This window comes from Streptosporangium sp. H13245 (assembly GCF_055690525.1).
Window position 1 is genome coordinate 57,108 of record NZ_JBSZKT010000006.1, and the last position, 57,671, is coordinate 114,778.

Annotated in this window: 45 protein-coding genes (2 of these 45 cut by a window edge); 23 read left to right on the forward strand and 22 right to left on the reverse strand. The window is 72.0% G+C overall.

Annotated elements, in window-relative coordinates:
- The 4 genes from meaB to ACW9TB_RS13260 form a co-directional block, all read right to left on the reverse strand.
- Nucleotides 1-868: the 5' portion of a methylmalonyl Co-A mutase-associated GTPase MeaB gene (gene meaB / locus ACW9TB_RS13245; RefSeq protein WP_472748288.1), read on the reverse strand. It extends 119 nt beyond the left edge of the window; 868 of the gene's 987 nt are visible here — the first part of the coding sequence; its start codon is at nt 866-868; its stop codon lies off the left edge, out of view.
- Nucleotides 852-3,059 carry a methylmalonyl-CoA mutase gene (gene scpA / locus ACW9TB_RS13250; RefSeq protein ID WP_472748289.1) on the reverse strand — a complete coding sequence of 736 codons (2,208 nt, stop codon included), beginning with the start codon at nt 3,057-3,059 and terminating at the stop codon, nt 852-854. Before scpA ends, meaB begins: the two co-directional genes overlap by 17 nt.
- Nucleotides 3,056-4,942, reverse strand: a complete 1,887-nt coding sequence (locus tag ACW9TB_RS13255; RefSeq protein ID WP_472748290.1) for a methylmalonyl-CoA mutase family protein — start codon at nt 4,940-4,942, stop codon at nt 3,056-3,058. The genes scpA and ACW9TB_RS13255 overlap by 4 nt, the downstream gene beginning before the upstream one ends.
- A gap of 150 nt (nt 4,943-5,092) precedes the next feature.
- Nucleotides 5,093-5,863 (reverse strand): peptidoglycan recognition protein family protein, encoded by a 771-nt coding sequence (locus tag ACW9TB_RS13260; RefSeq protein ID WP_472748291.1) that lies wholly within the window; start codon nt 5,861-5,863, stop codon nt 5,093-5,095.
- 250 nt (nt 5,864-6,113) lie between these two features.
- Between ACW9TB_RS13260 and ACW9TB_RS13265 the strand changes: the two genes are divergently transcribed.
- The gene (locus ACW9TB_RS13265) at nt 6,114-7,568 is read left to right on the forward strand and encodes a serine/threonine-protein kinase (RefSeq protein ID WP_472748292.1); all 1,455 of its coding nucleotides are present in this window, start codon (nt 6,114-6,116) and stop codon (nt 7,566-7,568) included.
- Here the strand turns inward: ACW9TB_RS13265 and ACW9TB_RS13270 are convergent.
- Nucleotides 7,537-8,424: a DMT family transporter gene (locus tag ACW9TB_RS13270; RefSeq protein ID WP_472748293.1), complete on the reverse strand. Its 888-nt coding sequence runs from the start codon at nt 8,422-8,424 to the stop codon at nt 7,537-7,539. The two genes, ACW9TB_RS13265 and ACW9TB_RS13270, sit on opposite strands and share 32 nt — an antisense overlap.
- A 148-nt stretch (nt 8,425-8,572) precedes the next feature.
- Between ACW9TB_RS13270 and ACW9TB_RS13275 the strand changes: the two genes are divergently transcribed.
- The 4 genes from ACW9TB_RS13275 to ACW9TB_RS13290 all read left to right on the forward strand — a co-directional run bounded on the left by ACW9TB_RS13275 (nt 8,573) and on the right by ACW9TB_RS13290 (nt 11,713).
- The gene (locus ACW9TB_RS13275; protein ID WP_472748294.1) at nt 8,573-9,457 is read left to right on the forward strand and encodes a LysR family transcriptional regulator; all 885 of its coding nucleotides are present in this window, start codon (nt 8,573-8,575) and stop codon (nt 9,455-9,457) included.
- Nucleotides 9,458-9,780: 323 nt separating this feature from the next.
- The gene (locus tag ACW9TB_RS13280) at nt 9,781-10,902 is read left to right on the forward strand and encodes a DUF5925 domain-containing protein (protein ID WP_472748295.1); all 1,122 of its coding nucleotides are present in this window, start codon (nt 9,781-9,783) and stop codon (nt 10,900-10,902) included.
- Nucleotides 10,903-10,965: 63 nt separating this feature from the next.
- On the forward strand, nt 10,966-11,409 hold the full coding sequence (locus ACW9TB_RS13285; protein WP_472748296.1) for a DUF1622 domain-containing protein: 444 nt from the start codon (nt 10,966-10,968) through the stop codon (nt 11,407-11,409).
- Nucleotides 11,402-11,713 carry a hypothetical protein gene (locus tag ACW9TB_RS13290; RefSeq protein WP_472748297.1) on the forward strand — a complete coding sequence of 104 codons (312 nt, stop codon included), beginning with the start codon at nt 11,402-11,404 and terminating at the stop codon, nt 11,711-11,713. Before ACW9TB_RS13285 ends, ACW9TB_RS13290 begins: the two co-directional genes overlap by 8 nt.
- A 91-nt stretch (nt 11,714-11,804) precedes the next feature.
- On the opposite strand, the gene ACW9TB_RS13295 is transcribed toward ACW9TB_RS13290, so the two are convergent.
- On the reverse strand, nt 11,805-13,172 hold the full coding sequence (locus tag ACW9TB_RS13295) for an SWIM zinc finger family protein (protein ID WP_472748298.1): 1,368 nt from the start codon (nt 13,170-13,172) through the stop codon (nt 11,805-11,807).
- 1,120 nt (nt 13,173-14,292) lie between these two features.
- On the opposite strand from ACW9TB_RS13295, the gene ACW9TB_RS13300 reads away from it, so the two are divergent.
- The 7 genes from ACW9TB_RS13300 (at nt 14,293) to ACW9TB_RS13330 (ending at nt 25,790) form a co-directional block, all read left to right on the forward strand.
- Nucleotides 14,293-14,676, forward strand: coding sequence for a histone-like nucleoid-structuring protein Lsr2 (locus ACW9TB_RS13300; RefSeq protein ID WP_472748299.1), 384 nt, complete (start codon nt 14,293-14,295; stop codon nt 14,674-14,676).
- 241 nt (nt 14,677-14,917) lie between these two features.
- Entirely contained in the window at nt 14,918-16,186 is a 1,269-nt protein-coding gene (locus ACW9TB_RS13305) for a M20/M25/M40 family metallo-hydrolase (RefSeq protein WP_472748300.1), read from the forward strand.
- 633 nt (nt 16,187-16,819) lie between these two features.
- Nucleotides 16,820-18,190, forward strand: coding sequence for a lipopolysaccharide biosynthesis protein (locus tag ACW9TB_RS13310; protein WP_472748301.1), 1,371 nt, complete (start codon nt 16,820-16,822; stop codon nt 18,188-18,190).
- A gap of 57 nt (nt 18,191-18,247) precedes the next feature.
- Nucleotides 18,248-19,423: a DegT/DnrJ/EryC1/StrS family aminotransferase gene (locus ACW9TB_RS13315; protein ID WP_472748302.1), complete on the forward strand. Its 1,176-nt coding sequence runs from the start codon at nt 18,248-18,250 to the stop codon at nt 19,421-19,423.
- A 288-nt stretch (nt 19,424-19,711) separates the two neighbouring features.
- Nucleotides 19,712-20,803, forward strand: a complete 1,092-nt coding sequence (locus ACW9TB_RS13320) for a GNAT family N-acetyltransferase (RefSeq protein ID WP_472748303.1) — start codon at nt 19,712-19,714, stop codon at nt 20,801-20,803.
- Nucleotides 20,800-22,086, forward strand: a complete 1,287-nt coding sequence (locus ACW9TB_RS13325; RefSeq protein WP_472748304.1) for a DegT/DnrJ/EryC1/StrS family aminotransferase — start codon at nt 20,800-20,802, stop codon at nt 22,084-22,086. Before ACW9TB_RS13320 ends, ACW9TB_RS13325 begins: the two co-directional genes overlap by 4 nt.
- 257 nt (nt 22,087-22,343) lie before the next feature.
- Nucleotides 22,344-25,790 carry a BTAD domain-containing putative transcriptional regulator gene (locus ACW9TB_RS13330; RefSeq protein ID WP_472748305.1) on the forward strand — a complete coding sequence of 1,149 codons (3,447 nt, stop codon included), beginning with the start codon at nt 22,344-22,346 and terminating at the stop codon, nt 25,788-25,790.
- A 41-nt stretch (nt 25,791-25,831) separates the two neighbouring features.
- On the opposite strand, the gene ACW9TB_RS13335 is transcribed toward ACW9TB_RS13330, so the two are convergent.
- Nucleotides 25,832-26,641: an ABC transporter permease gene (locus tag ACW9TB_RS13335; RefSeq protein WP_472748306.1), complete on the reverse strand. Its 810-nt coding sequence runs from the start codon at nt 26,639-26,641 to the stop codon at nt 25,832-25,834.
- The gene (locus ACW9TB_RS13340) at nt 26,638-27,588 is read right to left on the reverse strand and encodes an ATP-binding cassette domain-containing protein (RefSeq protein WP_472748307.1); all 951 of its coding nucleotides are present in this window, start codon (nt 27,586-27,588) and stop codon (nt 26,638-26,640) included. Before ACW9TB_RS13340 ends, ACW9TB_RS13335 begins: the two co-directional genes overlap by 4 nt.
- A 269-nt stretch (nt 27,589-27,857) precedes the next feature.
- Here ACW9TB_RS13340 and ACW9TB_RS13345 point away from each other — a divergent pair, with 269 nt between their 5' ends.
- Nucleotides 27,858-29,177, forward strand: a complete 1,320-nt coding sequence (locus tag ACW9TB_RS13345) for a phytase (protein ID WP_472748308.1) — start codon at nt 27,858-27,860, stop codon at nt 29,175-29,177.
- Nucleotides 29,178-29,490: 313 nt separating this feature from the next.
- On the opposite strand, the gene ACW9TB_RS13350 is transcribed toward ACW9TB_RS13345, so the two are convergent.
- The 4 genes from ACW9TB_RS13350 to ACW9TB_RS13365 all read right to left on the reverse strand — a co-directional run bounded on the left by ACW9TB_RS13350 (nt 29,491) and on the right by ACW9TB_RS13365 (nt 32,608).
- Entirely contained in the window at nt 29,491-29,931 is a 441-nt protein-coding gene (locus tag ACW9TB_RS13350; RefSeq protein ID WP_472748309.1) for an ATP-binding protein, read from the reverse strand.
- A gap of 165 nt (nt 29,932-30,096) precedes the next feature.
- The gene (locus ACW9TB_RS13355; RefSeq protein WP_472748310.1) at nt 30,097-30,915 is read right to left on the reverse strand and encodes a DUF1206 domain-containing protein; all 819 of its coding nucleotides are present in this window, start codon (nt 30,913-30,915) and stop codon (nt 30,097-30,099) included.
- 37 nt (nt 30,916-30,952) lie between these two features.
- Nucleotides 30,953-31,885 carry a Ppx/GppA phosphatase family protein gene (locus ACW9TB_RS13360; protein WP_472748311.1) on the reverse strand — a complete coding sequence of 311 codons (933 nt, stop codon included), beginning with the start codon at nt 31,883-31,885 and terminating at the stop codon, nt 30,953-30,955.
- A gap of 30 nt (nt 31,886-31,915) precedes the next feature.
- Nucleotides 31,916-32,608: a class I SAM-dependent methyltransferase gene (locus ACW9TB_RS13365; protein WP_472748312.1), complete on the reverse strand. Its 693-nt coding sequence runs from the start codon at nt 32,606-32,608 to the stop codon at nt 31,916-31,918.
- 460 nt (nt 32,609-33,068) lie between these two features.
- Here ACW9TB_RS13365 and ACW9TB_RS13370 point away from each other — a divergent pair, with 460 nt between their 5' ends.
- Nucleotides 33,069-34,853: a tetratricopeptide repeat protein gene (locus ACW9TB_RS13370; RefSeq protein WP_472748313.1), complete on the forward strand. Its 1,785-nt coding sequence runs from the start codon at nt 33,069-33,071 to the stop codon at nt 34,851-34,853.
- Between the two features lie 313 nt (nt 34,854-35,166).
- On the opposite strand, the gene ACW9TB_RS13375 is transcribed toward ACW9TB_RS13370, so the two are convergent.
- Together ACW9TB_RS13375 and ACW9TB_RS13380 are read right to left on the reverse strand one after the other, a co-directional pair.
- Complete coding sequence (locus ACW9TB_RS13375; RefSeq protein ID WP_472748314.1) at nt 35,167-36,168, reverse strand: phosphotransferase enzyme family protein; 1,002 nt, start codon at nt 36,166-36,168, stop codon at nt 35,167-35,169.
- Between the two features lie 83 nt (nt 36,169-36,251).
- Complete coding sequence (locus ACW9TB_RS13380; protein ID WP_472748315.1) at nt 36,252-37,172, reverse strand: class I SAM-dependent DNA methyltransferase; 921 nt, start codon at nt 37,170-37,172, stop codon at nt 36,252-36,254.
- Between the two features lie 245 nt (nt 37,173-37,417).
- Here ACW9TB_RS13380 and ACW9TB_RS13385 point away from each other — a divergent pair, with 245 nt between their 5' ends.
- Nucleotides 37,418-37,918: a GlcG/HbpS family heme-binding protein gene (locus ACW9TB_RS13385; RefSeq protein ID WP_472748316.1), complete on the forward strand. Its 501-nt coding sequence runs from the start codon at nt 37,418-37,420 to the stop codon at nt 37,916-37,918.
- 145 nt (nt 37,919-38,063) lie between these two features.
- Entirely contained in the window at nt 38,064-38,207 is a 144-nt protein-coding gene (locus ACW9TB_RS13390; RefSeq protein ID WP_472748317.1) for a hypothetical protein, read from the forward strand.
- A 143-nt stretch (nt 38,208-38,350) separates the two neighbouring features.
- On the opposite strand, the gene rbsK is transcribed toward ACW9TB_RS13390, so the two are convergent.
- Genes rbsK through ACW9TB_RS13405 form a run of 3 tightly spaced genes read right to left on the reverse strand, consistent with a single transcriptional unit; the run spans nt 38,351 to nt 41,185 of the window.
- Nucleotides 38,351-39,241 (reverse strand): ribokinase, encoded by an 891-nt coding sequence (gene rbsK, locus ACW9TB_RS13395; RefSeq protein ID WP_472748318.1) that lies wholly within the window; start codon nt 39,239-39,241, stop codon nt 38,351-38,353.
- Nucleotides 39,242-39,296: 55 nt separating this feature from the next.
- Nucleotides 39,297-39,944, reverse strand: a complete 648-nt coding sequence (locus tag ACW9TB_RS13400) for a response regulator transcription factor (protein WP_344918654.1) — start codon at nt 39,942-39,944, stop codon at nt 39,297-39,299.
- Nucleotides 39,935-41,185, reverse strand: coding sequence for a sensor histidine kinase (locus ACW9TB_RS13405; RefSeq protein ID WP_472748319.1), 1,251 nt, complete (start codon nt 41,183-41,185; stop codon nt 39,935-39,937). The genes ACW9TB_RS13400 and ACW9TB_RS13405 overlap by 10 nt, the downstream gene beginning before the upstream one ends.
- Before the next feature lie 273 nt (nt 41,186-41,458).
- On the opposite strand from ACW9TB_RS13405, the gene ACW9TB_RS13410 reads away from it, so the two are divergent.
- The 4 genes from ACW9TB_RS13410 to ACW9TB_RS13425 all read left to right on the forward strand — a co-directional run bounded on the left by ACW9TB_RS13410 (nt 41,459) and on the right by ACW9TB_RS13425 (nt 46,767).
- Nucleotides 41,459-42,757: an acyltransferase family protein gene (locus ACW9TB_RS13410; RefSeq protein ID WP_472748320.1), complete on the forward strand. Its 1,299-nt coding sequence runs from the start codon at nt 41,459-41,461 to the stop codon at nt 42,755-42,757.
- Between the two features lie 72 nt (nt 42,758-42,829).
- Nucleotides 42,830-43,570, forward strand: coding sequence for an SDR family oxidoreductase (locus ACW9TB_RS13415; protein WP_472748321.1), 741 nt, complete (start codon nt 42,830-42,832; stop codon nt 43,568-43,570).
- 127 nt (nt 43,571-43,697) lie between these two features.
- The gene (locus ACW9TB_RS13420; RefSeq protein ID WP_472748322.1) at nt 43,698-46,190 is read left to right on the forward strand and encodes a DEAD/DEAH box helicase; all 2,493 of its coding nucleotides are present in this window, start codon (nt 43,698-43,700) and stop codon (nt 46,188-46,190) included.
- A gap of 61 nt (nt 46,191-46,251) precedes the next feature.
- Nucleotides 46,252-46,767, forward strand: a complete 516-nt coding sequence (locus ACW9TB_RS13425; RefSeq protein ID WP_472748323.1) for a DUF2087 domain-containing protein — start codon at nt 46,252-46,254, stop codon at nt 46,765-46,767.
- Here ACW9TB_RS13425 and ACW9TB_RS13430 read toward each other — a convergent pair.
- Nucleotides 46,734-47,696, reverse strand: a complete 963-nt coding sequence (locus ACW9TB_RS13430) for a helix-turn-helix transcriptional regulator (protein ID WP_472748324.1) — start codon at nt 47,694-47,696, stop codon at nt 46,734-46,736. The two genes, ACW9TB_RS13425 and ACW9TB_RS13430, sit on opposite strands and share 34 nt — an antisense overlap.
- Before the next feature lie 63 nt (nt 47,697-47,759).
- Between ACW9TB_RS13430 and ACW9TB_RS13435 the strand changes: the two genes are divergently transcribed.
- A complete protein-coding gene (locus ACW9TB_RS13435) occupies nt 47,760-50,012 on the forward strand; it encodes an ATP-binding cassette domain-containing protein (RefSeq protein WP_472748325.1) in 2,253 nt (750 codons plus the stop codon).
- A 66-nt stretch (nt 50,013-50,078) separates the two neighbouring features.
- Here ACW9TB_RS13435 and ACW9TB_RS13440 read toward each other — a convergent pair whose 3' ends face one another.
- Nucleotides 50,079-51,143, reverse strand: a complete 1,065-nt coding sequence (locus ACW9TB_RS13440; RefSeq protein WP_472748326.1) for a sulfite oxidase — start codon at nt 51,141-51,143, stop codon at nt 50,079-50,081.
- A gap of 99 nt (nt 51,144-51,242) precedes the next feature.
- Here ACW9TB_RS13440 and ACW9TB_RS13445 point away from each other — a divergent pair, with 99 nt between their 5' ends.
- Nucleotides 51,243-52,676 (forward strand): serine hydrolase, encoded by a 1,434-nt coding sequence (locus ACW9TB_RS13445; protein WP_472748327.1) that lies wholly within the window; start codon nt 51,243-51,245, stop codon nt 52,674-52,676.
- Between the two features lie 138 nt (nt 52,677-52,814).
- Here the strand turns inward: ACW9TB_RS13445 and ACW9TB_RS13450 are convergent, their stop codons facing one another.
- From ACW9TB_RS13450 to dusB, 3 genes are all read right to left on the reverse strand, one after another.
- Complete coding sequence (locus ACW9TB_RS13450; RefSeq protein ID WP_472748328.1) at nt 52,815-53,804, reverse strand: TAXI family TRAP transporter solute-binding subunit; 990 nt, start codon at nt 53,802-53,804, stop codon at nt 52,815-52,817.
- Nucleotides 53,801-55,762, reverse strand: coding sequence for a TRAP transporter permease (locus ACW9TB_RS13455; RefSeq protein WP_472748329.1), 1,962 nt, complete (start codon nt 55,760-55,762; stop codon nt 53,801-53,803). The genes ACW9TB_RS13450 and ACW9TB_RS13455 overlap by 4 nt, the downstream gene beginning before the upstream one ends.
- Nucleotides 55,763-56,063: 301 nt before the next feature.
- Entirely contained in the window at nt 56,064-57,185 is a 1,122-nt protein-coding gene (gene dusB, locus ACW9TB_RS13460; protein ID WP_472748330.1) for a tRNA dihydrouridine synthase DusB, read from the reverse strand.
- 91 nt (nt 57,186-57,276) lie between these two features.
- Between dusB and ACW9TB_RS13465 the strand changes: the two genes are divergently transcribed.
- Nucleotides 57,277-57,671: the 5' portion of an ACT domain-containing protein gene (locus ACW9TB_RS13465; RefSeq protein ID WP_472748331.1), read on the forward strand. The gene runs 268 nt beyond the window's last position; the window shows 395 of its 663 coding nt (coding positions 1-395); its start codon is at nt 57,277-57,279; its stop codon lies off the right edge, out of view.

A 57,671-nucleotide genomic window follows, 5' to 3' on the forward strand; every position in this document is an offset into this window, starting at 1 on the left:
GGAGCCGGGTGAGCAGCCTGTCGGTGATCAGGGCCCAGGTCCAGCGGACCTGCTGGCGGCGGCGGCGTTCGGCGAGCTCCCCCGAGGACTCCAGGGTGTCGCGGTGCCGGGCGACCTGCCGCCAGAGCTCGTCCAGCCCGTTGCCGGTCAGCCCGCTGCAGGTGAGCACCGGGGGCGTCCGCTCCGCGCCCAGCAGGCGGAGCGCTCCCGCGAGCTCCCTGGCGGCCCGGCGCGCGTCCAGCTCGTGGGGGCTGCCCTCGGCGCCGTCGGCCTTGTTGATCGCGATCACGTCGGCCAGCTCCAGCACGCCCTTCTTGATGCCCTGGAGCTGGTCGCCCGTCCTGGCCAGGGTGAGTAGCAAAAAGGTGTCGACCATGTCGGCCACGGCGGTCTCGGACTGGCCGACACCGACGGTCTCCACCAGGACGATGTCGTATCCGGCCGCCTCCACCACGACCATCGCCTCGCGGGTCGCCCTGGTGACCCCGCCCAGGGTGCCCGAGGTGGGCGAGGGGCGGATGAAGGCGTCCGGGTCGACCGCCAGGCGGGACATCCTCGTCTTGTCGCCCAGGATGCTCCCGCCCGTACGCGTCGAGGACGGGTCGACGGCGAGCACCGCCACCCGGTGGCCCTCCCCGGTCAGCCGGGTGCCGAGCGCGTCGATGAACGTGGACTTGCCGACGCCGGGCACGCCGGTGATGCCGACCCTGCGCGCCGCGCCGCCGAGCGGGGTCAGCTCGGCGAGCAGCCGCTGGGCCAGCTCCCGGTGGTCGGCCCTGGAGGACTCCACCAGCGTGATCGCCCGCGCGATCCACGCCCTGGACCCCTCCTTCACCCCCCGGACGTAGTCGTCAAGCGTTCGCGTCATGGCCCAGCCGGATGAGCAGGTCCGCCAGCAGTGCCCGCGCGGCGTCGGCGATCACGGTGCCGGGAGGGAAGATCGCGCTCGCGCCCGCCGCGCGCAGCGCGTCGAAGTCGCCCGGCGGGATGACCCCGCCGACCACGATCATGATGTCGTCGGCGCCCAGCGCGGCCAGCGCCTCGCGGAGGGCGGGCACGAGCGTGAGGTGCCCGGCGGCCAGCGAGTTCACGCCGACCACGTGCACGTCGGCCTCGACCGCCTGACGGGCGACCTCGTCGGGCGTCTGGAACAGCGGGCCGACGTCCACGTCGAAGCCGAGGTCGGCGAAGGCCGTGGCGATCACCTTCTGGCCCCGGTCGTGGCCGTCCTGGCCCATCTTCGCCACCAGGATGCGGGGCCGGCGGCCCTCCAGGCGCTCGAACTCGGCGCAGGCCGCGCGGACTCCGTCCACCCCGGACCCCACCTCCTCGCGGTAGACCCCGGTGATCGTACGGATCTGCGCCGCGTGCCGCCCGAAGACCCGCTCCAGCGCGTCGGAGATCTCCCCGACCGTGGCCATCGCGCGGGCCGCCTCGATCGACAGCGCGAGGAGGTTCCCGTCGCTCGCGGCGCCCTTCGTCAGCGCTGTGAGCGCCTCCTCCACCCGGTCGGGATCGCGTTCCTCGCGCAGGCGGCGCAGCTTGTCGAGCTGCTGGGCGCGTACGGAGGTGTTGTCGACCTTGAGCACGTCGATGGGCTCGTCGGCGTCCGGCCGGTACTTGTTGACGCCGATGACCGGCTGGCGCCCGGAGTCGATGCGCGCCTGGGTGCGAGCGGCGGCCTCCTCGATGCGCAGCTTCGGCAGCCCCTGGTCGATCGCCCTGGCCATGCCCCCGGCGGCCTCGACCTCCTCGATGTGGCCCCACGCCCTGGTGGCCAGCTCGTGGGTGAGGCGCTCGACGTAGTAGGAGCCGCCCCAGGGGTCGATCACCCGGCAGGTGCCCGACTCCTGCTGGAGCAGCAGCTGGGTGTTGCGGGCGATCCGCGCGGAGAAGTCGCTGGGCAGGGCGAGGGCCTCGTCCAGGGCGTTGGTGTGCAGCGACTGGGTGTGGCCCTGGGTGGCGGCCATCGCCTCGACACAGGTGCGGACGACGTTGTTGTAGACGTCCTGGGCGGTGAGCGACCAGCCGGAGGTCTGCGAGTGGGTCCGCAGCGAGAGCGACTTGGGGTTCTTCGCCCCGAATCCGGCCACCGCCCGCGCCCAGAGCAGCCGCGCCGCCCGCAGCTTGGCGACCTCCATGAAGAAGTTCATGCCGATGCACCAGAAGAACGACAGGCGCGGCGCGAACCTGTCGATGTCCAGGCCCGTCTCGACACCCGCCCGCAGGTACTCCATCCCGTCGGCGAGGGTGTAGGCGAGCTCAAGGTCACACGTGGCCCCGGCCTCCTGGATGTGGTACCCGGAGATCGAGATCGAGTTGAACTTCGGCATCCTCTCGCTGGTGTACGCGAAGATGTCGGAGATGATCCGCATCGAGGGGCCCGGCGGGTAGATGTAGGTGTTGCGGACCATGAACTCCTTGAGGATGTCGTTCTGGATGGTCCCGGCGAGCTGCTCGGGGGCCACCCCCTGCTCCTCGGCGGCCACGACGTAGAGCGCGAGCACCGGGAGCACCGCGCCGTTCATGGTCATCGACACGCTCATCCTGTCGAGGGGGATCCCGTCGAACAGCTGCCGCATGTCGTAGATGGAGTCGATGGCCACGCCCGCCATGCCGACGTCCCCGGCCACGCGCGGGTGGTCGGAGTCGTAGCCCCGGTGGGTGGCCAGGTCAAAGGCGACCGACAGGCCCTTCTGCCCGGCGGCCAGGTTGCGCCGGTAGAAGGCGTTGGACTCGGTCGCGGTGGAGAACCCGGCGTACTGGCGGATGGTCCAGGGCTGGTTGACGTACATGGTCGGGTACGGGCCGCGCAGGTAGGGGGCCGCGCCGGGGTAGGTCTCCAGGAAGTCGAGCCCGTCCAGGTCGGCGGCGGTGTAGAGGGGCTTGACCCCGATGCCCTCGGGCGTCTCCCACACCAGGTCGCCGGGATCGCTCCCGGTCGCCTCCCGTACGGATCGCGCCCAGCCCTCCAGGCCGGGGCCCCGCGGACCGGTGCCTTCCGCGCCGTGAGCCGCCGGTCGCGCGCCGAGCTCGACGTCGGAGAAGTCGGGAATCATCGAGCCACCCCCAGGTCGTCGAAGGTCGTCCGGAGCACGGCGAGCGCGTCGCATCCCGCGTAGAGTTTGGCGTCCACGCCCTCGAAGTCTCCCTTACCCGCCAGCCAGACCTTTACCGCCCCCGCACCCTTCAGCGCGGCGGCCACCGCCTCGGCGTGCTCGGCGTACAGCCGGTCGCTGGAGCACAGGCAGGCGATCGTCGACCCGCCGGAGGCGAACGCGGCGGCGATCTCGGCGGGATCGGTGGTGGTGCCGCCGGTCACGGTGGCGATGCCGCCCGCCTGGAACAGGTTGGCCGCGAACGACGCCCTGGCGGTGTGCGAGGCGACCGGGCCGATGGTCGCCAGGAAGACCCTGGGACGGGTCTCCTGGGCGTCGGCCAGGTCGCGCAGCGCCTCGAAATCCTGCGCGTAGTGCACCCCGGCGCTCCTCGCGGCGCTCCCCGGCGGCCTGTGGAGAGGCTTCTCCTCCAGGTTGGGGAACTCGCTGACACCGGTGATCGGGTCGCGGCGCCTGGCGATCGCGGCCGAGTGCCGCTCCCAGGTGGCGGCGAGCCGCCCCGCGACGAGCCCGGAGGCGAGGGCGTCGGCCATCCCCCCGGCCCGCTCGATCTCCTGGAACCACTCCCACGCCTTGATCGCGAGGTCCTCGGTGAGCCGCTCGACGTACCAGGAGCCCCCGGCCGGGTCGATCACCCGGGCCGCGCCGGCCTCCTCCACGAGCAGGGACTGGGTGTTGCGCGCGATGCGGCGGGCGAAGGCGTCCGGCAGGCCGAGGCGGGCGTCGAAGGGCTGCACGGTCACCGCGTCGGCCCCGCCGGTCCCGGCCGCGAAGCAGGCGAGCGTGGTACGGAGCATGTTCACCCACGGGTCGCGGGCGGTCATCATGGCCGAGCTGGTCACCGCGTGCTGCCGCTGCGCCGCGCCGGGCGCCCCGGAGACGCCGCACACCTCGGCGACGCGCGCCCAGAGCCTGCGGGCCGCCCTGAGCTTGGCGATGGTGAGGAACTGGTCGGCGGTGGCGGCGTACCGGAACTCCAGCTGCCCGAACGCCTGCTCCATCGTCAGGCCCGCGCCGGTCAGGGTCCGCAGCGCGGCGACCCCGGCGGCGACGGAGCAGCCGAGCTCCTCCGCGTCCCCGCCCCCCGCGTCGTGGTACGGCGTGGCGTCCACGACGGCCGCCCTGAGGCCCGGGTGGTCCCGGACGCAGCGGCGGGCCAGCTCGATCGCGGTCCCCGGGTCGTCGAGGGCGTCGGCGCCCAGGTTCCCGGTGAGCGTCCCCGAGTCACCGGCAGGCCCGGAAACACCAGAAGCACCAGGCCCACCGGACGCCCCGGAACCACCAGACCCACCGGACGCACCAGATGGCCCGGACCCATCGGACGGCGCCGCGGCCGTGTCTCCCGGGGGCGGGGTCCCCCGCCTCGCGGCCAGCGTGAGGAGCGCCTCGGCCGCCTCGCGGGTCCGCTTGCCCGCGTCGAGCGTGACCGAGATCAGATCCAGGTGGACCCGCTCCAGGACGCGGGGCAGGTCCTCGGGGTCGAGGGCGAGCCACAGCGAGGTGGCGCCGTTCTCCAGGTCCGCGAGGACCGCCTCGGGATCGGGCACCTCGTGGCGCTGCCGCACCTCCCAGCCGCCCTCGGGACGGGAGCCGCGGATGTACGGGGCGGCCCCGGGAAGCCCGGGGTCACCGGGCAGGTCGGACGCGTCGTAGATCGGCGCGATCGTCACCCCGTCGTAGGTGGTGAAGGCCAGCGCCTCCTCCGGGGAGCCGGTCTCGACCCCGGACTTGCGCAGCACCCCGAGCGCCAGCTCCCGCCACCGGTCACGGGTGACCGGTGGGAACTCGGCGGCCGATCGAGATTCCTCAGGCGGCACGGTCATGAACCGGATCCTAAGCGCCTCCCCGCCGAGAACCGCCCCCGGGTTCCGGACGGATACCAACAGTGGGGTCAATAGGGGGCGTCGGCAGGGGGGTTCGTGGACCGTTCCCGGAGGGCCGTACGGGGACGGCGGCCCCGTCGGGGGCGACGGTCAGCTGACGGGCTCCTGCCAGGAGGCGTCCCAGGTGGCGCGGTCGACGGCGCCGGTGACGGGCAGGCCCTTCTCCTTCTGGAACTTCCGGCAGACCTCGCTGGAGCCGGGGCCGTACAGGCCGTCGACGTCGATCGCCCAGCCTCGGGCGCTCATCTGCCGCTGCCAGGTACGGACGTCCTCGCCCTTCATGATCGGCGGCTGCTTGAGCGTGCGGCCGGGGAAGGAGGGGTGCGGCTCCGGCGGCTCGGCGGGACCTCCGCCGGGGCGGGGGGCACCCCGCTTGACCCACGCGTACAGGGGCTCGCCGGGGCAGCTGGTCGAGTAGCCGTCGCGGTGGCCCTTGATCTCCTTGCCCGCGCCGCCCTTGTCCCTGAGGTACTCGATGGCGTCGAGGATGCCGTGCAGGACGTTGTCGGTCGGCTTGGTGAACCCCGACGAGCCGACCAGGCCGAGCACCGCGTAGTGGTCGCTGTTGAGCCCGGCCCCGTTGGCGGCCGGGACGTTGTGCGCGCCGCGCCCCTCGAAGACCTTCCGATGCGGGCACACCAGCATGGAGTAGCCGACGTCGATCCAGCCGTTGCCGTCCATGTGGTGGTTCTGGATGGACTTCACCAGCGCGACACACTTGGTGTGGTCGTTCACGATGTCCGGGCTGACCTGGCCACCCGTGTAATGGACCTTCACTCCCCTGGTGGAGTTGAGTTTGCTGTAGGACCCGCGCGGCTGGCGGGCACCCCACTCACGGCGGGTAACGAGATCGATGGCCACGGAACGTCTCCACTGTCTGAGTGATATTGCCCTACCGGAGCGTAATGGTTGACCCAGCACCATATGGGCGGTTAACCAACTGTTCCCTTGTCACGGTGTGGTACTGAGGCACTCCGGATAGTCGTCGGGCGGCGAAGTCGTCCTCCTAACCATGGCCGGACGCCCTAAACCCACGAAAACGCGCACCCACGCCATCACTCCACGTGTCCTGCCACTTCCCATCATGGGCGGGACGGATAACCTTGCCCCCATGGTCGCGACACCCCTCACCCCTGACGACCCGGCCCGGCTCGGCGCGTTCCAGCTGGCCGGAAGGATCGGCGAGGGCGGCCAGGGCGTCGTCTACCTCGCGCACGCGCCCAGTGGCGAGCGGGTGGCGGTGAAGGTGCTGTTCCGCGGCGACACCGCGTCGCGGGCGCGGCTCGCCCGCGAGCTGTCCGCCCTGGAGAGCGTCGCGCCCTTCTGCACGGCGCGCGTGCTGACCGCCTCCGTGGACGGCCCCCTCCCGTACGTGGTCAGCGAGTTCGTCGACGGCCCCTCGCTGGAGGAGAGGATCCGCGAGCGGGGCCCGCTGCGGGGCGGCGAGCTAGACCGCCTGGTGGTCGGTACGGCGACCGCGCTGGCGGCCATCCACGCCGCCGGGGTGGTGCACCGCGACTTCAAGCCCGCCAACGTGCTGCTCGGCCCCGACGGCCCCCGGGTGGTCGACTTCGGCATCGCCAGGGCGGAGAGCGCGGCCACGACCGCCTCCGGCCTGATCGGCACCCCCGCCTACCTGTCCCCCGAGCAGATCAACGGGGCTCCCGCCTCGCCCGCCTCCGACGTGTTCGGCTGGGCGGCCACCATGCTCTGCGCGGCGAGCGGCAGGTCTCCCTTCGGGGCCGACACCGTGCCGGCCGTGCTGAACCGGATCCTCAACCATCACCCGGACCTGTCGGCCCTGCCCCCCGCGTTCGCGGGGCTGATCGCCTCCTGCCTGGACAAGGATCCCGCCCGCCGCCCGACGGCCCGCGCGCTGATGGTCGGCCTCGTCGACCCGGGCGCGGCCAACCCCTCCACCGAGTCCACCGAGGACCTCGCCAGGATCGGCAGCCGGATCGCCGCCCCTCCGGGACGGTCGGCGCTCACGACCCAGGAGTCCGGCCGTAGACCCCGGGGGGTCGTCACCGGCGCGGTCCTCGTCACGGTGTCCCTGCTGGTCGCCGCAGGGATCGCCGCCTGGCTCGTCGTGGGCGCCCCCGAGACCGTCGTCGGGGACACCGACCGGGCGACACTGTCCCCCTCGATACCGTCGCCCTCGCCCTCGCCCTCGCCGTCCTTGTCCGGGGGCGACGTCCCGGCCACTCCCGAGCCCTCCCCCTCGGGAGGGAACGGGGTCGAGGTCCCCGCCTCCTTCGCCGGAGCGTGGGCCGGGGACGACGTCACCTCCACCAACCCGTTCTCCTCGGGCGGGAAACGAATCGAGGTCACGCTCAAGGAGGGCGCCGACGGGGCCGAATGGGCGGAGCCGGGCAGCAACTGCAAGGGACGGATCGCCCTGACCAAGGCCACCGCCGACGAGCTGACCTTCACCCTCGGCTCCGGCACCGGTTGCATCGCCGGCACCGTGTGGCTCAAGCGCAAGGGCGACGCCCTCACCTACACCTGGAAGGACGTCCCCGGCCCCGAGCTGGTCACCGAGACCGGCGACCTGGCCAGACGCTGACCACGCCCTGGCCGATCATGATGCCGACGACGACGATCACCGCCCCCACCGGCTGGTTCCACGTCGGTGCCTCGCCCAGGACGAGCACCCCGAGGACGACGCCCACCAGCGGGGTCAGGTAGGTCACCGTCGAGGCGGTCGTCGCCCCCCAGTGCGCGATGACCGAGGTGTTCCACACGTAGGCGAGACCCGTGCCCAGGACGCCCAGGGCGACCACACTCGCCACGACGGGAAGATCCAGGCGTACGGGACCGGTGGCCAGCAGCGGGCTCAGCGCGAGCATCATCAGGGTGGCCACACTGACCTGGGCGGCGGCGATGGTGGGGGCGTCGTGGCCGTACGCAAAGACAAAGCGCCGCGTGTAGGCGAAGGAGAGGCCGTAGCAGAACGTCGCCCCCAGGCAGGCGGCCTGCGCCCACCAGGGACCGGTCTCCGCGTCCAGGTCCCAGGGGGCCAGCACCACGACGACACCGGCGGCGCCCAGCAGCAGGCCGAGCACCCCGCTCGCGCCGAGGCGCTCCTGCCGGAGCGCGGCCAGGGTCACGAGCATCGTCATCAGGGGCGTCGTGGCGTTGTAGATGCTGGAGAGCCCCGAGGGGATGTACTGCCCGGCCCAGGCGAACAGCAGGAACGGCACCACGCACAGCATCAGGGCGACCACCCCCATGTGCGCCCAGAACACCGGCCGCCTGGGCCACCTCCGGCGGGTGACCAGCATGATCACGTTGAGGGCGAGCGCGCCCAGCGCGAGGCGTCCCAGCACCGTCTGGGCGGGCGAGAGGCCGGTGAGGGCCACCTTGATGAACAGGAAGCTGGCCCCCCACGTCAGGGCGAGGGCGAGATACCGGACGAGCACGGACCGGCTCGCGGCGCGCGGCGCGGTGTCCGTCGTCGGCGCAGGTGGGGGCGTTGAGACGGTTCCTTCACGGGTCACCGGAGCAGTCTCGCCACCGCCCGGATCATGTGTCCAATGAGTTGCTCCGCAGATGTGATGAGATGTCCTCATGAGTGCGACGGTCGCGCAACTCCGGGTCTTCACCGCCGTGATCGCGAACGGCGGTTTCGGCACGGCCGCCGAGGAGCTGGGCATGTCCCAGTCGGCGGTCTCCCACGCGCTCGCCGCCCTGGAGCGCGCCCTCGGCGCCCCGCTGGTGCTGCGGCACGGGCGCGCGTGCCCCACCGCGCTGGGCGCGGCGATCCTGCCGCACGCCCAGGCCGCGCTCGCCTCGGTCGGCGCCATCGACGAGGTCGTCTCCTCACACCTGGGGCAGTACGCGGGGACCGTCCGGGTCGCCGCCCCGCCCACGGTCTGCTGCGGGCTGCTGCCCCAGCTCATGCGGACGTGGCGCGCGGAGCTCCCCGGCGTCGAGGTGCAGGTCTTCGAGGGCGACGACGACGAGCTGTCCCCCTGGCTGGAGACCGGCGTCGTCGACGCCGCGATCCTCGTCGACCCGGCGCCCCCGCCGCCCGCGCACGTGGTGGTGGGCCGCGACGCCTTCCACGCGGTGGTCCGCGCCGACCATCCCCTGGCCGGGCAGGAGCACATCACGATGGCCGAGCTGGTGGAGGATCCGCTGCTGGTCTCCAAGGGGGGCTGCGAGCCCCAGACCCGTGCCCTGTGCTCCATGGCGGGCGTCCCCTACACACCGGCCCAGCACGTCCGTGAGCTGGGCACGCTCATCGGCATGATCGCCGCGGGCATCGGCGTCTCGACGGTTCCCGACCTCGGCCGCGGCCTCCTGCCCCCGGGGCTCGTCATGGTCCCGCTGAAACCGACCCTGGAGCGCGCCCTCGTCCTCACCGGCCCGCTGAGCCGCCCGCCGAGCCCGCTGGTCGACGCCCTGCTCCGCACCGCCCCCGAGGCCCCCGCGCCGCTCCCTCTCCCGTGAGCCCCGCGTCCACTCCCGCTCTTCTTGAGCCCTGCACCCCTTGAGTCCCGCGCCGCTCCCGCCCTCCTGAGCCACGTGTCGCTCCCGCTTCCCCGAACTCTCGTCGCTCTCGGTCCCCCAGGCGCCATCGCTCCCGCTCTCCCGAACGGGCCCTCCCGCTTCCGGGTCTCTGGGTCCCGTCCCTCCGAGGCTCCCGGGCGCCGTCGCCTCCGGCTCCTCCCGGCCGGTCTTCCCCGGGCCTTCCCGACCTCCCAGGCCCGGCAGGCCCGGCCGGGCGCTAAAACCCTTCGACCGGCGGATGATCCACGAGGATCATTGGCGCCATGTCCGTACTCAAGGAGGTCGACTTCCAGCCGGAGCCGCGCCCGGTGGAGCTGCCGATGAAGATCTGGCTCGACGACGGCGACGCGGCGGTGGACGTGATCGACGCGCTCGCGCTGTCGCCGTTCGCCACCGGCGCCCAGCCCTGGTCGTGCACCACGAGCCTGGAGCGGGTCCGTCCCGACGCCCCCCTCGCCCCCGCCTCGGGAACGCTCGTACGGGCGGCCTCGGAGAAGGACGGCCGCGACTCGCGGCTGCTGTGCGGGGAGGGCTGGACGCTGCGCGTGGTCCGCTACCGCAACCGCGCCGCCACGGTCAGCGTGACCGCGGTCGACGAGGGGCTGGCCCGCTCGGTGATCGAGGAGGTCACCAGGGACGCCGAGGAGCCCGCCCCCGAGAGCGACCACGTCAAGATGGGCTTCTGGTGGCAGAGCCCCCGGGGCAGCCGCCGCTCGGAGAAGCCGATCACCGCCTCCCCGTGGGCGGAGATCTCCGGAAACTACGCCAGGCCGGTGAGCGAGCCGCTGTCGCGGCTGATGTCCGTCACCCCCTCCGAGGCACACGGCCGGCTGATCCTGCTGCACGGCCCGCCGGGCACCGGCAAGACGACGCTGCTGCGTACGCTCGCCCACGAGTGGCGGTCGTGGTGCCAGGTCGACTGCGTGCTGGACCCGGAGCAGTTGTTCCAGTCCCCCGGTTACCTCATGGAGGTCGCGGTCGGCTTCGACGACAACGACGACGACGAGGGCGGCGACCGGTGGCGGCTCCTGGTTCTGGAGGACTGCGACGAGCTGATCAGATCCGGTGCCAAGGAGGCCACCGGGCAGGGCCTGTCGCGCCTTCTCAACCTGACCGACGGGCTCCTCGGCCAGGGCCGTGACGTCCTGGTGGCCATCACCACCAACGAGGACCTGGCCCACCTCCACCCCGCCGTCACCCGTCCCGGCCGCTGCCTCGCCCAGATCGAGGTCGGCGCCTTCCCCTACGACGAGGCCGCCCGCTGGCTCGGCACCACCCAGGGGCTCTCCCCCTCCGGCGCGACCCTCGCCGAGCTCTTCGCCCTCCGCGAGGGCGTCCTCAACCGCACGTCGGCCGCCCCCGAGAACACCGGCCTCTACCTCTGACCCCCGCCGGTGGGGCGGCGACCTCGGGCGCATGGGCGGGAAACCACCGGGTAACAGCAGCGCATGCTTGATCTCCTACCGGAGGAGACCCTCCGGCAGCTCGTCAACCTCCTGGTCCGCCTCGTCGAGGCGGCCGGGGCGGCCGTCATCTTCGTCGGCGCCGCGATCGCGTTCGTGCGGTTCGTGCTGGTGGCCGCACGACGGCACGACGACGGGTTCATCGCGGTGCGGCTGTTCCTGGGACGGTTCCTCGCGCTCGGTCTGGAGTTCCAGCTGGCCAGCGACGTGCTGCGCACGGCCATCGCGCCGAGTTTCACGCAGATCGGGCAGCTCGCGGCGATCGCGGCCATCCGTACCGCCCTGAACTTCTTCCTGAACAGGGAGATCGAGCGGGAGGGACGCACGGTGAACGACGCGCGCGGACGCGGCTCGCTGGACGCCCCGGGCGGGCACGACGCGCCGGACGACCCCGGCGGGCGCGTCCCGCCCGGTGGCGGGAATGGCTGACCTCGTCCGGACGCTCGTCCCCCTGATCGTCGTCATGGGGCTGGCCGCCGCGCTCGCCGTCCTGCTCTCCGGCGGCGGTGCGGGCGGCGCCCTGGCGGTGCTGCTCGACTTCCTCCTCGCGGCCGGGCTCCTCCGCCTCTCCCAGGCCCAGACCTGGGCGGCGATCGCCACGGCGGCGCTCACGGTGCTGGTCCGCAAGCTCGCCGTCGCCGGGTTCTCCGCGCACGCGGCGGGACGGCGCCCGCCCGGCCACCGCCCCGCCACCCCCGCCCCGGACGGGTGGGATCAGGGCCGTACGGGATAGCCGCGCGAACGGTGACACCGGCGGCCGAGCCCCGCCGTCTGGGCCGCGAGCCCGTCGAGCCCGTCGAGGCCGCCGACCTCGTCCTGGACCGTCATCGGGAGTCCTCGGTGGTGAGGGAGACCGGCGCCGCCGGGGAGGCGGCGGGGGCGTCGGTCGCCATCCGGGCGGCGAGCACGTGCTTGCAGGGGCCGCGCGAGCCCCGGTGGTCGTACCACCACGGGCAGGTGCACGACCCCTCCGCCATCCGCACCAGGCGGACGCCGCCGCCGGTGGTCACCTCGGCCGCGTCGGGGCCGGTCAGCCGTACGGCACCCGAGGCGACCAGGGCGCGGGCGGAGCCGAGCCTGGGGTTGAGCGCCGCGACGTGGTCGCGGTCGTAGGGCAGCTCACGGTGGAAGTGCGCGGCCTCGAAGAGGTCGTAGCCGACCCGGCCCGCGGTGCCCAGCTGGGTGAGCGCGGGCCGGACCCGCTCCGGCGTGAGCCCCGAGCGCGCGGCGAGCACACCCAGCTCCAGGGTGGGCTCGAAGTCGAGCAGGATGCCGACCAGGTCGGCGTCACCGGCCACCACGTCCGAGGAGAGGTCCGCCAGGACGGCGCCCTCCCCGGAGAAACCGCGCCAGGCCTGCGGGGACAGGACCAGCGTGTAGCGCATGCCCGGCAGTTCCAGCTCCCAGGCGCTCGATCCCGAACCGTCCGGCGGCCCGTACACCCGCAGGGCCCTGGCGAAGCGCAGCAACGGCATCATCGTCGCCAGCCTGCCGACCCCGGCCAGGTGGACCCCGCCAGGTACGGCCTGTTCCGAGAGCCGCAGCTCCCTGCCCGCGGGGACCGCCCACACCTCGGCCGCCGCCCGCTTCGGCAGGCCGCGCAGGAACCTGACGGCCTGCGGCCCGGCGAGCTCGGCGCGCAGGTCGAACCCGGAGGCGATCACCTGGACCTCCGCGAAACCGCGCAGCCACCGATCGGGCAGCGGCACCTTCTTCTCCACGACCGCGCCGTCCAGGGTGGTCACGGTCAGCTCGTCGGGGCCGACCCCGACGTGCAGCGGGTCACGGCCGCCGACCCTGGCCAGGGCCTCGCGCAGCGGGTTGTTGACGTCCACGTTGGTGGTGCCCCGGTCGAAGACCTCGCCGTCGAGGGCGGGACCCAGCACGTCCAGCCGGGCGTAGACGCCGCCGCAGGCGGAGAAAGACTCGAACCTGAGACGGTCGCCACCGCAGGTCACGACCGGATCGCGGGTGAATCCGGGCTGCGGCCGGTGGTAGCGGGCCAGCGCCACGTCGGCGACCGCGAGCAGGCCGGTCGCGGCCGGGGCGGCCTGGGTGAGCAGCCCGCTGAAGAACCGGGGATGGTCGAGGAAGCCCGTCGACGTCCGGCCGCCGGACGTCGACAGTCCCAGGTGCCCGTCGGAGAGGGTGGAGGGGCCGGCGTAGGCGTACGCCTGCACTGCGCTTGTCATGAGCCGGACGGTAGAGATCGCTACCGACAAATCCGGCCACGCCCGTACGGACGCCGGTCGTCGGCTCCGGAAGCTCCGAGGGGCCCGAGGATCCCGACGGCGGGGAGCCCGGCCAGGCGGATGTCCGGATCCCGGGCGCCGGGATCCGGTCAATGTCCCTATCCGATCCCCACCGGCTCGCGAACAATTCGGGGAACGCGGGTTGATTGATCCGGACGGACGATGGAACGGGCCAATGGCCGCCAAGGAGCAAACGACAGCCACCCTCCTCCCCGCCTCACAATGCGAGACGCCCGGAATCATACGGTCCGCAAGGCGAGTCTTGCCTTACCTGAGAGTGTCAAGACCACACCCCAATGTGATCGGCCACGTACCGGCGGGAACCTTCGAAGGCACCCGATGCCGGACACCGGCAAACCCGTGGGCGGGCGGCACGCATTCCGGGCGCGGGGAAGTCATTTGTCCTCCGGAATCCCGGAACGCGTTCGGTCGCGAGCATCCGGCGTGCGTGAATTGTCCATCGGGCGTCCGGGACGACGCGCGCGAAACCGCTCCTCCCGCCTCTCCGAACCGGGGCCGCCCGCCCGTTCCCTTCACACGATCCCGGCCCGGCAGGTACCGTGAGCAGCAAAAAAGGGACGAAGAGCCTCAAGGGGGGCGACAGTGGGAGGTCAATGCCTCCGGCACGCCGCCGCCAGGGAAACGAACGGCAGTGGAACGACGGACCGGAGTGGCCCCAAGTGGCGGAAGTCGATTTTTTTCGGGGCGGGCGGCACGGAAACCACCCGGAGGTCATGAAACTCCAAAGCGCTCCGGCGCCCTTCAGGAAAACCCGCCGGGGGTAGCCGACAGACCTCGGCATACAAGACGCCAAGGGGATCCGGCGCCGCCGTCGTTTTTAATCCCCCTCGAACGGGAAGCATTTCCCAATGACGTGGAGACGCCGGAGTTCGGACCCGAGTAATTGACCAGAGAGGGTCGATCTCCGGCGGACAGGGGTTTCCCGAGCGCGAAGGCGAAAGGAGGGACTAGAGTTTTGCGCGCGGGGAAGAGACGCGGGAACCATCGTCGGCCGGGTTCACAGCCGCACGCTCCGGCGCCAAGATTAAGGAGTCACACAATGGCACGTCAGCAAGTCGTCACGTTCACCGATGACATCACCGGTAAGAAGGCGGACGAGACCGTCTCGTTCGGCCTCGACGGCACCGCCTACGAGATCGACCTGAGCTCGAAGAACGCCACGAAACTTCGCGAGGCCCTCAAACCGTTCCAGTCCGCCGCCCGCAAGGCGAGCACCTCTCTGGGCCGCAAGGGCAGAGCGAAGGGCTCCGGCGGCAACCGTGAGCGGAGCGCCGAGATCCGGGCGTGGGCGAAGTCCCACGGGATCGAGGTGAGCGAGCGCGGGCGCATCGGGGGGAAGGTCGCCGAGGCGTTCGCCGCGGGCGACCCCAGCGTGGCCAAGGGCTCGACCAAAAAGACCCCGCAGTCCGCACTCAGCGAGTGAGACAAGCTCCCGGACCCTTGAAGGGGTAGCGGCGTCGTAGCCGACCGGGAGTGCTCCGAACGACCAGACGTAACCAGTCGGAAACGCTCCGAACGAGCAGACACAGCCGACCGGGAGCGCTCGGAACGACCGCGGGAGTGCTCAGCAGGACCAGACGAACACCCGAGGTGCTTTTTTCAACCCGGAGGGGTATGCACCTTTGATCCAGAATTTGGGTCCTGTCTTCGGGGGGCGTTCGTCGATGAGCGAGGTCGCGCAGATCTGCTCGGATCTGATCAGGTTCGACACCACCAACCCCGGCCCCGGTGAGCGCCCGGCGGCCGAGTACGTCGCCACCCTGCTGTCCGACGCCGGGATCGAGCCGGTGGTGTTCGAGTCGGCCAGCCGCAGGACCAGCGTGGTCGCCAGGATCCCCGGCGACTCGCCCGAGGCCCTGCTGATCCACGGCCACCTCGACGTGGTCCCCGCCCAGCCCTCCGACTGGCGGATCCCCCCGTTCTCCGGCGAGGTCACCGGCGGATGCGTCTGGGGCCGGGGCGCGGTCGATATGAAGGGCACCCTCTCCATGACGCTCGCCCTGGTCCGCGACTGGGCCAGGCGCGGGGTGCGGCCGAGCCGGGACGTCGTACTGGCCTTCCTCGCCGACGAGGAGGCCACCGGCGAGTACGGTGCGCGATACGCGGTACGGCAGCACCGCGAGCTGTTCGACGGCTGCACCGACGCGATCAGCGAGTCCGGCGGCTACAGCGTCGAGGCCGGGAACGCGCGGATCTACCCGGTCGCGGTGGGCGAGCGCGGCACCGCCTGGATGCGGCTCACCGCGACCGGCGTCGCGGGCCACGGCTCCCGCCCGCCGGTGGACAACGCGGTGGCCGAGCTCTGCCACGCCATGTCCAGGATCGCCTCCCACCGCTGGCCGGTGCGGCTGACACCCGGGGTGGCGGCGCTGGTCGAGGACCTGTCGGCCATCCTCGGCGAGCGCATCGACCTCGACCGGCTGGAGGAGGAGGCGAGGCGGCTCGGCCGGATCGGCGACCTGTTCGGGGCGCAGATCCGCAACTCGGCGAACCCGACGATGCTCCAGGCGGGCTACAAGGTCAACGTGGTCCCCGGCACGGCCGAGGGTCACGTGGACGGGCGGTTCCTGCCGGGGTACCGGGAGGAGTTCCTGGAGACGATCGACCGCCTGCTCGGGCCCCGGGTGACCCGGGAGTTCGTCAACGTCCAGGACGCCGCCTCCGCCCCGATGGACACGCCGTTCTTCGACCGGCTCCGCGCCGCCCTGGTGGCCGAGGACCCGGCGGCACGGCCGGTGCCGTACGTGATGTCGGGCGGCACGGACGCGAAGTCCTTCGCGGAGCTCGGCATCAGGGGCTACGGCTTCGCCCCGCTGATGCTCACCCCGGACCTCGACTACTACGGCATGTTCCACGGCGTGGACGAGCGCGTCCCGGTCGAGGGCCTGGAGTTCGGCGTCCGCGTCCTGGACCGTCTCCTCGCTCCTTCCTGACCCCCGAAAACAACCCTGAACCGTCTCCTCGCTCCTTCCTGATCCCTGACCCCCGAAAGCAGGATCCTGGGCCCCTCCTGACCCCCAAAAGCGGAGCCATGGGTCGCTTTGCCCCCTCCTGCCGCCGAAAGCGCGGCCCTGGACCGTCTCCTCCCTCCCTGGCTCCCCAAAAACGGGGCCCTGGGCCGTCTCCTCGCCTCGAAAGCAGGGCCCTGGATCAACCCCCCTGATCCCCCGATAGCGGGGCAGACTCCATCACAATCAGGCCCTGCCGGGGACTTCCGGATACATGCCGGACACGGCCCGCATGAAACTGGGGCATCATGACTCACGTGCCGATTCTCATGTACCCCTCGGTGACCGGCAGGTCTCGCGACGAGACGCGAACGCCGGTGACGTGCCCTTCACGGCGCACCGGCGAGGCCGCCGATCCATCCCGCCCGAGCGATCCGCGGCACTCCCGCGCCGCCTCCGGGTACGACGCGGATCGGAAGTACCGGGGTGAGTGAGCACGGCGCCGGACGGCACGCCAAACCCGAGGGACAGGGCACCTGGCCCCCGCTGGACACGGCCACCGGTCTCCGTACAGCCGGTGGCAAGGCTGACGCAAGCGGCCCGGCCGATGATGGCGGCGTGACGCGCGACGGGAGCGACCAGGCGACGGGCCGGACCGCGACCGAGGAGCGCGGCGGGACCGGTCTGATGGACCGTCTGCGCAAGGACCTGAGAAACCCGTTGTTCCTGCAGGGCTACGCGCTGATGATCAATACGGGGATCACCGCCGTGCTGGGGCTCGGCTACTGGTTCCTCGCCACGCACCTGTACACCGCCGCCGCGTTCGGTGAGGGCCAGGCCCAGATCAGCGCGATGCGGCTGTTCTCCTCCCTGACCGGGCTCGCCTTCGCGGGCGCCCTGGCCAGGTTCATCCCGGTGGCCGGGCGGCGCACCGCCGAGTTCGTCCTGCGCGGTTACGCGGTCGCCGGGGCCACCGGCCTGGTGGCGGCGCTGGGGTTCCTGCTGACGTTGCCGCTGTGGGGATCGGTCTACGCCGACCTCGGCGGGCTCGGTCCCGGGCTGTTCTTCCTCGCCTCGGTGCTCGTGTGGACGATCTTCACCCTCCAGGACGTGACGCTGGCCGGGCTGCGCAACGCCGTCTGGGTGCCGGTCAACAGCCTGGCGTTCGGCCTGGTCAAGATGGGCCTGCTCGTCGCGCTGGCGTACGCGCTGCCGCAGGGCGGCGTCTTCGGCGGGATCTTCGTCTCGTGGATCCTGCCTACGGCCATCGCGCTGGTCCCGATCAGCTGGCTCATCTTCGGCGTCATCATCCCCAGGCACGTCAAGAACACCGAGGTGAGCGCCGCGAACCCGCCGCGCCTGCGCGAGGTGGGACGCTTCCTCGCCGGAGACTTCCCCGGCGCGTTCTCCATCCTGCTGATCCTCTATCTCGTCCCGGTCATCGTCGCGGGCTGGCTCGACGACGCGCCGACGTTCGGCTACTTCTCGATCGCCCACACGCTGGGCTCCATGGTCGGGCTGCTCGCGGCCAACATGGCGGTCTCGCTGACCGTCGAGGGATCCTTCAACGCCGCCCAGCTGGCGCAGAGCGTGCGCAACGCGCTGCGGCGCACCTTCCTGATCGTCGGGCCGGTCGTCGCGGTGGTCGTGATCGGCGCGCCGCTGATCCTGAGCGTGTTCGGGCCGGGGTTCGCCGAGGCGGGCTCGCCGCTGCTGCGCCTGATGGCGATCGCCGTGCTCCCCCAGACGGTGATCGAGATCTGCCTCAGCATGCTGCGCGCCCAGAGCGAGGCGCGCAAGCTCGCTCTCGTCCAGATCGGGATGGCCGTCCTGGTCCTCACCTCGATAGCGGTGCTCTTCCCCCACTTCGGAATCGCCGCGGTGGGTTACGCGATGCTCGGCAGCCAGCTCCTGGTAGCGTTGCTGATCTTCCCAAATATGCGCAGAGTGATCAATCGGGGCAAATCATCCCAGGTGACAGCCGGTTAGGGCGACACGCGCTTCCAGGTTTGCAGTCATCATGTCGTACGTGATAGACGGTCTCCAGTGACTCCTGAGCACATCGTGGCGAAGCGGACACATCGCCTCTGCCTCCCACTGCCCTCCAACCGCCTGGGCCTGTATCTGGCCCTGCGGCACTGGTGCACCCCCGGCCAGCGGCTGCTGATGTCGCCGCTGTCGGCGGACGAGATCCTCTTTCTCGTGCTCGCGGCCGGGCTGCGCCCGGTCATCGCCCCGCTCTCCCTCGACGACGGCAACATCGACGCCGACGCCGTCGATCTCGACACGGTCGACGCGGTGCTGACCACCAACCTGTACGGCCTGCCTGACCGGGTGGCCGCGTTCGGCGGCAAGATCCTGATCGAGGACGTCGCGCACGCGATCGAGACGAGCGTGAACGGCAGGCCGATCGGCACCTTCGGGGTGGCCGGCGTGTTCAGCCTGTCCAAGCACGCGGGAGCGGGCTCCGGCGGGGTGATCGCGGTCGAGCACCTCTCGGACCTGCGCGCCCTGGAGCGCGACCGCGACCGGTTGCTGCAGCCGGGCGCCTTCAGGAAAGAGATCCACAGCGTGCTGACCTCCGCGGGCCGGCACGCCGCGCTGCGCCTGAACATGGTCCGCCCCGCGCTGAGGGCCATGCGCGCGCTCGGCCTGGAGGAGGAGCGCGAGGGATACCGCATCGCCCCGCGCCCCGCGGAGCTGCTCAGGGCGATGGAGTACGCACCGCAGCAGCTGCCCGCGTTCGACTCCTGGGTCCAGGCCGACCTGCACGACTACCGGGCCAGGCGGGGTCACCTCTCCCGCTGGTACCAGTCGAGGCGCCTGCACGCGCTGCCCCGGCAGCGGTCGCGGCGGATCGCCGGGGTCTCGGCGCTGGCCGCGCTGCCCACCGTGGCGCCGTCCGTCCGCCGCCACCTGGACCAGCCGCTGTTCCGGGTCCCGCTGCTGGTCTACGGCCGTGACGGGGCCATCACCGAGCTGGAGCGGCACGGGGTCGCCACCGGATACCTCTACGACCCGCCGTACGACGGCTACCTGCCCGGGTTCACCGACCCCTCTCCGGAGCCCGAGGTGGCGCGCTGGTGGGCCCGGCACGTGCTGCCGGTCGACCCGCTGTACGCCCACCGCGCCCTGCCGGTCATCGAGCGGCTCATCCCCGCGGTGCCGCCGACGCTGCCCGGGATGCGCCGCCCGGGGCCCGCCTCCTTCGACGTCGCGTAGCGAACCTGTCGCGTAGCAAACCTGTCGGCTATTAAGCGAATAGGGCTATACCCCGATAGGTTCGACGTATCGGATGGCGGTTTGGGGGATCGGGGGATCGATCGCCGCCCGGTTCTGGGATGGTTTCCACGTGCCGTGACGCACATCACCTCGCGCCCGCCGACTGGATCTCTCCCCTGCTCGTCGATGTCCAGTGCCTGGGGGCCAGGCTTCGAGAAAGGACCACCGTCTCGTGAACGGCAGGTTTGCGTACGCCGCCGGTCGTCCCGGCGCGGCGGGGGGTGGCGCGTGAGGATCAGCGTCATCCGGCCCGCGGAGCTGGGCCAGGACGAGATCGCGGCGTGGCGGGGAATGCAGCGTTCCAGCCCACACCTGGACAACCCCTTCCTCAGCCCGGACTTCACGATCGCGATGGGCGAGGTCCGCACGGAGGCGCGGGTGGCGGTGATCACCGAGTCCGACGGGCCCGTGGGGTTCTTCCCCTTCGAGCTGCACGGTGGCGGGGTGAGCGCCGCCCTGGGCGGGTGGGTCTCGCTCTCCCAGGGGGTCGTCCACCGGCCGGGCGCCGAGTTCGACTCCGACGCCCTGCTCAGGGCGTGCGGGCTGAGCGTGTGGGAGTTCGGCTGCATGGTCGACCGTCAGCCGTGGTTCCAGCCGTTCGAGACGCTCAGGCAGGAGGCCGTGGTCCTCGACTTCGGCGGCGGCTACGCGGCCTTCCTCGACGGGCTGCGCGAACGCTCCCCGAAGTTCCTCAAGTCCACCCTGTACAAGGAGCGGAAGCTGGGCCGCGACGTGGGCGAGATCACCTCCGAGTACGCGGTGGGCGACCCCGAGCGGTTCCGGCTGCTGCGCGAGTGGAAGTCCGCCCAGTACCAGCGGATGGGCCGCCCCGACCGTTTCGGCAGGGCGTGGGTCGTGGAGCTGGCCGAGCGCCTGCACGCCGTCGACACCGACGACTTCGCCGGGCCGCTGTCGATGCTGTACGCCGACGGCAGGCCCGTCGCGGGCCACTTCGGGCTGCGTACCGGCACGACGATGGTCGGCTGGTTCCCCGCCTACGATCCCGAGTACGCCAAGTACTCCCCCGGCCTGATCCAGCACCTGCACATGGTCGAGGCCGCCGCGAAGCTCGGGATCACCTCGCTGGACCTGGGCATCAGCAACGGTTCCGAGTACAAGGACGCGCTGTGCAGCAGGACCGTTCCAGTCACCGAGGGCATCGTGCGCCGCCGGTCGGCGGGCGCGGCGGCGCACTGGCTGCGCACCGAGCCGGTCCGCCGGGTGCGGCGGTTCATCCTCGACAGCCCGGTCCTGTACGGCGCCGCCGACAGGGCCATGAAGCGGTACGGTCGGCTGCGCACCCGAAGGAGGAGCCGATGAGCCGACCGAAGGAGGGCCCGATGAGCGGTCGCCCCACCACCCCCGGCCGCCCGGACGGGTCCTCGGACGGCCTTGTGAACGGTCGCGCGAGCGGCCTGGACGGTCTGGACGGTCGCACGGACGGGCGCCGCGCGCTTGAGACGATCATGCGCGACCGGATCGGCCAGGAGTGCCTCCACGTGCCGTCCGCCCGGTTCGGCCTGCTCCTGGCTCTGCGCCACTGGTTCAGGCGCGGCGACAGGGTGCTGATCTCGCCGACCAACTGCGAGACGGTGCTGTTCGTCGTACTGGCCGCCGGGCTGGAGCCGGTGATGGCGCCGGTCTCCTGGCGCGACGGCAACATCGACGTCCCCGCCGTCGACTGGACCGGCCTCGCCGGGGTCGTCACCACGCACCTGTACGGCCAGCCCGACCGGGTGGCCGAGCTGCGGGCCGAGTGCGACCGGCGCGGCGTGATCCTCCTCGACGACGCGGCGCACGCCATGCAGACGACCGTGGACGGCCGCCCCGCGGGCACGTTCGGCACGGCCGGGGTGTTCAGCCTCGCCAAGCACGGGCGGGCGATGTCCGGCGGGTTCCTCACCGCGCAGGACCCGGCCGCGCTGCCCGAGCTGCAACGCGCCAGGGACGAGCTGCTGCTCCCCGGAGGGGCGCGCGCCCAGCTGCTCGGCACGCTGCGGCCGGTGCTACGCGAGACGATCTACCGCACCGGCCTGGTCAGGCCGATGTGGCACGCCCTCAAGGCGCTGGGTCTCGTGCGCTGGACCGGTCACCGCTGCCCGCCCCGCGAGGAGGAGCTGCGCGCGATCATCGCCGCCGACCCGGTCGACCCGCGCGCCATGGACCACTGGCTGCGGATCGACCTCGACGACTGGCGGATGCGCCAGGGGCCGCTGCTTCGCGGCTACCACCGCTCCCGGTTCCGGGTGATCGACCGCGAGCGGGAGCGCCGGGTGGCCGGGGTCGAGCTGCTGCGTACCCTGCCCTGGACGGCCCAGGGCGTCCGCGACGCGGCTCCGCAGCCGCTGCTGCGGGTGCCCCTGCTGGTCGAGGACCGCGACGAGGTCGTCGCCCGGCTGGAGAGCCGGGGCGTGGTGCCCGGTTTCATCTACGATCCGCCGCTGGACGACTACCTGGACCTGGTTCCCGCGGGGCCGACCCCGGAGATCGCCCGCTGGTGGACCGGCCACGTCCTGCCCGTCGACCCGCTCCGCGCCGCCCGGATGGCCGGGCTGCTGACCGAGCTGGACGTCCGCCCGGCGACATACCCGTTCACGGCGTAACGGCGGCCCGGCCGAGCCGGTAACGGCACCCACCGCACCCTCCAGCACCCCGCCGCGTCCCCTCGCGGCATCCCGTCCGCGTCCTCCAGCCCTCCACCGCATCTCGTCGGCGTCCCGTCCAGGCTCTGTCCGGGGCCTGGATCTCCATGGCGGAAGGCGCTCGTACGGCCGCCCGGATCTTTCCGTGAGGTCCGGACGGAGCCCGGCCCGCGCGGCCCCGTGCCCGGACATGCCGGAACAGATGGCAGAGTGGCTGCGTGCGCGTGAGCATTCTGGGGCCGCTACGGGTCGTGGCCGCCGGCGAGATCGTCGAGATCGGGGGGACGCGGCTTCGCGTGCTGCTGGTCAGGCTGGCCCTCGGTGCCGGGCGCGTCGTCACGGTCGAGGAGCTTTCGGACGCGCTCTGGCCCGACGACAGGCCGGGAGATCCGGCGAACGCGGTCCAGTCGCTGGTGTCCCGGCTGCGCCGGATCCTGCCCGACGCGTCGGCGCTGCGCTCCGACCACGGGGGGTACCTGCTGGACGTGCCGCCGGACGCCGTCGACGCCCATCGGTTCGAGCGGCTGGCGCGCGAGGGGCGGCGGGTCCTGGGGAACGGGGATCCGGTGACCGCCGCGAACCTGCTGCGCGAGGCACTCGGGCTCTGGCGGGGCCCCGCGCTGGGCGAGGTCGCCACGGCCCCGTTCGCCGTGGCGTACGCGGCGGGGCTCGACGAGGCCCGGCTCGCCGCGACCGAGGACCGGGTGGAGGCGGAGCTGGGCTGCGGTCGGCACTCCCCGTTGGTGACCGAGCTCCAGGAGCTCACGGCCCGCCACCCGCTGCGGGAGCGGCTGCACGGCCTGCGGGTCAGGGCCCTCTACGCCGCCGGGCGCCAGGCGGAGGCGCTGGCCGCGTACGAGGAGTTCCGCCGGGGGCTCGCCGACGAGCTGGGCGCCGACCCGGGGCCCGAGCTGCGGGAGATCCACCTCGCCGTGCTCCGCGGCGACCCGGTCCTGCGCGCCGCCCGCGACGAGGCGCCGCAGGCCCGTACCGGCACGCGCGGCAACCTGAGGGCCTCGTTGACCACCTTCGTCGGCCGGACCGCGGAGATCGGGATGATCGGCGCGCGGCTGAGCGAGGGGCGGCTGGTCACGCTGGTCGGTCCCGGGGGCGTGGGCAAGACGCGGATCGCGACGACCGTCGCCGCCGGGATCTCCGGCCGGATGCCCGGCGGGGCGTGGCTGGTGGAGCTCGCGCCCGTGACCGATCCCGCCGACGTGGCGCAGGCCGTGCTCGGGGCGCTCGGCTTCCCGGCCCCGGCCGACGCGCGGGCCGGGACGTCCGACACGATGGCCCGCCTTGCGGAGCTGCTGTCGCCCACCGAGACGCTGGTGGTGCTCGACAACTGCGAGCACCTGGTCGACGCCGCCGCGCGCCTGGCCGACGATCTTCTGGGGCGCTGCCCGGGGCTGCGGATCCTCGCCACGAGCAGGGAACCGCTCGGGATCGCCGGGGAGGCCCTGTGCCCGGTGCCCCCGCTCGGCCTGCCCGAGCCCGGCGCCACGGCCGAGGAGGCTCTGACCGGCTCCGCGGTACGGCTCTTCGCCGACCGGGTGGCCGCCGTACGCCCGGGGTTCGCCGTCACCGACGGCAACGTGGACCTGGTGACGGAGATCTGCCGGAGGCTGGACGGGCTGCCGCTCGCGATCGAGCTGGCCGCCGCCCGGCTGCGTTCCCTCACCGTCGAGCAGCTCGCCGCGCGGCTGGACGACCGCTTCCGTCTGCTCACCGGGGGGAGCAGGGCCGCGCTGCCCCGGCACAGGACGCTGCGCGCGGTCGTCGCCTGGAGCTGGGACCTGCTCGACGAGGAGGAGCGCCGGTTCGCCGAACGGCTCGCGGTGTTCCCCGCGGGCGTCACGCCCGAGGCCGCCGAACGGGTGTGCGCTCCCCTTGAGCCGTCCGCCGTGCCAGGACCCGCGACCTCGCAACCGGCCTCCACCTCGCAACCGGCCTCCGCCTCGCAACCCGGCACGGCTCCGCAACCCGGCACCACTCCCGAACCCAATACCGCTCCAGAGCCCGGCACCACTCCCGAACCCGGCACCGTTCCGGAGCCCGGCGCCGCCTTCGAAGGCGGCATCGCTCCGAAGTCCGGCACCACCTCCGAACCCGGCGCCGCTCCCGAACCCGGCACCGCCTCCAAGCCCGGCGCCGAGCGGGTGGGGGCGTGGCAGGAGCCGGTCCTGGACCGGCTCGCGGCCCTGCTGGACAAGTCCCTGCTGCAGTTCGCCGAGGGCCCCCGCTACCGCATGCTGGAGACGATCAGGGAGTACGCGCTGGAGCGCCTGACCGAGACCGGGGAGGTCACCCGGCTCAGGAGGGCCCACGCCGCCTACTTCCTGGAGCTCGCCGAGACGGCGGAACCCCACCTCAGGGGCCCCGACCAGCTGTTCTGGATCGACAGGCTCGTGGCGGAACGGGACAACGTCCTCGCCGCGCTCCACTTCGCCGCCGGTTCGGGGGACGCCGACACCGCGATGCGGCTCGCCGCCGCCATGGGCATCTTCTGGACGATCATCGGCAGCGGCGCGGAGTCCGTCGGGTGGCTGCGCCTCGCGCTCGACGTTCCCGGCGAGTCACCGGAGGTGTCGCGGGGGGTCGTGTCGGCCCTGTACCTGCTCAACCGGGCCACCACCGGCGGCTACGCCAAGCTGGAGGACAACATCGAGCAGCTGGAGGGGATCTCCCGCGCGACCGCCGATCACGCCGAGCACCCGCTGCTCGCCCTCCTCGAACCCGCCCTGGCGCTCTTCACCGACGACACCGAGGCGGGCCTGGCCGCGATCGAGCGGCGCCTGTCGCACCCCGACCCGTGGACGCGGGCGATGCTGCGGTCGATCCGCGCCTTCATCCGGGAGAACGACGGCGACATGGCCGGTATGCACGAGGACCTCACCGTCGCCGTCACCGCGTTCCGGGAGATCGGCGACCGGTGGGGGCTGGCGACCGCGCTGAGCCCGCTAGCGGAGGCGAACATGGCCTTCGGGGATTTCGACGGTGCCGTGGCGGTGCTGGAGGAGTCGATCCGGCTCCTGCGCGAGCTGAATCCCCACGACGACACGGGCCACCAGCGGGTCTGGATCGCCATGGCGCGCATCAGGCAGGGCGACACGGAGCGGGCACGGGCCGAGCTGTGGGAGATGACCAAGCCGGGATCGTACGACTGGTCCGAGCGCAATGTCGCGTTCGCCCGGATCGGTCTGGGTGACCTGGCGCGCCACGAGGGTGACCTGGAGGAGGCGGCACTGCAGTACGACGCGGCCAGGACCGCCCTCGGGGGGATGCCGTTCGTCGCGCCGCAGTTCCGTGCCCTCTTCCTCTGCGCGATGGCGCATCTCGCGATCGAGCTGGACGATCCCGTAACCGCCGGGCAGCGGATACGGGAGGCGTTCACCGAGGCGCTCGAATCGAAGGACATGCCGGTCGTGGCGAGGGTCGGGGTCGCCTCCGCCGCCCTGCGTGCCCATCTCGGCGACGCGGCGGGGGCCGCGGAGGCCCTCGGCGCCGCCGAGGTCCTGCGGGGATCCCCGGACCACTACCCCGACGTCACCCGGCTCGCCCTGCGGTTACGCGAGGAGCTGGGCGACGCCGGGTACGAGGCCCGCCACGGCCACGGCCACGGGCTGGACCGCGAGGCCGCCCTCGACCTCGTACGAATCCGGTAGGGCGGCGGATTCAGGTCACCGGCCCCGACCACGGCCGTCAGTCAGGCGCGGCGGCGGTAGGCGCGGACGGCCAGGGGTGCGAGCACCGCGAGGATCCCGGCCGACCACAGCAGTGTCTTGAAGACCGGTCCGGCCACCGGCCCGCCCAGCAACAGGCCGCGTGCCGCGTCCATCATGCCCGCGACGGGGTTGACCCTCACCCAGGCCTGCAGCCAGCCGGGCAACGTCTCCAGCGGCGTGATCATGCTGGTGCCGAAGGTCAGCGGGAACAACACGATGAACGAGACGCCCTGCACCGCCCCCGGGCTCCGCATGAGCATGCCGACCAGCACGAACCCCCAGCTCGCGCAGAAGGCGAACACGATCGTGAGCAGGCACGCGGCCAGCGCCGACAGCGGGTCGGTCTGGATGCGGAAGCCCAGCAGACAGCCGAACCCGAGCAGGACGACGATCGCCAGTACGTAGCGGATGAGGTCGCCGAGCACCGAGCCGATCAGCGGGGCGGACCGGCCGATCGGCAGGCTGCGGAACCGGTCGAAGACGCCCTTGTCGATGTCGGTGTTGAGGTTGACGCCGGTGGCCATCCCCGCGAACATCACCGTCTGCACCATGATCGCCGGTAGCAGGAACTGCAGGTAGTCATGGGTGGATCCGGCCACCGCGCCACCGAGCAGATAGACGTACACCACGACGAAGATGACCGGCTGGAGTGTCACGTCGAGGAGTTGCTCCGGGGTGCGGAGTGTTTTGACCACGCTTCTCCTGGCCAGGGCAAGGCTGTGCCGCAGCAGGGCGAAGGGCCGCTCGGCGGTGCGCGCGGGGGTCAGGGCGGGGCTGTCGGTGAGGGTCATGCCGCGCTCTCCTCGGTGGTGTGGCGTCCGGTCAGGGTGAAGAAGACCTCGTCGAGGCTGGGCAGGCGCAGGGACAGCTCGGTCACGCCGATGCCCTCGCGGTCCAGCCGCCGCACCACCTCGGTGAAGGCCGTGTCGCCGTCGACCGGCACGGTCAGCACACCGCGGGCGGGTGACTCAGGGACGCGCCCGGCGACCGCCCCGACGATCGCGGCGGCGTCGGCGAGCCGGGCCAGGTCCGCGGGTCTCACCATGATCGTCTGCCCGCCCACGACCCGCTTCAGCTCGGCCGGGGTGCCGTGCGCGATGACCCGGCCGTGGTCGACGACCGAGATGTCGTCGGCGAGGGCGTCGGCCTCCTCCAGGTACTGCGTGGTGAGCAGTACGGTGACGCCGCCCGCGACGAGGGAGCGGACGATGTTCCACACGTCGTCGCGCTTGGCCGGGTCGAGCCCGGTCGTCGGCTCGTCGAGGTAGATGACGTCGGGACGCCCGACGAGGCTGGCGGCCAGGTCGAGGCGGCGGCGCATCCCGCCGGAGTACGTCTTGGCCGGGCGCCCCGCGGCCTCCGCGAGGCCGAACTCCTCCAGCAGCCGCGCCGCGCGGGCCCCGGCCTCGGCCCGGCGCAGGTCGAGCAGCTGCCCGATCAGGACGAGGTTCTCGGTACCGGTGAGGTCCTCGTCGACCGAGGCGTACTGGCCGGTCAGCCCGATCAACCGGCGGACCCTGGCGGCGTCCCGTACGACGTCGAGCCCGCCGACGCGGGCGCTGCCCTCGTCCGGGCGCAGCAGCGTGGCCAGAATGCGCACGGCGGTCGTCTTTCCCGCGCCGTTGGGCCCGAGGACCCCGAGCACGGTACCCGGCCGGGCGGCCAGGTCGATCCCGGCGAGCGCCGTGGTCCTGCCGAAACGTTTGACAAGCCCCTCGGCCTCAAAAGCGTGAAGCACTGATTTCCCCCTTGGTGGTGGTAACCCGTGCACACTCCCCCGGACCGCTGTCAGACGGCGCACATATCGCTGTCACCCACGCAGCGGTGATCCGTACGCGCCGCCCGTGAACGCGCCACGGGTCACCGGGACGAGGCCGTACGGATTTGTTAATTCGCCTATCACGCCATGCGGACGCTGTGTTTCCCTCTCGTCAACTCTCCGTTATGGCGATCCCCCAATGATCAAAAAAGACATTTCCCCACATATGTCACACACAGGAGGTGCCCATGCGTTCACCTGTCCGCCTCTGCCTGGCGGCGCTGGCGCTCTGCCTGGCCGGACCCGCGCTCGCGCCCGCCGCGCGGGCCGACGGGATCCCCACGGTCGAGCCCCGGGTCGAGACCCCCGCCCTCTTCGACGACGCCGCCGGTGGCAACGCCAACGGCGACGACCCCGCGATCTGGGTGCATCCCACCAGGTCGGGGAAGAGCGTGGTGATGACCACCGCCAAGGAGGGCGGCCTGTACGCCTACGACCTGGACGGCAGGCAACTCCAGCACGTACCCGCGCCCGCCGCCCCCGGCGAGGACGACGAGCCCGGCCGGTTCAACAACGTCGACCTGGTGTACGGCCTGCGCCTGTCCAACGGTGTCAGGACCGATCTGGCAGTCGTCTCCGACCGGGGCCGGGACCAGATCCGCTTCTACGCCGTCGACAAGGGCAAGGCGGTACGCGGCCGGGCACCGCTCACCGACCTGACCGACCCCGCCGTGCCGTTCGTGTTCAACACCGGCCAGGAGCAGGTCAACGAGGCGCAGACCGCGTACGGCCTCGCCACCTGGCAGGACAGGACCGGCACCTACGTCCTGGTCAGCCAGCGGCACCGGACGCGCGTCGCGCTGCTGAAGCTGACCGCCACCGCGCGCGGGAAGGTCGGTTACCGGCTCGTCCGCACCCTGGACCTGCCCGGCTCCTTCCGGCTGCCGAACCGTACGACCTGGACGCCGTGCCTGGAGCCCGGCGAGCTGCCCCAGGTCGAGGGCATGGTCGTCGACGGGGAGCGGGACGTGCTCTACGCTGCCCAGGAGGACGTGGGCATCTGGCGGATGCGGGCCGACCTCACCGGCACCCCGGTGCTGGTCGACAAGGTTCGCGAGTACGGCAGGCCGGGCGTCTACGACCCCGAGACCGAGGAGTGCACGCTGGGCGCCGACCCTGGCTACGGCGGCAGGCACCTGTCGGCCGACGCCGAGGGGCTGACGATCTACTACGGCGGCGAGGGTTACCTGCTCGCCTCGGGTCAGGGCGACAACACCTTCACCGTCTACGACCGGAACCGCAACGGCTACGTCGGCCAGTTCAAGATCGGCGCGGGCAACGGGCTGGACGGCGTCGAGCACAGCGACGGCTCGATGGTGGTCAACGTCCCGCTGGGCCGGTTCGACAAGGGCCTGCTCGTGGCGCACGACGGCGAGAACACCCCGGGAGCGGTCGACGAGAACGGCGAGGCCAGGGAGAACACGAACTTCAAGTTCGTCGGGTGGGGCGACGTCGCCGACGAACTCGACCTGGACGTGGACACCGACGGCTGGAACCCGCGCGACTGACACTCCTTTCCCACAGAACCCTCTCCGACAGACCCCCTCCCACAGGACCGCTTTCCACAGGACCACGCGAGCCCGGCCCCCGGCCCCGCGGACCCGTACGAACCCGGTTCGACCCTGTAAACCACCGCGAGCCCGGTGCGGTTGTCTCCGCACCGGGCTCGCCGGGTGTCACACGACGCCGGGTGTCACCCGACACGGGATGTCACACGACACGGGGTGTCACGCACCGGCACCGGGCCGCGTACGACGTCGTGGTCCACGGTCACGCCCCCCGGCGGGCCGCGGGGGAAGGGCGGCCCGGCGGGTGGCGGGTCTACCGGGCGCCGGCCAGGCTGCCCGCGCGCATTCCGGCCATCTCCAGCACCAGCTCGAACCAGACCTTGTTGGAGCCCGCCTCCCTGACCATGCCCCAGCGGTGGGCCAGCGCCTCCAGCAGGGGCAGGCCCCGGCCCCCTGTCGCGTCGGCCGAGGCGCGGCACACGCAGGGGGCCTCGGAGGAGCCCTCGTCCTGGACGGAGACGCGCACGCCCGTCGCCGAGTAGGCCACCGTGACGGTGAACGCCCCGCCGTCCCCCGACCTGGAGTGGATCACCGCGTTGGTGGCGATCTCACTGGTCAGCAGGACGCAGTCGTCGTGGAGGGGGTGGTCCCGCCCCAGGGTCATCGAGACCAGGCGGCGGGCCCTGACCACCTGGTCCGGGGAACCCGTCAAGCGGAGAACCCATTCACTGCCGTCGTACTCCGACGAGTCCATACCGCCCCCTCCGATGCCGTTTCACTGATGGGAAGACGCGGAGCTCGACGGGGAAGATGTCTCGGAAAAGTAGGAATGCGATCACTTACCGGATAGACAGGTAAAGCTTGCCAGAGGCCCCTTCACCTGCGTGTCCGCACCTGGCGTACCGTGCGGTTCCATCCGTCACACGCGGTGCCAGCGAGCCTCGAAGAAACAGTAGACCGCGAACAGCAGCAGACCGATCGCGACGACACCGAGCAGCCACGGACCGGCCGGGGTCTCGGCCAGCGAGCGCAGCGTCGAGTCGATGCCCTTGGCCTTGTCGGGGTCGTAGGTGACCGCGGCCTGGATGACGAAGACACCGGCGACCGCGGCGATCACGCCCCGGGCGATGTAACCGGCCATGCCGAACTTCTCGGCCAGCTGACGAGCCCTCGCGGGCATCTCGCCGGTACGCAGGTCCTTGAGGAACTCCTTCTTCCAGCCCTGGCGGATCCAGTAGGCCCCCAGGCCGATCAGGCCCAGGCCCACCAGGCCCACGATGAACTGCCCGAGGGGCAGGTCCATCAGCATGGCCGTGATGTCCTTCGACTGGCTGTCCATCGAGGCACCGGGGTCGCCGCGCAGCAGCACGCCGAGCAGCGTGGCCACGATCAGCGCGTAGACCGCGACCCGCGCGCCCGACTCCACCCGGTCCTTGGTCCGTCCCCGGCCGATGATGGCCTCCGACAGCTGCCAGACGACCAGCGCGGCGAACCCGACGACCATGAGCCAGAGCAGGAACGTGCCGAACGGCTGCTCGGCCACCGTCTCGATCGCACCGGTCTTGTCGGCCTCCTTGCCGCCGCTTCCCCCGCCGAAGGCGATCTGCAGGGCGAGGAAACCGATCAAGCCGTAGAGGACGCCCCGGCAGGCCATGCCGACCCGTGCCAGCTTGTCGAGCGTCTGACTGTTGGCCGCTTTGTGAGCGGCACCTTCCACGTGAGCCTGAGGGCTGTTCATAACTACCCGCTCTTACCGGTGAACGCCCTGGTAAACCTCACCGTTCGGGCATCGCGTCCAGCCGTCGCAGGATGACTCCCTCGCGCAGCGCCCAGGGGCACACCTCCAGCTGGGTCACCCCGAACAGGTCCATCGCGGCGTCGGCGACGATCGCCCCGGCCGGCAGCTGCGGCGCCCGCGCCTCGGAGACGCCGGGCAGCGCGGCCCGCTCCCTCGTGCTCATCCTGTTCAGCCGGTCGGTCCACGCGACCAGGTCCGCGTGCCTGAGCACCCGGCGCACGGACGGCCCCTCGTTCGAGGGCGCGGCCCCGGCGATCCTGGCGAGCTGCCTGAACGTCTTGGACGTCGCCACCGCGTGGTCGGCCTGGCCGTACCGGGACACGTTGCCCACCGTGCGGGCGATCTCGGCCCGTACGTGCCTGCGCAGGGCCCGTACCTCGTCGGCGGGCGGCGGGTCGGCGGTGAAGCAGTCGCGGGTGAGGCGGCCCGCGCCCAGCGGGAGCGACACCGCCGCGTCGGGCTGCTCGTCGATGCCCGAGGCGATCTCCAGCGACCCTCCGCCGATGTCCAGCACGAGCAGCCTCCCGGACGACCACCCGAACCAGCGGCGCACGGCCAGGAACGTCAGCCTCGCCTCGTCCTGGCCGGACAGCACCTCGATGTCGACCTGCGTGTCGGACTTGATCTTGGCGAGGACCTCCTCGCCGTTCACCGACTCCCTGACCGCGGACGTCGCGAAGGCCATGAGGTCCTCGACGCCCTTGTCCTCGGCGAGCCGCAGCGCCTCCTCGACGAACCCCTGCAGCCGCGCGGCGCCCCGCGCGGACAGGCGGTCGCCGTCGTCCATGTGCTCGGAGAGCCTCAGGTCCACCTTGTGGGAGTACGCTGGCAGCGGCCGGGCCCCCCGATGCGCGTCCATCACCAGCAGATGGACCGTGTTGGAACCGATGTCGAGAACGCCCAGTCGCATGGGACGAAGTTACTACTCCCGCGAGCCCCGTCAGCCCGGGGTGCGCGCGTGCACGCTCACCGCGTATCCGCCGCCGTCGTAGGGCCTGCCGTCCCACGTCGCCAGGCGCCGCAGCGGGACGAGTCCCGACGCCCGGCACCAGCCGTCGTAGTCCGCCAGGCTGACCGTCGCCGAGGCGAGCGGGAGGTGCGCGGCGTCCAGCCCGAACCCGCTCACCAGCAGCCCGCCGGGCCGCAGCAGCGCCGCGAGCCCCGCGACGGCCCGCGCCTCGGTCCCGGGGGCGAGCAGCGGGATGACGTTGCCCGCGGCGACGACCATGTCGAAGGACTCACCCTTCCGTACGGCGTGATCCGCCCGGTCCGTGAGCGGCACAGGACCACCGGCGTCCTCAGGGCCGCCGAGATCACCGAGGTCACCGAGGTCGCTGAGATCGGCCAGGATCCAGGGCAGCCGGGGCGCGGCCCGCCGGGCGACGGCGAGCATGGACGCGTCGAGGTCGACGCCCACGCAGTCGTATCCCAGCTCGGCCAGCCGGATCGCCACCCGCCCGGTGCCGCATCCGGCGTCCAGCACCCGTGCCCCCGGCGGCAGCAGCTCCGCGCACAACCGCGCCTCGCCGTGCGTGTCCGCCCCCGACTCGGCCAGCCGGGCGAACCTCTCCGCGTACCGCTCCCCGGCGTCGTCCCCCGCGATGTCCGCCCAGCGGCTCCTCGGTTCTCTCATCGCACCAGGGTCCCACTCATCGCGGGAACCGCTCTCGGCGCGTACGACTTCGGTACGGCACCGCCACGACGCGGGCGCACGACGATACCGGCTCGGTTTCGGCAACACCACCGCGCGGCGGCTGTCCATAGGGTTGTCCGGATCCGGCCACGATAGAAAATAGATCTTGTCAGTATGGGCGATTACTGCGAATACTTGCAATTTGTTCTTATTCGCGAGGAAGGCCGATAATGAAGCGCATTATTGTTCACAAGCCCGGCACCATCGCACTCAGCGGCACCGCCAGTCCTAAGCACGTCGGCTGAGACGGAATCGCAGAACCGGCGTCCCGGGGCGGGCGCCGGCTCCCTGGCGTAGTCATATATCATCAAATATCAGCTAATCGAGTTAAAGGAGCACGGTGAGTCGGGGACCGCACCCACAGGGAAACCCGTCTCCTCCCGCACCGCCACTGCCCGTGGTGGACGCGGACCGGCGCCTGCGCGGGCCGTACACGGCCGGGAGCGCGATCGTCGCCGCCCTGCTGCCCGCCGCCCGGCCCGAGCTCGTCGCCCGCTACGACATCGAGCTGCGTGCCGTGGCGCCCGACCTGCGCGACCTGATCCCCGCCCGGCGCCGGTCGGTGGCCGCGAGCCTGCCCGGCGCGGAACGGATCCTGGTGCACGCGCCGCGCCGCACGCTGCGCCTGGCTAACGGCCTGGCCGAGTTCGCCCGTGAGCACCTGTCCGAAACCGGCCCCCGCACGCTGGTCGTCGAGAACGTCGACCTGGCCGACCCCACCGATCTGGAGCTCCTGACGGTGCTGCGGCGCCGCGTCCCCGGGGAGCTGCTCACCGTGGTGACCCGCGAGCGGGCCGTCCCCGAGGAGCGGCTCGACGCGGAACGGCACGACGCCCTCGCCGGCGAGCTGGAGAGGGAGGGGACGATCGGCGCGCGGCTTGGAGCGATCCCGTACCACCGCGAGCGCGGCGGCGACCCGTCGAAGGCGGTGGAGGCGTTCCTGTTCGCGGTGCGGTGGTGCCTGGACGAGGGCTACCACGACGCCGTGGTGGATCTCGGCGAGCGCGCCCTGCGTCTCGCCGAGCCCGGCGACAACAGCGACGAGGAAACGTGGTGGCGGCTCCTGCACAGCACCGCGACCGCGCTGGCCGCGCTGGGCCGCGAGGACGAGTCGGAGGCCCTGTTCGACCTGGCCAGGCGCGAGAGCGTCTCCCCTGCCGTCCACGCCTCGGCCGCCTACGCCACCGGGATGCTGAAGGTCCGCCACCGCGACCGGGCCCGGCGCGACCCCGGCGCCGCGCTGGCGCTGGTGAACCAGGCGATCGCCATCTCCTCGCTGCTGCCCGACCCGCGCGAACGGGCGTTCAAGCTGGGGTTCGACCTCAACGGCCGGGCACTGGTGGAGGTGCGCCGGGGCCGTCCCACCAGGGCGCTGGAGCTGGTCCAGGAGGCCGTCGCCCTCGCCGACCGCGACCTGCGGCCCGGCGAGCACCCGATCCACCGGCTGGTGCTGCTGGCCAACAGGGCGCAGCTCGCCGTGATGCTGGGCCGTCCCGAGGAGGCGCTGGAGGACCTGGACGCGGTGATCGCGGCCGACCCCGGCTACCCCGACTACTACATCGACCGGGGCAACCTGCTGCACCGGCTGGGCCGGATGGACGCGGCGGTCGCCGACTACGAGACGGCCATGCGGGTCGGCCCTCCCTTCCCCGAGCCCTACTACAACCGGGCCGAGATCCGTTTCTCCGCGGGTGACCACCGGGGCGCGCTCGCCGACCTGAACCACGCGCTGGAGCTGGATCCGGAGTTCGTGGACGGCCTGGCCAACCGGGCGGGGCTGCTGGCCGCGCTCGGCGAGTACGCCGAGGCCAGGGCGGACGCGGAGCGCGGGCTGGCCATCGATCCCGCCAACCCGTACCTGCTGTGCGCGCTGGGCCAGGTGGAGACCGCCGAGGGCCACTACGACAGGGCGCGCACCGCCTTCGACCGGGCGCTGGAGCTCGCCCCCTCGCTGGCCGCGGCCTGGGCGAACCGGGGGCTCCTGGCGTTCGAGACCGGCGACCCCGGGGGCGCCGTCGCGGACTTCACCCGGGCCCTCGACGCCGGGGACGACCCCGCCCTGCTGTTCAACCGGGCGATGGCGCTGCGCGCCGCCGGACGCGACGAGGAGGCGGTCGCCGATCTCACCCGCGCGCTGGAGCTGGCCCCGGACGACGAGGACATCAGGCGCGAGCTGAAGTCCTGACCCCCGTACGCCCTCGATCGAGGCGGCGGCGGGGGCGCCGGAAAACATTCCGGATTCGGAACCGGGAACGGGAAAATCACAGCCGGTAAGGCGGCGTCCCCGTCCGGGAGAATCCCGTTATCCGAATATCCGTTACACACACGGTGATGCGCGCGTGCCGTCTCGTATTCGCCCTCCCCTATCCCCGGGACCCGGGCGGGTAGGAGCGATTTCCCGATGCGCGATCACCGTGCGCCACGCCTCCGGACACCCCGTGCACGAATACCGCCGACCACCGCCCGCGCGAGACAAAGAGCACAAACGACCGGCGGGGTCAGCGGAGCGCGCCGCCGAGATAGCGTTCGGCCAGCTCGCAGGTGCCCTCGGTATAGCCGGAGCCGAGTTCGGCGGCGATGTCGGCGCCGGTGTGGGTGCCGATCCAGGCGACCAGCAGCAGGCGGCGGAACATCACGAACGTCCAGATCTCGGCCTCGTCCCCGGCCGGGAGGTCCAGGACGGTCCGGTAGCCCCGCACCCACGCGTCGGCCAGCTCGGGGACCTCGGGGCGGTGCTCGACGAAGCTGACCGCCGCGGCCAGGTCGTAGAGGTACCAGCCGAAGCCGCAGTCGTCGAAGTCGATGACGCAGGGCGGGTTCTCGCCCTCCACGAGCAGGTTGGCGGCGCGCAGGTCGGCGTGGATCAGGCCGTAGCGATCGGGGCCCCGGCCGAAGCGGTGCAGCCGCTCGCGCAGCTCCTTGTCCAGCCGCCCCAGCACGGCCCGCGCCTCGGCGTCCATCCCCGGGCCGTCCTGCCAGCGGCCCCACCGCGACTCGGCGCCGAGAGCCGCGTCGTGATCCCAGTGGAAACGGGTGAACCCCTCGGGCGGGGACCAGCCGCGCGCGTGCCGGTGCATCCGCGCCGTGAGGGCGCCGAGCCGCTCGAACCCGGGCACCGGGTCGTCCAGGGACGGCTCGGCACCGGGCAGGAACTCGAACATCACACAGTCGCGCGGCTCGGGGCCGGGAACGGTCAGCACCCGGGAACCGCCGGGAGCCGGGATCACCCGGGGGGTGCGGACCCCGGCCTGCTCGCGGAGCGCCTCCAGCCAGGCCAGCTCGGACAGGATCGCCGGGGTGGAGTGGTAGCCGAGCCGGTGCACCCGCAGGATGGACCGCGTCCCCGTGGCCGGGTCGTCCACCCGGTAGGTGGCGTTCTCGGACACGTTGACCAGGGTGACCTCGGCGTCGGGCAGGCCGTGGATCCGCGTCGCCGCGCGGGCCACGTCGTGCGCGCGGGCCAGCACGTCGCTCCCGGCGGACAGGTCGTGGACCCGCATCGGCCCCTCCAGATCAGTCGTGCGCGGCGCCAGATCCTATCCGAGATCCCCTCCAGGGATCTTCCCGGAATCCGGCGCCCCGCTCAGGGCCGCGCGTGCCCCCTCCCCTCCCCCGCGAGCGCGGGATCCCGCTCGGTGCCGGGCCGCGCGTGCTCCCGTACGGCCTCCACGGCCTCCACGGCCTTTACGGGCTCTACCGGCCGGTCGAGGTCCCGTACGGCGTGCTCCCCTGACTCCTCCGGCCCCGGGAAGGTGATGCGGATCTTGGACTGCCGGTGGGGAAGCCGCTCCCAGTCGTCCATGAGCGTCGCCCGGAGCCCGCACTCGGCGGCCAGGTCGAGCAGGGTCTCGGCGCGGTAGTAGAAGTCCTCGCGCAGGACGTGGTGCTCCCTGCCCTCGGTACGGTCGAAGGTGAAGTCGAACCAGCCCCCCGGCCGTACGATCCGGCCGACGCCGCGGAAGCACTCCTCGATGACGTGGAGCGGGGAGTGGGAGAAGACGCTGTGGGCGTGGACGACGTCGAACGCCCGGTCGGGCAGCGCGGTGAAGCGCAGGTCCTCGACCGGCAGGAGGTGCGGGAACCTGTCGCGCAGGTCGTAGGTGAGGAGGGTCTCCTGGGCGGCGACCAGGATGTCCGGGGAGATGTCGAGGCCGTAGTAGTTTCCCGGGTCGAGATAGCCGATGAACAGGCGCCCGGCCCGCAGGTTGCCGCAGCCGATCTCCAGCAGGCGGTGCTCGGGCCTCAGGCCGTGCCGCACGAGATAGTCGAACTGCATCTTCCCCAGGGCGACCCAGCGCCGGTACGACCTGCTGCCCACGGCCGCGTGCGGGCTGCGCGCGGTGTCGGACCTCATGACGGCCCGGTAGTAGGAGATGTGGTCGCGGTTGCCCAGGCGCAGCCACGTGTTCCTGGTCAGCCGTCTCAGGTGCCTGGGGATCCGCCCCGGATGGCCGAGCGCGTACCTGAGCTGGTGAACGACGCTCGCGCGGTTGTGACTGTGCATGCCTCTCCCCCCGTCGAAACCCCCCGTTGAAACCGTCGGGATCGCCGGGGTCACCGGGACCGCCGGAACCACCGGGACGACACCTCGGCGATCCCGCCGGTGACGAGATCGTAACTCGAAGTACGACGAACATCACTCTTGGTAGGCATCGTCGGAATGTCGCCTCGCGGTGTCACTTCCCTCGCGGGACGGCGGTTCCGGCTCGCGCCGGTCCTCCGAAGGGCCCGCGCGGGCGTCGCATCGTTATGACACCTCGCAGCACCCGAACCGCGCACGCGCGCCCGGCCGTCCACGCCGACGACCTCGCCGACGACCTTCGAGACGGTTTCGAGACGGTGGGGAGAGCGGTGAACCTGGAACTCGCGCTGCGCATGTGTGAGGCCGCGGTGAGGCAGGCCGCGCGGGAGGGCGCGCTCGTCTCGGTGGCCGTGGTCGACGCGGGCGGGCACCTGGTCGCGTTCCAGCGGATGGACGGCGCGCGGATCACCGGGCCCGTCCTCGCCCCCGGCAAGGCCTACACCGCGGTGGCCCACCGCATGCCGACCGCCGACCTCGCGCCGCTGGTCCTGCCGGGAGGCGAGCTGTACGGCCTGGCCGGTGACCGGTACGTGTGCTTCGGCGGTGGCGTACCGCTCGGGGGGTCCGGGGCGGGCCGGGTGGTGGGCGCGGTCGGCGTCAGTGGCGGCACCGTTTCCCAGGACATCGCCTGCGCCGAGGCCGCCGCGGCTCTCTGGGAAGGGGCATAGACGGAAATATCGTCATAAAGAGGGTGGGGAAAATCGTCCGTCCGGTGAAACAGGAGCGTCGCGTGTTACCTCCCCTGGTCGCGGGGCAGTGAGGGCTTGCCCCGGACGATGATCGTCTGGGGATGACCCCCCTTGGAGGATTCTCGTGGACGTTCTCGTGCTGCTCGCCCTGGTCTGTTTCCTGGCCGCCGCGATCTGGTCCGCCATCAGCAGGTCCTGGCCGATCGCGCTGCTCGCCGCCGGAGCGTTCCTGCTCACGCTGTCGGAGACGTCCCTGATCGGCGGCTAGACGATCCTCCGTCTCCCGGCGCGGCCACGCCCCGGTCACCGGGGCGCCGCGCCCGCCCGGGAGCGGGCCCTCGGGTCACCCGTTCTCGTCAGGGCCCCCGGCCGAGGGGCGTCGCGCCCGGGACACCCACCGGCGTGCCGGTCTCAGGCTCCGGCGAGGCTCCGGTCGATCTCGGCGCGGGTGGGCATCGAGGTGCTGGCACCCGCGCGCTGGACGGACAGTCCCGCGGCGGCGGTGGCGAAGCGGACGGCCCGGTCGGCGGGCTGCCGCTCGACGCGGGCCGCGGCGAGGGCGCCCACGAAGGTGTCGCCCGCGGCCGTGGTGTCCACCACGGGCACCCTGGGGGCCTCGACGCGCACGGCGGGCCCGTCGCCCGAGGCGGAGAGCGCGCCGCGCGACCCCAGCGTGATGATCACCCAGCCGACCGTGCCCCTCAGCTTCTCCAGGGCGCGCTCGTGGTCGGCCAGGCCGGTGATCGCGGCGGCCTCGTGCTCGTTGGCCACCAGGATGTCCACGGCCTCCAGCAGCTCGGCCGGGAGCGGCTGGACGGGCGCGGGGGTGAGGACCACCGTCGTCCCGGCCGCACGGGCGGCCCTGGCGGCGGCGGTGACGGCCTCGATGGGAAGCTCCAGCTGCAACAGCAGCATGTCGGAGCGGGAGATGACCTCGATCTCGGCCTCCGAGGGAGCGGTCACGGTCCCGTTGGCGCCGGGGACCACGATGATCGAGTTGCCGCCGTCGCCGTCCACCACGATCTGGGCGACGCCCGAGGGACCGGGGACCATGCGCAATCGCGTCGCGTCGACCCCCGCCCCGGTGAGCGTACGCCGCAGCTCGGCCCCGAAGGCGTCGTCGCCCACGGCCCCGAGAAAGACGACCCTGGCGCCCGCCCGCGCGGCGGCGACGGCCTGGTTGGCGCCCTTGCCGCCGGGGACCGTGTCGAAGGAGCGGCCCGTCACGGTCTCGCCGAGCGCGGGAACCACGTCGACGTAGGCCACGAGATCCATGTTGGCACTGCCGAAGACCGAGATCACTGTTCCTCCTCGCGGTCGGGAACGCGGGCGCCCGTACGGGAACGGGGCGCGCGGGTCAGGAGCGCAGGTAGGCCAGGACCGCGAGGACGCGGCGGTGCTGGTCGCCGTCCTCGGCGTACAGGCCGAGCTTGGCGAAGATGCTGCGGATGTGCTTCTCCACGGCCCCGTCGCTCACCACCAGCTGGCGGCCGATGGCCGGGTTGGACCTGCCCTCGGCCATCAGGCCGAGCACCTCGCGCTCTCGCGGGGTGAGCTGGGCGAGGGGGTCGTCCCTGCGGCGTCGCACCATCAGCTGTGCCACCACCTGGGGGTCGAAGACCGTGCCTCCGGCCGCGACCGTGCGCAGGCCCCCCATGAAGTCGTCCACGTCGACGACGCGGTCCTTGAGCAGGTATCCCACCGCGCCCCTGGCGTCGGCGAGCAGGTCGTCGGCATAGGACACCTCCACGTACTGGGACAGGATCAGCACCGGCGTGCCGGGAACCCTCCGGCGCGCCTCCACCGCCGCCCGCAGCCCCTCGTCGGTGAAGCCGGGCGGCATCCGCACGTCCACCACCGAGACGTCGGGCCGGTGCTCGGCGACGGCCTCCACCAGCCGGTCGCCGTCCCCCACCGCCGCGACCACCTGGCAGCCGAACTCCTCCAGGAGCCTGATCAGGCCTTCCCTGATGAGCACCGCGTCATCGGCCACAACTACCCGCACGGAACCTCCGCCACTATGACCGTCGGCCCTCCGACGGGTGAGTCGACCGCCAGCTCGCCGTCCACCGCCTTCAGGCGGTCGCCGAGACCCGACAGGCCATGCCCCTTGGCGACATGGGCGCCGCCAACCCCATCATCCCCGATCGTCAGCATGAGAAAGTCACCCGTCCTGCTCAGCGTCACGGTGCAGATCGTGGCCTGGCTGTGCTTGGCGATGTTGGTGAGGGACTCGGCGACGACGAAGTAGACGGTGTTCTCCACGGCGGCGGAGAAGCGCCCCAGCACCTGGACGTCCAGCTCGACGGGGACGGTGCAGCGGCCGGCGAGCGCGGCGAGCGCCGGGGCCAGGCCGCGGTCGCTGAGGATCGGCGGGGCGATGCCGCGCGAGAGGGCGCGCAGCTCGTCCAGGGTCTCGCGGGTGGAGGTGATCGCCTCGCCGAGCATCTGCTCGACGGCCCCCGGGTCGCGCTTGAGCTGGCGCTGGGCCCGCGACAGGTCCATGGCCAGGGAGACCAGGCGCTGCTGCGGCCCGTCGTGGATGTCGCGCTCCAGCCTGCGCAGCGCGTTGGCCTCGGCCGACACCGCGGCGGCCCGGCCCTCGGCCAGGTCGTCGATGCGGTCGTGCAGCTCGGCCACCCCGGTCAGCATGGCCCTGCCGAGCCCGGCCTGGACGAGCGCGGCACCCCGCACGATCACCGGGAGGGTGAGGGCGAAGAGCACGCCGATGGTGGTGTTGATGATCACGTCGATCCACAGGCCGCCGCCCAGGCCGAGGAGCGTGCCGAGTCCGCCGTCGTTGCCGGGGATGGCGTAGACGATCCACCCGTAGAGCGGGTAGGTGAGGCCCGCGATCGACCCGATCCACCAGACCACCGCCAGCACGAAGGTGATGATGGAGATCGGGAAGGCCACGATGCCGTAGAGCAGGTCGAGCCACGACTGGCCGCTGGTGAACGGGTTGATCATCCTGCGGAACCATCCCGCGTTCTCCGGGGCGGGCTGGTATCTCGGCCGGGCGACCGGGCGGCCGAGCACCTCCGGCAGCCAGCGACGCTCGACGTCCGCGAAGCCCCTGGCCACCAGGAGGGTCGTCGCGAGCACGGGCAGTCCCACGAACACGGCGGCGGTGCCGGTCCCCGCCGCGAAGCCGATCACCATCAGGGCGAACCAGATGATGGAGAGCGGGAAGCCCACGACCAGGTAGCGGGTGTCGGTGCCGATGCGGCTGAGGAGGGTTCTCATGCCGCCCACGCTACGAGTACCGGGCCCCTCGTTCGACCCTGCGCGCCCGCATACCGGGGTGGGGCCAGCACTACCCGGGGTGGTGGGGAGATCGGCCGGGAAGACTGCTGCGCGCGTCACTGCGCCGCCGGGGCCCCGGCGGGAGGCTTCTCGTATCGCCACACCTGAGATTTTCGCTGGCCCTCCCCGAGAATCGAGATCCCCTTGACCGCCGTGATCCCCGGCCCGGCAGTGCGTCCGGCAGCGCCCCCGACATCCCGTACGGCACCTCGCGTGGCGTCCGCGCCCGCCGGGCGTGACCCGTTCATCGACATGCTGCGCGTGTTCGGCATGGCCCTGGTGGTGCTCCAGCACTGGAGCATGCCGCTGCTCTCCTTCGCCGACGGCCGGATCTCCACCGGCAACGCGCTGGCCACGGGGAACGCGTGGATGATCACGTGGATCAGCCAGGTGATGCCGGTGGTGTTCTTCGCGGGGGGCGCGGCCAACGCGATCAGCCGGCGGAGCGCGGCGCGGCGCGGCGAGGCGACTCCCGCGTGGCTCGCGGGGCGCCTGCGCCGCCTGGCCTGGCCGGTGATCCCGCTGGCGGCGGTCTGGCTGCCCCTGCCCCACCTGCTTCTCGCGCTCGGCGTGCCGGAGCAGCCGGTCCTGACCGCGTCGCGGCTGGCCGGGCAGCTGCTGTGGTTCCTGGCGATCTATCTTGTCGCGGTGGCGGTGACCACGCCGATGCTCAGGCTCAACATGCTCCACGGCTGGCGGGTGCCGGCCGCGCTGGCGGCGGGGGCCGTGGTGGTGGACGTCCTGCGCTTCACCAGCGGCCTGGACATCGCCGGTTTCCCCAACATCGTGCTGGTCTGGCTGGCGGTGCACCAGCTCGGCTTCCTGTACGCCGACGGGCGGCTGGGCCGCCCCTGGATCATGGCGCTGGCCGGGTACGGCCTGGGCGCGGCGCTGACGGCCTTCGGCCCCTACCCGCTCAGCATGATCGGGATGCCGGGGGCCTCCGTCTCCAACATGGCCCCGCCCACGGTCGCGCTGCTCGCGGTCGGGGTGGGCCAGATCGGGCTGGCGCTGGCGCTGCGCCGGTGGATCGTCTCCTTCGCGGAGTGGCCGGGGGTCGCGCGGGCGCTGGGCTGGGCCGGCGGCCGGATGATGACCCTCTACCTGTGGCACATGAGCGCGCTGTTCGTCATCGTCTCGGTGGTCGTGGTGGGCCTGGGCATCTCCACCCCCGCGCCGGGCACCTCGGCCTGGCTGTCCGGCTGGCCGCACTGGCTGATCATGCTCTCCCTGGCGATGTGGCCGCTGCTGCGGGGGTTCGCCCGGTTCGAGACGCCCCCGGCGACCGGGCCGTACACCGGCGGGGCGGTCAGGACGCTCACGGCCTGCGCGCTGGTGGGGCTGGGCCTGCTCACGCTCACGGTGACCGGTTTCGTCCCCGGGGTGGCGCCCCTGCTGGGGGCGGGCGCGATCGTGGTGGGCCTGACGCTCACCGGCTCCTCCCGCCGCACCTCGCCCGTCTCGCCCGGTATGCCCGCCTCACCCGCTCTGTCGGTTTCGCCTGCCCCGTAGAATATATGGACAGTGTGTTCATAAGCATGTATATGTACATGGAGTACATAAATTCTCGGAGGGAGATCGATCATGAGCACCGCACCGGATCGCGTCGCCGTCGTCACCGGAGGCTCCCGGGGCATCGGCCGCCAGGTCGTGGAGCGGCTCGCCGCCGACGGTCACGCCGTCGTGGTCAACTACGCGAGCAACGACACCGAGGGCAGGGCCGCGGCCAAGGAGGCCTCCGCGGCCGGGGGCAAGGGCCTGGCCGTACGGGCCGACGTCGGTGACCCCGCCGAGGTCTCCGCGCTCTTCGACACGGCCGAGGAGGCCTTCGGCGGCGTCGACGTCGTCGTCCACGCCGCCGGGATCATGGGCCCGCCCGTCCCGGTCGCCGACCTCGACTTCGAGGTGCTGGACCGCGTCCTGCGCGTCAACGTACGCGGCACCTTCGCCGTCGCCCAGCAGGCCGCCAGGAGGCTGCGCCGGGGCGGCGCCCTGATCACCTTCTCCACCTCGGTCGTCGGGCTGGCCTTCCCCGGCTACGGCGCCTACGTCGCCTCCAAGAGCGCCGTCGAGGGCCTCACGCTCATCCTGGCCCGCGAGCTGCGCGGCAGGGACGTCACCGTCAACACCGTCGCCCCCGGGCCCACCGCCACCGCGCTCTTCCTGGACGGCAAGGACGAGGAGACCGTCGCGAGGCTGGCCGCCCAGCCGCCCCTGGAGCGACTGGGCCAGCCCTCGGACATCGCCGAGGCCGTGGCCTTCCTCGCCGGTCCCGCCCGCTGGGTCAACGGGCAGGTGCTCCGGGTCAACGGCGGAATCATCTGATTTGATCAGCATTTATGCCGAAAAAAGCGGCCGTAACTGCATAAAGTCATGCGCTTGACCTGGAATGTAAGGTGATCCACGGCCGCCTCCGGTCCGACCACCTCAAGTTCTTCGGCAGTATTGAACCGTGAGCCTCGTAGACCGCCTGCCAGAAGAGATCGACGCCGACCCCGATGCCATCTTCGACGCCTTCGTCGCGTGGAACTCCGAGCGGGGACTGACCCTCTACCCGGCGCAGGAGGAGGCTCTTATCGAGGTGGTGTCGGGAAACAACCTGATCCTGGCCACCCCGACCGGCTCGGGCAAGAGCCTGGTCGCCGCCGGAGCCCACTTCACCGCGCTCACCAGGGACGTGCGCACCTTCTACACCGCGCCGATCAAGGCGCTGGTGTCGGAGAAGTTCTTCGACCTGTGCGCGGTGTTCGGCACCGAGAACGTCGGGATGATGACCGGCGACGCGAGCGTGAACCCCGGGGCGCCGATCATCTGCTGCACCGCGGAGATCCTCGCCAACGTCGCGCTGCGCGACGGCGCCGCGGCCGACATCGGCCAGGTGGTGATGGACGAGTTCCACTTCTACTCCGAGCCCGACCGGGGCTGGGCCTGGCAGGTGCCGCTCCTGGAGCTGCCGAACGTCCAGTTCGTCCTGATGTCGGCGACCCTGGGAGACGTCACCAGGTTCGAGGAGGACCTGACCCGGCGCACCGGCAGGCCCACCGCGGTGGTGAAGAACGCCGAGCGCCCGGTCCCGCTCGTCTACTCCTACCGGATGACCCCCCTCCACGAGACGCTGGAGGAGATGCTCACCACCAACCAGTACCCCGTCTACGTCGTCCACTTCACCCAGGCCTCGGCCATGGAGCGGGCGCAGGCGCTGATGAGCATCAACATGTCGACCAAGGCCGAGAAGGAGGCGATCGCCTCCATGATCGGCCACTTCCGGTTCACCACCCGGTTCGGCAAGGCGCTCTCCCGGCTGGTGCGGCACGGCATCGGCGTGCACCACGCCGGGATGCTCCCGAAGTACCGCCGCCTGGTGGAACGCCTCGCCCAGGCTGGCCTGCTGAAGGTCATCTGCGGCACCGACACGCTCGGCGTCGGCGTCAACGTCCCGATCAGGACCGTGCTGTTCACCGCGCTGTCGAAGTACGACGGCAACAAGGTGCGGCGGCTGCGCGCCCGCGAGTTCCACCAGATCGCCGGGCGGGCCGGGCGCGCCGGGTTCGACACCATCGGCTACGTCGTCTGCCAGGCCCCCGACCACGTCGTGGAGAACGAGAAGGCCCTTGCCAAGATCGGCGACGATCCCAAGAGACGACGGGGGTTCGCCCGCAAGAAGCCGCCGGAGGGCTTCGTCGGCTGGAGCGAGGAGACCTTCGAGAAGCTGCAGACCGCCGAGCCCGAGCCGCTGAACTCCCGCTTCAAGGTGAGCAACGCCATGCTCCTCGCGGTGATCAACCGCCCCGGCGACTGCTACGCGGCCATGCGCCACCTGCTCACCGACAACCACGAGGACCGCAAGTGGCAGCGGCGGCACATCACCCAGGCCATCGCGATCTACCGGTCGCTGCTGGCCGGGGGCGTGGTGGAGAAGCTGGACGAGCCCGACGACCACGGCCGGATGGCCCGCCTCACCGTCGACCTCCAGGAGGACTTCGCGCTGAACCAGGCGCTGTCCACCTTCGCGCTGGCCACCCTCGAACTCCTCGACATGGAGTCGCCGAACTACGCCCTGGACATGGTCTCGATCATCGAGTCCATCCTCGACGACCCCCGCCAGATCCTGTCGGCGCAGCTCAAGAAGGCGCGCGGCGAGGCGGTGGCGCTGATGAAGGCCGACGGCGTCGAGTACGAGGAGCGGATGGAGCTCCTCAACGACGTCACGTACCCCATGCCGCTGGCCGACATGCTGCTGGGCGCCTACGAGACCTACCGGCGCGGCCACCCCTGGGTGGGCGACTACACGGTCAGCCCCAAGAGCGTCGTCCGCGACATGTACGAGCGGGCGATGACCTTCGCCGACTACGTGCAGTTCTACGAGCTGACCCGCTCCGAGGGCACCGTCCTGCGCTATCTCGCCGACGCCTACCGCACCCTGTCGCGGACCATCCCCGAGCACCTCAAGACCGAGGACCTGGTCGACCTCATCGAGTGGCTCGGCGAGCTGGTCCGCCAGGTCGACTCCAGCCTCCTGGACGAGTGGGAGCAGCTGCAGAACCCGACCGGGGAGGTGGAGGCGCCCTCGCTGGAGGAGAGCACCAGGCCGGTCACCGCCAACACCCGCGCGTTCCGCGTGCTGGTCCGCAACGCGATGTTCCGCCTGATCGAGCTCGCCTCCCTGGAGAACGAGCAGGAGCTGGAGCAGCTGGCCCCCGACGTCGACTGGGGCGCCGCGCTCGACGCCTACTACGACGACCACGAGGAGATCGGCACCGGCCCGGACGCCCGGGGCCCCGGCCTGCTCCGCATCGAGGAGGAGAAGGAGTTCTGGCGCGTCCGCCAGGTCGTCTCCGACCCCGCGGGCGACGGCGACTGGGGCATCGACGCCCAGGTGGACCTCGCCGCCTCCGACGAGGAGGGCCGCGCGGTGGTCCACGTCATCGGCCTGAACCGCCTCTGACGGCCCCGGCCCGGCCGTTTCCGGGGTGGGGACACCGGGCGGGACCGGCGAGAATGGCGGGATGAGTGACGACGCGATCAGGCAGGTGCTGGGCCTGCTGTACCAGGAAGACACGTTGAAGGTGCTGGCCGCCCTGGTGCTGGGCGACAAGCCGGAGGAGTCCGGCCTCGACAGGGAGGCGGTCAGGCGCGCGCTGGACCGCCTGGAACGCGGCGGGCTGGCCGTACGGGGTGAGGACGGCGAGTGGGAGGCGCGGCGCGAGCGGTTCCGTGAGCTGCTGCACGCCACGGCCAGGCCCGCCACCCCGGTCTCCCCCGGGGAGAGGGTCCTGCAGTCCTTCCTCGTCGAGGGGCGGCTGCGGGCGATCCCCACCAAGCGCGACAAGCAGCTGGTCGTGCTCGACTACGTGGTCCAGGTCTTCGAGCCGGGGGTCCGCTACCCGGAGAAGGAGGTCAACGTCGCGCTGCGCGCCTTCCACGACGACTACGCGGCGCTGCGCCGCTATCTCGTCGAGGAGGGCATGCTCAGCCGGGCGGACAACGTCTACTGGCGCAGCGGCGGCTCCGTCGAGGCCTGAAAGCGGGCGGCCAGCGTCCGGAGGTGGTCGATCAGCTCGGGCGGCTCCCGTACGGTGAAGTCCAGGCCGAGCTGCCCGACGGTGAGCGCCAGCCACTCCAGCGAGTCGCCGCCGGTGCGCAGCAGGCAGCTGTGCTCGTCCAGCTCCTCCAGCACCCAGCCGGGCCCGGAGAAGCGTTCGGCGACCACGGCCAGGGGCGCGTGCACGACGACCACCGCCCGGTGGCGGCTGATGGGGTCGACGATCGACTCCTCGACGTAGCCGGGGGGCGGCTCGCGCGGCGGGAAGCGCACCCCGGTCCCCAGCGGGGAGGTGAGCCGGTCCACCCGGTAGGTCCGCCAGTCCTCCCTGCCGGTGTCCCACGCCACGAGATACCAGCGCCGCCCGGTGGAGGCCAGCCGGTACGGGTCGGCGACCCGGCCGCTCTCCCGCCCGTCGCGGCGGCGGTAGCCGAAGCGGATCCGCTCGCGGTCGCGGCAGGTCTGGGCCAGCAGTGCGAGGGTGGCCGCCTCCACGGTGGGCGTCGCCCCGACCGGCGCCACCGGCTGCGTCTGCGACCGCAGGGTGTGCACGCGCAGGCGCAGCCGGGAGGGCAGCACCTGTTCCAGCTTGGCCAGGGCGCGGGCCGAGGTCTCCTCGATCCCGGCCACCGTGCCGCTCGCCGCCATCCGCAGGCCCACCGCGATGGCGACGGCCTCCTCGTCGTCGAGGAGCAGCGGCGGCATGGCGGTGCCCGCCTCCAGCCGGTACCCCCCGGCCGGGCCGGTGGTCGCGTGCACGGGGTAGCCCAGCTCGCGCAGGCGGTCGACGTCGCGCCTGAGCGTGCGCGGGCTCACCCCCAGCCGCCCGGCCAGCTCGGGCCCCGGCCACTCCCGGTGGGCCTGCAGCAGCGACAGCAGTCTCAGTACCCGTCCCGTGGTGTCGGCCATGCCGTCCACGATGCCACCGGTCGCGGCCAGGATCTGACCTAAACCGTGGCTAGCGTGCCCGGAATGAGCCACATCGAGATAACGGGCGCACGGGAGAACAACCTCAAGAACGTCTCCCTGAAGATCCCCAAGAAGCAGATCACCGTCTTCACCGGCATCTCGGGGTCGGGCAAGTCCTCCATCGTCTTCGACACGATCGCCGCGGAGTCACAGCGCCAGCTCAACGAGACCTTCACCTCCTTCGTCCGCAACCGCCTGCCCCACTACGGCCGGCCGGACGCCGACGCCATCGGCAACCTCTCGGCCGCCGTCGTCGTCGGCCAGCGGCGGCTGGGCGGCAACTCCCGCTCCACCGTCGGCACCGTCACCGACATCCACCCGCTGCTGAGGCTGCTCTACTCACGCGTCGGCACGCCGTTCGCCGGTTACTCCAACGCGTTCTCCTTCAACGACCCCGCCGGGATGTGCCCGGAGTGCGAAGGGGTGGGCCGGAAGATCGCCCTGGACCTGGACCTGGCCCTCGACCGGACGAAGTCGCTCAACGAGGGCGCGATCCTGCTGCCGGGCTTCCGGGTCGGCAGCTGGCAGTGGAACCTGTACGCCTACTCGGGACTGTTCGACAACGACAAGCCCCTGGTGGACTACACCGACGCCGAGCTGGACACGCTGCTGAGCGGCAGCGGGCCCGTCGTCACCTTCCAGACGAAGGCCGGGATGGCCCCGCAGAAGTACGAGGGCCTGATCGACAAGTTCAACCGGCTCTACGTCAAGCGGGACATCGAGGAGAGGGCCAACCGGGACGCGGTGATGGAGTTCGTCTCGGCGCTGCCCTGCCCGCTGTGCGCGGGGGCCAGGCTCAACCAGACCACGCTGGCCTGCCGGATCGGCGGGCGCAACATCGCCGAGCTGGCCGCGATGGAGGTCCGGCACCTGGTCGACGTGGTCGCCGGGATCGACGACCCGGTCGCGGCGACGATGGTCCCGGCGATCCTGGACCGGCTGCGGCACCTGGTCACCATCGGCCTGGGGTATCTCAGCCTGGACCGGCCGACGCCCACCCTCTCCGGCGGGGAGTCGCAGCGGATCAAGATGGTCAAGCACCTGGGCAGCAGCCTGACCGACATGACGTACATCTTCGACGAGCCGACCGTCGGGCTGCACCCGCGCGACGTGACGCGCATGAACGAGCTGCTGCGGGAGCTGCGGGACAAGGGCAACACCGTGCTCGTCGTCGAGCACGACCGCGACGTCATAGAGATCGCCGACCACGTGGTGGACGTCGGGCCGCGCGCCGGGACGCACGGCGGCGAGATCGTCTACGAGGGCGGCGTCGAGGGCCTGCGGCAGGCCCGCACCCTCACCGGGCGGCACCTGCGCCGCAATCCGCCGCTCAAGACCTCGTTCAGGGAGCCGACCGGCGCGCTGGTCGTCGCCGGGGCCACCGCGCACAACCTCAGGGACGTCACGGTCTCCTTCCCCGCCGGGGTGCTCACCGTGGTCACCGGGGTCGCGGGGTCGGGCAAGAGCAGCCTGGTCAACGAGGCGTTCCTGGCCGGGCACCCGGGGGCGGTGGTGATCGACCAGAGCGCGGTCGGCACCTCGGTCCGGTCCAACCCGGCCACCTACACCGGGCTGATGGACGAGGTACGCGGGCTCTTCGCCGCCGCGGGCGGGGTGAGCCCCGCGCTGTTCAGCTTCAACTCCAAGGGGGCCTGCCCGGGGTGCCAGGGCCTCGGGGTCATCCACACCGACCTGGCGTTCATGGACGGGATCACCTCCGTGTGCGAGGTGTGCCGGGGGCGGCGGTTCCGGCCCGAGGTCCTGCGGCACACGCTGCGCGGCAGGTCCGTCTCCGACGTGCTGGAGATGACGGTCGGCGAGGCCGCGGAGTTCTTCACCGAGCCGAAACCCCTGCGCGTCCTGCGGACGCTGAAGGAGGTCGGGCTGGGCTACCTCAGGCTCGGCCAGCCGCTCAGCAGCCTGTCGGGGGGCGAGTGCCAGCGGATCAAGCTGGCGGGGGAGCTCCACAAGAGGAGCAGCGTCTACGTGATGGACGAGCCGACGACCGGGCTGCACATGTCGGACGTCGAGCACCTGATCGAGATCATGGACAGCCTGGTGGACGGCGGCAACACGGTCATCGTCATCGAGCACAACCTCGACGTGATCAAGAACGCCGACTGGATCGTCGACCTCGGCCCCGACGGCGGCGACCGGGGCGGCACCGTGATCTTCGAGGGCACGCCGCTGCGCCTCCTCGACGAGCCGGACTCGTTCACCGCCGAGTACCTCCGCCGCGACCTGGCCCGCCCGTAGCGCGCCCGGTGGCTTTTAAGGGCTTTCAGGGTCTTTCAGGAGCGCAGGTGACGCGGACGCTGCCTTTTAGAGGGCGCAGGTGACGCGGACGCGGGACCAGGAGGTGTTGGCGTACCCCTTGGGATTCCACACGTGCCGGGGCGACTCCGGCTGGGTGGCCCCGGCGCTGTCCCAGGCACGGGCGACGATCACGGTCTCGCCCTCCCCCAGGTCGGCGGTGACGTGCCAGTGCCGCCACGCCCACGGGCCCACCTGCTCGCCGAGGTCCGCCTGGGTCCAGGTGCCGCCTCCGTCGAGGGAGACGTCGACGCGGGCGACGGTACGGCCGTCCCCGGCGTAGGCGTAGCCGGTGATCCGGATGGGGCCCGGCCGCGTACGGGCGCCGTCGGCGGGGCTCAGGATGGCGGTGTTGAGGACGACGGGTCCCAGGGAGATGCCGTCACCGGGCCCCGCGTCGGCGGGGTCGGCCTCGGCGGGCAGGAGGCGGTAGGCCGTGGCCTGGAAGTAGTTGTCCGAGGGCTCCTCCCGCGCGGTGACGCGCTGGAGCCACTTGACGCTGCGGGCGCCGATCCAGCCGGGGACCACGACGCGGAGCGGGGCGCCGTGGGCCGGGGGCAGCGGCCGGTCGTTCATCGCCCAGGCCAGCAGGACCTGCCCGCCGACGGCCTTGGCCACGGGGACGGAGGCGCCGTAGGGCTGGGCGGGATCGGCGAGCCGGGAGACGTCGGGAGCGGCGAAGGCGATGTGCGCGGCCTCGGGGAGCAGCCCGGCGCGCGCGAGGACGTCGGCCAGGCCGACACCGTTCCAGCGGGCGGTGGAGGTGGCGCCGGGCCCCCAGGGATCCTCACCGGGAATGTCGCGGACCTCGGCCAGCGCGGCACGGCGGTTGCCCGCGCACTGCAGGGTCGCCACCAGGACGCGCTCGGGGAACCCGGCGCGCAGGTCCTCCAGGGACAGCGTCAGCGGGCGCTCGACCAGGCCGTCCACGGTGAGGCGCCAGGAGCCCGGATCCAGGTCCGGGATGGGGCCGTGGTTGCGGCTGTAGAAGGCGTCGAGCGGGGTGAGGATGTGATCGGCCAGGGCGCACGGCGGAGCCTCGGCGTTGTACGGATCGGTCCCGTGGACCACCATGTCGTCTCTCTTGCCCCACGTGTTCACATGACTCGGAGTACCCGGAGAAGATCGAAAATACCCGGAACACGGGTTATCCACCCGTTATGATCATGGCCCATGTCAACTTTCCGAACCGGAACGAGACGACGCGCCGCGGTCGCGCTGGTCACCGCCTCGATGCTGCTGGGCACCTCGGTGCCGCCCGCCCAGGCCGGCGACACCGGCGAGGTGGCCGGTTTCCTGCGGGACGCCATGGCCGGGCTGCGCTTCGAGCAGGTCCTCGACCTGGCCCCGCCGGGATCCCCGCAGGCACGAACACTCGCCGACGTGGTCGAGAAGGACGCGAGGACGGCCGGCGACTACGCCCGGCTGTTCGCGAACGCCGCCGACCCCGCGCCGATCGTCCAGCAGCCACAGCTCGACGTGACGGTGCTGGAGCTGGACCGGCGAGGCCGCCCGGTGTCGTCGGGCACGGTGCTGATGAGCCCGCAGTACCCACGCGGGATCGTCGTGCCGGTGGACCGGAACTTCCACACGACCCAGGTGCGATGGCGGCAGTGGGACGACGCCGGATGGTACGCCAACCAGGGCCGGGGAACCATCGACGTGGTCCCGGGCCGGGAGAACGCGCCCATCGACTTCATGCTCCCCTACCCGGCCTCCGTCCTGAAGCTGATGGTCGGGTTCGGGGTGCTGCGGCTGGTGGACAAGGGCGAGATCAGGCTTGAGGACACCTACGACTACCGGCCCACCGCGCTCAGCTCGCTGTGCGGCGGCCCGACCAGCGACACCGTCGGCGCCTATCTGGACGCCTCGATCACCTCCTCCAGCAACGCCGCGTCCTGCGCGCTGGTGAAGCTGCTGCACGACCGAGGCGCGGTGGACGAGCTCAACCAGACCTTCCAGGACCTCGGCCTGGAGACCATGCAGCTGAAGAACACCAACCCGGCCAACGGCGGACGCTGGTCCAACCCGGTGACGATGAGCTCACTGGACACGGCCAAACTGCTCGCGCTGGTCAACGGCGTACGCGGCACGGCATGGACCGCCCCCGGCGGCAGGCCGGTCACCGGCGAGGTGCTGAGCCCCGCCTCCCGCCAGGTGTTCACGAGGCTGCTCGGCGAGCAGGGCTTCAACGACATGCTCTCCACCACGAACCGGTGCGGCGCCCCGTACCCGGCTCCGGGCATCCCGCAGCGGGTGGCGGCGCGGTGGGTGGCCCCCGACGGCTCGGTGACGGTCGCGGGCAACGACTTCGGCCGGGACGTACGCCCCTGCGACGAGCGGGCGCAGGTCACCTTCGCGCACAAGACCGGGTGGGTCGGCAACTCCGGGGCCGACGCGGGCATCGTAAAATCCCTGCCGGGCAAGGACGGGCGCCACTACATCGTCGTCGCGTTCACCAACCTCGGCACCCAGTACGTCGACGCCAACCGGCCCGCCACCGAACCCGGCGTCTACCCGGTCGCCTACACCGAGAAGCTGGCTCGGCTGGGCCAGGCGATCGACCGCTACGAGGCGGCCTCCCACGGCCGGCGCGCCAGAGGCTGACCGGCCGGGAGCCGAACACCCCCGTGCCCGCCGCTCCGGCGGGCACGGGACGTGGATCACCGGTCAGCCGTAGTGCTTCCTCGCGCCGTCGTGCAGGTCTCGTACAGGCGGGCCACCCGCCGGAGCGCGCCGCCGGTGTCAGCCGTAGTACTTCCTCGCGCCGTCGTGCAGGGGCACCGGCTCGGTCCGCTGGGCGTTGTCGCGGGTGATGTCCTTCGCCGCGGGGTGGACCTTCTCCAGGTCCGCCTTGTGGTCGAAGAGCAGCTTCGTCAGGCTTCCCGCCAGGACGGGGTCCATCTTCTCGTTCACCACGAGCAGGTTGGGCACCGAGATCGTGGACACGTCGGCCGGGGTCTCGTAGACGTCCTTGGCGATCGTGCCCGCGGCGTACACCTCACCGTGCTCGGCCCGCATCGCGGGCAGCACCCCGTCCAGCGGGACGAAGGCGACCTCGCCCTTGAGCGAGGTCAGCAGGTCGGTGAGGCCCGGCGTGGGCAGCCCGCCCGACCAGACCAGGGCGTCGAGGTCGCCGTCCTTGACGGCCTGCACGCTCTCCGGCAGGCCCAGCGACTGGCGGGTGACGTCCTTGTCCGGGTCGAGACCGGCGGCCTTCAGCAGGCGCAGCGCGATCACCTCGGTGCCGGAGTTGGGCGAGCCGGTGGAGACCCGCTTGCCCTTCAGATCGGCGACGGACTTCACGCCGGAGCCGGTGGTGGCGACCACCTGGGTGTAGTTGTCGTACAGGCGGGCGACGGCGCGGATCGGCTGGGGCGCGGTGAAGGCGCCCTTGCCCGCGACGGCGTCGGCGGCGGAGTCGGCGAGGGTGAAGGCGATGTCGGAGTCGCCCCTGACGACCCGCTGGATGTTCTCCACCGAGGCGCCGGTCGCCTCGGCCGTGGCCTGGTAGCCGGGGAGGTTCTTGCCGATCTGGTCGGCCAGGCCCCCGCCGAGGACGTAGTAGACGCCGGTGGTGTTGCCGGTGGCGATCGACAGCCGCCTGCCCTCGGCGCCGCTCTGGCCCGCGCTCTGCCCGGCCTGTTCGGCCCGTTCGGCCGACCGGTCACCGCCGCACCCGGTGAGCAACAGGACCCCCGCCGCCAGCAGGACGGCCACACGTTTGACGGTCAATGCACTGCCTCTCGTTTGCGCACCACCAGATGGAGGGAGACGGCCACGATCAGGAGGCCCGCCCCGGCGAGGGCGGGCAGCGGCGCCAGGAACAGCAGCAGCACCGCCGCCACCGCGCACAGCACCCGCTCGACGGGCCCGGCAGGTCCGAGCAGCCGCCCGCCGGTGGCGGCGGCCAGCGCGGCGACCGCGAGCGCCGAGACCCCGGTGGCCGCCAGGATCTCCCCGACCGTGCCCTGGGCGAGCAGCCCGGCCCCGCCGGGGGTCAGCACGAACGCGAACGGCACCAGGAACGCGGGCAGCGTGTACTTCCAGGTCGCCATCATGGTCCGGTAGGCGTTGCCCCCGGTGATGGCCGACGCCGCGAAGGCCGACAGCGCCGTGGGCGGGCTGACCTCCGACAGCACGGCGTAGTAGAAGATGAACATGTACGCCTCGGCCTGGCTGACGCCGAGATCCGTCAGCGCGGGCCCGATGATGACCGCCGCGATGACGAACGACGCGGTCACCGGCACGGCGAGGCCGAGCACGAGCACCGCGACCGCGCACAGCAGCGCGGTGACGGCCAGGATCCCGCCCGAGGCCCCGACGATCAGCGAGCTGGCCTTGAGGCCGAGCCCGGTGAGCGTGACGACGGCGACGATCAGCCCGGCGGCGGCGCAGGTCGCGGCGACCGGCAGCACCCCGGTCGTCCCCGCCGCCAGGGCCCGCGCCGCCCTGCGCGGGGTGAGGGCGTGCTCCCTGTCGAGGAAGGAGAGCGCGACGGCCAGCAGGGTGGCGTACACCACGGCGCGGAACGGCGACTGGCCCAGCGCCATCAGGACGACGATCACGAAGAGCGAGCTGAAGTGGTAGCCGAACCGCCTGACCAGCGGCCAGAACCTCGGCGCGTCCACCTCGACGGCCCGCGTCCCGTACTTGCGGGCGTCGATCTCGATGGCCAGGAAGATGCCCAGGTAGTACAGGACCGTGGGGATGGTGGCGTACAGCAGCACCGTGAGGTAGCTCACCCGCATGTACTCGGCGATGATGAACGCCGCCGCGCCGAGCGTGGGAGGCGACAGGATCGCCCCGATGCCCGCCGCCGCGAGCACTCCCCCGCCCTGCTCGGGCGGGTATCCCGCCCGACGCAGGATCGGCCAGGCGACGCTGCCCACGCTCACCGTCGTCGCGACGCCCGAGCCGCTGACCGTGCCGAGCAGGAACCCGGCGAGGGTGACCGTACGGCCCGGCGCGGAGCGCGAGCGGCGGAACGCGGCCAGGGAGACGTCCACGAAGAACTTCCCCGCCCCTGAGTGGTCGAGGACCGCGCCGTAGACGGTGAACAGGATGATGTAGGTGGCCGCCACGTCGAGCGGCACCCCGTACACGCCGTCGGTGCCCATCACGAACGAGACGACGATCCGGTCGATGTCGTAGCCGCGGTGCCCGATGACCCAGTCAAAGGGCAAATAGCCGCCGTAGTAGGCGTAGAGGACGAACGCGACGCAGACCGCGGGCAGGATCCATCCGACGGTGCGGCGGCAGGCCTCCAGGACCAGCAGCACGATGACCGTCCCGGCCACCACGTCGAGGGTCGTCGGCTCGAAGGCGCGCCGGATGAAGTCGTCGAAGACCACCAGCGGGTAGAGGCAGGCCGCGAGCGCCAGCAGGGCCGCCGCCCAGTCCGCGACGCCCGGCCGGTCGGTGCCCCGCCGCCCCGGCTTGTAGCAGAGGAAGACGAGCGGCAGCACGACCGCGAGGAAGATCATCCGGTACGGGAGCACGGCGCCTGGCCGGAAGGCCCGGTACAGGACGTAGAGCGACAGCCCGAGGGCGACCAGCGTGACGGCCCGCGCCACCCAGCCGGAGAGCCGCCGGGCGGGCCGCTCCGCGTCGAACTCCGCGATCAGCTCGTCCGCCGACGCGGTGCCCGTCGTCGTGTCGCCCGCCGATCCCGCCGATGTGGTGCCTGTCAAACCGCCGTCTCCACGTGTGAGCCGCGACCTTTGACCGCAGATTACATAGATCACTGACGCCCGTCCGTCAGGGCACGGTCACATTCGCGTCACACCTGCCGTACACCTGCCGTGCGGGCCGCACCGGGCCGGTTGGAACGCGCGAGGAGGCATGAAGAGGCATGAAGAGCGTGAAATGTCCGGAGAGCCCGGAGAGCGGAGCCGAAACCGAAGCGACCGGAAGCGGACGCCGGAAGCCCGGAACGACGGCCCGCCCCGGCGCTGTCCCCGGACCGCCCTGGCGCCGTCAACCCCGGCGCCGTCAGCCGCCCGAGGTGTCGTTCTCCGCGTCCGCGCTGGGAACCGCGAGGTCGTAGGGGTCGTCCAGCCACCCGGCGGGCAGGTGGACGCGGTCGCGCGGGTTGGTCTTGCCCCGGGGGGTGTCCACGCCGTCGGGCCACGGCTGGGCGGCGTCGAGCTCGGCGAGCCCCTCCCGCAGCCCGGACAGGCTCTCCGAGGTGGCCAGGCGGCGGCGGAGCTCGGCACCGGCGGTGAAGCCCTTGAGGTACCAGCCGACGTGCTTGCGGAAGTCGACCACGGCGTGCCGCTCGCTCTCGAAGCACTCGGCCATCAGGGTCGCGTGCCGGTCCATGGTCGCGGCGACCTCGCCCAGCAGGGGCCGACGCCGCTCGTCGCCCCCCTCGCACATGGCCGCCAGGTCGGCGAACAGCCACGGGCGCCCCAGGCAGCCCCGGCCCACGACGACGCCGTCGCACCCGGTCTCGTCCATCATGCGGCGCGCGTCGGCGGCGCTCCAGATGTCGCCGTTGCCGAGCACCGGGATCTCCGTCACGCTCTCCTTGAGCCGCGCGATCGCCTCCCAGTCGGCGGTGCCGCCGTAGTGCTGGATCGCGGTACGGGCGTGCAGCGCGACCGCGGAGACGCCCTCCTCGACGGCGATCCGCCCGGCGTCCAGGTAGGTCAGGTGGTCGTCGTCGATGCCCTTGCGCATCTTCACGGTCACCGGCAGCGCCCCGGCGTTGCCCACGGCCTCGCGCAGGATCGCCCGGAACAGGTTGCGCTTGTACGGGAGCGCGGAGCCGCCGCCCTTGCGGGTCACCTTGGGCACCGGGCAGCCGAAGTTGAGGTCGACGTGGTCGGCCAGGTCCTCTTCCGCGATCATGCGGACGGCCCTGCCGACGGTCACCGGGTCGATCCCGTACAGCTGGATGCTGCGGGGGCTCTCCTCGGGCTCGAACCGGATCATCTTGAAGGTCTTGGGGTTGCGCTCCACCAGCGCCCGCGTCGTGATCATCTCGCAGACGAACAGCCCGCCGCCCTGCTCCCGGCAGAGGGTACGGAAGGGCGCGTTGGTGATCCCCGCCATCGGGGCGAGGACGACCGGCGGCCATACCTCCAGTGATCCCAGCTTCAACGACTCCACCTGGCTTTTCTACCGCACCGCGACGAGCGGGACGAATCATCGCTGGATATGGTGTCCCTGACGTGGATCAACGTGACATGGGAGGCCCCGGATGCTGCTGCGACTGCGGATCGCACTGCCCGACCAGCCGGGCTCCCTGGGGAAGGTGACCCGTGTCCTCGGCGTCGCGGGCGCGGACATCACCCAGGTGGTCGTCCTCGAACGCGGCGAGGGCCGGGCGCTGGACGACATCACCGTCTACTGGCCCGACTCCGCCCCCAGGGAGAGCCTGATCGAGGGGCTGGAGAGCGTCCCGGGGGTGGAGATCGAGGGCATCTGGGGCACGCGCGAGGCGCCGGGGACCTACCCGGAGCTGGAGATCCTCAAGTACATCACCACCGCGGGCGACCGCGCCCTGGCCACCCTGCTCGACTCCATGCCGGTGCTGTTCAGCGCCGACTGGGCGGCGGCGGCGACCGAGAAGAGCCCCCGCGCGGTCGTCCACTC

What these genes read in the sequence shown, in the direction of transcription:
- ACW9TB_RS13280 (WP_472748295.1), top strand. Translation starts at nt 9,781, where the DNA reads ATGTCCGTACTCAAGGAGGTCGACTTCCAGCCGGAGCCGCGCCCGGTG.
- ACW9TB_RS13300 (WP_472748299.1), top strand. Translation starts at nt 14,293, where the DNA reads ATGGCACGTCAGCAAGTCGTCACGTTCACCGATGACATCACCGGTAAG.
- ACW9TB_RS13335 (WP_472748306.1), bottom strand. Translation starts at nt 26,641, where the DNA reads ATGACCCTCACCGACAGCCCCGCCCTGACCCCCGCGCGCACCGCCGAG.
- ACW9TB_RS13385 (WP_472748316.1), top strand. Translation starts at nt 37,418, where the DNA reads ATGACACCTCGCAGCACCCGAACCGCGCACGCGCGCCCGGCCGTCCAC.
- scpA (WP_472748289.1), bottom strand. Translation starts at nt 3,059, where the DNA reads ATGATTCCCGACTTCTCCGACGTCGAGCTCGGCGCGCGACCGGCGGCT.
- ACW9TB_RS13255 (WP_472748290.1), bottom strand. Translation starts at nt 4,942, where the DNA reads ATGACCGTGCCGCCTGAGGAATCTCGATCGGCCGCCGAGTTCCCACCG.
- ACW9TB_RS13275 (WP_472748294.1), top strand. Translation starts at nt 8,573, where the DNA reads ATGAGTGCGACGGTCGCGCAACTCCGGGTCTTCACCGCCGTGATCGCG.
- ACW9TB_RS13305 (WP_472748300.1), top strand. Translation starts at nt 14,918, where the DNA reads ATGAGCGAGGTCGCGCAGATCTGCTCGGATCTGATCAGGTTCGACACC.
- ACW9TB_RS13425 (WP_472748323.1), top strand. Translation starts at nt 46,252, where the DNA reads ATGAGTGACGACGCGATCAGGCAGGTGCTGGGCCTGCTGTACCAGGAA.
- ACW9TB_RS13380 (WP_472748315.1), bottom strand. Translation starts at nt 37,172, where the DNA reads ATGCACAGTCACAACCGCGCGAGCGTCGTTCACCAGCTCAGGTACGCG.
- ACW9TB_RS13365 (WP_472748312.1), bottom strand. Translation starts at nt 32,608, where the DNA reads ATGAGAGAACCGAGGAGCCGCTGGGCGGACATCGCGGGGGACGACGCC.
- ACW9TB_RS13415 (WP_472748321.1), top strand. Translation starts at nt 42,830, where the DNA reads ATGAGCACCGCACCGGATCGCGTCGCCGTCGTCACCGGAGGCTCCCGG.
- ACW9TB_RS13345 (WP_472748308.1), top strand. Translation starts at nt 27,858, where the DNA reads ATGCGTTCACCTGTCCGCCTCTGCCTGGCGGCGCTGGCGCTCTGCCTG.
- ACW9TB_RS13285 (WP_472748296.1), top strand. Translation starts at nt 10,966, where the DNA reads ATGCTTGATCTCCTACCGGAGGAGACCCTCCGGCAGCTCGTCAACCTC.
- ACW9TB_RS13290 (WP_472748297.1), top strand. Translation starts at nt 11,402, where the DNA reads ATGGCTGACCTCGTCCGGACGCTCGTCCCCCTGATCGTCGTCATGGGG.
- ACW9TB_RS13435 (WP_472748325.1), top strand. Translation starts at nt 47,760, where the DNA reads ATGAGCCACATCGAGATAACGGGCGCACGGGAGAACAACCTCAAGAAC.
- ACW9TB_RS13375 (WP_472748314.1), bottom strand. Translation starts at nt 36,168, where the DNA reads ATGCGGGTCCACGACCTGTCCGCCGGGAGCGACGTGCTGGCCCGCGCG.
- ACW9TB_RS13430 (WP_472748324.1), bottom strand. Translation starts at nt 47,696, where the DNA reads ATGGCCGACACCACGGGACGGGTACTGAGACTGCTGTCGCTGCTGCAG.
- ACW9TB_RS13445 (WP_472748327.1), top strand. Translation starts at nt 51,243, where the DNA reads ATGTCAACTTTCCGAACCGGAACGAGACGACGCGCCGCGGTCGCGCTG.
- ACW9TB_RS13440 (WP_472748326.1), bottom strand. Translation starts at nt 51,143, where the DNA reads ATGGTGGTCCACGGGACCGATCCGTACAACGCCGAGGCTCCGCCGTGC.
- ACW9TB_RS13350 (WP_472748309.1), bottom strand. Translation starts at nt 29,931, where the DNA reads ATGGACTCGTCGGAGTACGACGGCAGTGAATGGGTTCTCCGCTTGACG.
- ACW9TB_RS13360 (WP_472748311.1), bottom strand. Translation starts at nt 31,885, where the DNA reads ATGCGACTGGGCGTTCTCGACATCGGTTCCAACACGGTCCATCTGCTG.
- ACW9TB_RS13325 (WP_472748304.1), top strand. Translation starts at nt 20,800, where the DNA reads ATGAGCCGACCGAAGGAGGGCCCGATGAGCGGTCGCCCCACCACCCCC.
- ACW9TB_RS13405 (WP_472748319.1), bottom strand. Translation starts at nt 41,185, where the DNA reads ATGAGAACCCTCCTCAGCCGCATCGGCACCGACACCCGCTACCTGGTC.
- ACW9TB_RS13265 (WP_472748292.1), top strand. Translation starts at nt 6,114, where the DNA reads ATGGTCGCGACACCCCTCACCCCTGACGACCCGGCCCGGCTCGGCGCG.
- ACW9TB_RS13295 (WP_472748298.1), bottom strand. Translation starts at nt 13,172, where the DNA reads ATGACAAGCGCAGTGCAGGCGTACGCCTACGCCGGCCCCTCCACCCTC.
- ACW9TB_RS13355 (WP_472748310.1), bottom strand. Translation starts at nt 30,915, where the DNA reads ATGAACAGCCCTCAGGCTCACGTGGAAGGTGCCGCTCACAAAGCGGCC.